We start from the raw sequence: 57,671 nt of genomic DNA, 5'->3' as shown, positions 1-57,671 counted from the left end.
GCACAGTGGATCGGTCTGCTGGGGGCCGGCACGCTCGCCGGTCTGTTTGTGGGGACGTCGCTGTTTGGCTACATTTCCGATAAGGTCGGGCGGCGCAAAATGTTCATCATCGATATTATCGCCATTGGCGTGATATCGGCGGCAACCATGTTTGTTTCCTCACCCATTGAGCTGTTGGTAATGCGTGTGCTGATCGGCATTGTGATTGGTGCCGATTATCCAATTGCTACCTCGATGATTACTGAGTTCTCCAATACCCGCCAGCGCGCTTTCTCCATCGGTTTTATCGCCGCGATGTGGTATGTCGGCGCCACCTGTGCCGATCTGGTCGGTTACTGGCTGTATGATGTTGAAGGAGGATGGCGCTGGATGCTGGGCAGCGCGGTGATCCCTTGTATTTTGATCCTGATTGGGCGCTTCGATCTTCCTGAATCGCCGCGCTGGCTGCTGCGTAAAGGTCGGGTGAAAGAGTGTGAAGCGATGATGATCAAACTGTTCGGCGAACCGGTGGTGTTCGACGAAGAGGCGCCGCAGGAGACGCGCTTCCTGCAGCTGTTTAACCGCCGTCATTTCCCGTTTGTCCTGTTTGTCGCCGCTATCTGGACCTGTCAGGTGATCCCGATGTTCGCCATTTATACCTTTGGTCCGCAGATTGTTGGACTGTTGGGGCTTGGTGCCGGGAAAAGCGCGGCGTTGGGCAATGTGGTGATAAGCCTGTGCTTTATGCTGGGGTGCATTCCACCCATGTTCTGGCTTAATAGCGCGGGCCGTCGGCCATTGTTAATTGGCAGCTTTATTATGATGACGCTGGCGCTGGCCGTGCTGGGGTTAATTCCTGATATGGGAGCGTGGCTGGTGGTGCTGGCGTTTGCCGTGTACGCCTTTTTCTCGGGGGGACCGGGAAATCTTCAGTGGCTGTACCCAAATGAACTGTTCCCTACCGACATTCGCGCATCTGCCGTCGGGGTGATTATGTCCTTAAGCCGCATCGGCACCATTGTTTCAACCTGGGCGCTGCCGGTGTTCATTACCAAATACGGGATCAGCAATGTCATGCTGATGGGCGCAGGAATTTCGCTGATTGGCCTGCTGGTGTCCATCGCTTTCGCCCCGGAAACGCGAGGTCTGACGCTGGCGCAAACCAGTCAAATGACGATTCGCAGTAAGCCCGTGACCAGGGCGAGTTATTAGGAGTGTTCTGTATTTTCCCTGCAACTCAGTCAGTTAGCCTACAGTTAACTGGGTATATCACTGAAAACAACTGAAAAGCAGGGAGAACACCATGCAAAAACATATCCTGATCACCTCAATTTTTACCGCAGCAGCACTGTTTACCGTGGCCGGTTGTTCCTCAAACCAGGCGGTTAAAACCACCGATGGCAAAACAATCGTTACTGATGGCAAACCGCAAGTCGATGATGATACTGGCCTGGTGTCGTATAAAAATGCGCAAACGGGTAAGACGGAACAGATTAACCGCGATCAGGTTAAAGATATGAGTGAACTGGATAACTAGTTCAGTTTTCTCCATTCAGCCACTCAATAATATTGACTGTTAGCCTGTGGATTAAGTGACTAAACTCACTGTTATTACAATAATGCAGTGAAACAGGCTAATCATGATCCTCATCATTTATGCGCATCCCTATCCGCAGCATTCGCATGCGAATAAGCGGATGCTTGAACAGGCAAGGACGCTGGAGGGCGTGGAGATCCGCTCGCTCTACCAGCTCTACCCCGACTTCAATATCGATATTGCCGCTGAACAGGATGCGCTGGCACGCGCTGATTTGATCATCTGGCAGCATCCGATGCAGTGGTACAGCACACCTCCATTACTCAAGCTGTGGATGGATAAAGTCCTTTCGCACGGCTGGGCGTATGGTCATGGCGGTACTGCGCTGCACGGTAAACATCTGTTGTGGGCGGTGACGACCGGCGGCGGTGAAAACCACTTCGATATTGGCTCCCATCCCGGATTTGATGTGCTTTCTCAACCCTTACAGGCGACGGCACTTTATTGTGGCCTCAAATGGCTACCGCCGTTTGCGATGCACTGTACGTTTATCTGTGATGATGAAACCCTGCAAGCGCAGGCGCGTCACTACAAACAGCGTCTGATGGAATGGCAGGAGGCACACCATGGATAGCCATACGCTGATACAGGCGCTGATTTATCTCGGATCGGCGGCACTGATTGTCCCCATCGCCGTACGGCTGGGACTCGGGTCGGTACTGGGGTATCTCATCGCCGGGTGCATTATCGGCCCATGGGGCCTGAGGCTGGTGACGGACGCTGAATCCATCCTGCATTTTGCGGAGATCGGTGTGGTGCTGATGCTGTTTGTCATTGGTCTGGAGCTGGATCCGCAACGTTTGTGGAAACTGCGAGCCTCGGTGTTCGGCGGCGGCGCATTGCAAATGGTGGTCTGCGGAGGCCTGATTGGTGTGTTCTGTATGTTCCTCGGCCTGCGCTGGCAGGTAGCGGAGCTGATCGGCATGACGCTGGCGCTTTCCTCAACGGCTATCGCTATGCAGGCGATGAATGAACGCAACCTGATGGTGTCGCAAATGGGCCGCAGCGCGTTTGCCGTGCTGCTGTTCCAGGATATCGCGGCCATTCCACTGGTGGCGATGATTCCGTTACTGGCAGCGAGTGGCGCATCAACAACGCTTGGGGCGTTTGCATTGTCTGCCCTTAAGGTAGCGGGCGCACTGGTGCTGGTGGTGCTGTTAGGTCGTTATGTCACACGTCCTGCCTTGCGTTTTGTCGCCCGTTCGGGCCTGCGGGAAGTGTTCAGTGCCGTTGCGCTGTTCCTCGTGTTTGGCTTCGGTCTGCTGTTGGAAGAGGTTGGATTGTCGATGGCGATGGGGGCATTCCTGGCCGGGGTGCTGCTGGCAAGCTCTGAGTATCGCCACGCGTTGGAAAGCGACATTGAGCCATTTAAAGGACTGCTGCTAGGGCTGTTCTTCATCGGTGTAGGGATGTCTATCGACTTTGGTACGCTGATTGATAATCCCTTGCGCATTATCATTCTACTGGTCGGTTTCCTGGTTATCAAAACCGTCATGCTGTGGTTGATAGCGAAACCGTTGCAGGTGCCGAACAAGCAGCGTCGCTGGTTTGCCGTATTATTAGGGCAGGGCAGTGAGTTTGCCTTTGTGGTGTTTGGCGCGGCGCAAATGGCAAATGTGCTCGATCCTGACTGGGCGAAATCGCTGACGCTGGCGGTGGCGTTGTCGATGGCGGCTACACCGATTTTGCTGGTGATTTTGACGCGTCTGGAAAAATCGGCGACTGAAGAAGAGCGCGAAGCCGATGAAATCGATGAGGAGCAACCGCGGGTGATCATCGCCGGGTTTGGGCGATTTGGCCAGATAACCGGTCGTTTGCTGTTGTCGAGCGGGGTCAAAATGGTGGTTCTTGATCATGACCCGGACCATATCGAAACGCTGCGTAAATTCGGGATGAAGGTTTTCTATGGCGACGCGACCCGGATGGATCTGCTGGAGTCTGCCGGGGCGGCGAAAGCTGAAGTTATTATTAATGCCATTGACGATCCGCAAACCAGCCTGCAATTAACCGAAATGGTGAAAGAGCATTTCCCGCATCTGCAAATTATTGCTCGTGCGCGCGACGTGGATCATTACATCCGCCTGCGCCAGGCGGGCGTGGATATGCCGGAACGTGAAACCTTTGAAGGTGCACTGAAGACCGGACGTCTGGCGCTGGAAGGTCTCGGGCTAGGGCGCTATGAGGCACGTGAGCGGGCTGACGTATTCCGCCGATTCAATACCATGATGGTAGAGGAGATGGTGAAAGGGGAAAATGACGCGACTTCCCGCGCGGCCGTTTATAAACGCACCAGCGCAATGCTGAGTGAAATTATTGCGGAAGATCGTCAGCACTTATCGTTAATTCAACGCCATGGCTGGCAAGGCACGGATGAAGGTAAGCATACGGGCGACGTCGCCGATGAGCCGGAAGTGAAACCGTCAGCATAGGGTAAAAAATGTGATGTTCTGCAAACTTTACTGCTAATTGGCTGTTTTTGAACTACTGTAATGCTGGCGTACCACCTTAAATAGGTCGGTTCGCCAGCAGAACGGAAAATTTTCCTGTTCATCCTCTTTCCGCCAGTCGACGAAAGATTGCGCTTTCCGTATAGTGGCGACAATTTTTTTGTATCCGGGAAATATTCAATGATCAGTCTGATTGCGGCGTTAGCGGTAGATCGCGTCATCGGTATGGAGAACGCCATGCCGTGGAACCTCCCTGCCGATCTCGCCTGGTTTAAACGTAATACCTTAAACAAGCCGGTTGTCATGGGACGCCACACCTGGGAATCCATCGGGCGACCGTTACCTGGGCGTAAAAATATCGTCATCAGCAGTAAGCCTGGCACCGACGATCGCGTGCAGTGGGTGAAGTCTGTGGATGAAGCAATTGCGGCCTGCGGCGATGAACCTGAAATTATGGTAATTGGCGGTGGGCGTGTGTATGAGCAGTTCCTGCCAAAAGCACAGAAACTGTATCTGACGCACATTGATGCGGAAGTGGAAGGGGATACACATTTCCCGGACTACGAACCGGATGACTGGGAATCGGTGTTCAGTGAATTCCACGATGCCGACGCGCAAAACTCTCACAGCTACTGCTTCGAGATTCTGGAACGTCGTTAATACTGTAAGTGCCGGATGGCGGCGAAACGCCTTATCATCCAGCTAATGTAGGCCGGATAAGGTGCGAGCACCGCATCCGGCAAACGACTATCAGGCGTTGACCGCTTCGCCAGGATCCAGATTCAGATGGCGATTTGACGGCTGCACGAAGTACTGTTTGTCTTCCCAGCGCAGACAGGTGAGATCGCCTCCCCAGCAACACCCCGTATCCAGCGCGTAAATACCTTCTGGCGTGCCTTTACCCTCCAGCGATGCCCAGTGCCCGAATGCAATGCTGTATGCTTCACTGACAGGTCCAGGAATGGCAAACCAGGGCTTCAGCGGGGCAGGTGCGTCTTCTGGTGACTCTTTGCTGTACATATCCAACTGACCGTTAGGGAAGCAGTAACGCATGCGGGTAAAGGCGTTGGTAATAAAACGCAGGCGCGCCAGCCCGGTCAGTTCCGGGGTCCAGTTATTGGGCATGTCGCCGTACATCGCATCAAGGAAGAAGGGATACGAGTCGCTCGACAACACGGCTTCAACATCGCGAGCACAGTCTTTTGCCGTCTGCAGGTCCCACTGTGGGGTGATACCGGCATGCGCCATCACCAGCTTCTTCTCTTCATCTACCTGCAACAGCGGTTGACGGCGGAGCCAGTTAAGTAATTCGTCGGCATCCGGTGCTTCGAGCAGCGATGTGACCCTGTCTTTAGGTTTATTACGACTGATACCGGCAAATACGGCCAGCAGGTGTAAATCGTGATTACCCAATACTAACCGCACGCTGTCGCCCAGTGATTTCACGTAGCGCAAAACGTCCAGCGAGCCCGGTCCACGAGCGACCAGATCGCCGGTGAGCCATAGGGTGTCTTTTTCGGAATTAAAGTCTACCTGATGCAGCAAGGCTATCAGTTCATCGTAACAACCGTGAACGTCGCCAATAAGGTATGTCGCCATAGTTATTGTTTTAATGAATGAGTGTTGGAACGGCGAGTCGGAAAACGGGAATATCGATGGTAAAGGCGATGCCTTGTTCATCGATCATTTCGTAATGACCCTGCATGGTGCCCAGCGGTGTTTCAATCACCGCACCGCTGGTGTACTGGTACTCTTCGCCGGGTTCGATGTGGGGCTGGACGCCAACCACGCCTTCACCCTGAACTTCGGTTTCGCGGCCATGACCATTAGTGATCAACCAATAACGCCCCAACAGCTGCACAGGCGCTCGCCCCAAATTGCGGATAGTTACGGTGTAAGCAAAAACGTAACGTTCATTATCAGGTGAGGATTGCGCCTCAATGTAGACGCTTTGTACCTGAATGCACACTCGGGGCGAATTGATCATGTTTAACTCTCCTTCGATGGCGCGTTTTCTGACAGATAGTTAGCCATCCGGCAGTATTGCGCGACAGAGATATTTTCCGCTCGCATCGCCGGATCAATGCCCAGCTCTGTCAGTACTTCAACGCTAAACAGGTTGCCGAGACTGTTACGTACCGTTTTACGGCGCTGATTAAACGCTTCAGTGGTAATACGGCTCAGCACACGAACATCTTTAACCGGGTACGGCATCGTCGTATGAGGGACCAGACGCACAACGGCTGAATCAACTTTAGGCGCTGGCGTAAATGCGGAAGGCGGTACTTCAAGTACCGGGATCACATTGCAGTAATACTGCGCCATGACGCTTAATCGACCATACGCTTTACTGTTTGGCCCTGCAACCAGACGATTCACCACCTCTTTTTGCAACATGAAATGCATGTCGGCAATGGCATCAGTATAGGAAAAAAGATGGAACATGAGCGGCGTGGAGATGTTGTACGGCAGGTTGCCGAATACGCGCAGCGGCTGTCCCATCGTTTGTGCCAGTTCGCCGAAGTTCATGGTCATGGCATCTTGCTGATAAATCGTCAGCTTAGGCCCTAAAAACGGGTGTGTCTGTAGGCGTGCTGCCAGATCGCGGTCGAGTTCAATGACCGTGAGCTTGTCCAGACGTTCGCCTACTGGTTCGGTCAATGCCGCCAGACCTGGGCCGATTTCGACCATAGCCTGACCTTTCTGCGGGTTGATAGCAGAGACAATACTTTCGATCACAAACTGATCGTTGAGGAAGTTCTGCCCGAAACGTTTACGGGCTAAATGGCCCTGATGGACTCGATTATTCATTGGTATTAACAATCATTTTGATGGCGAGATTAAGCGCCGTAATAAAACTGCCGACATCTGCTTGCCCACGACCCGCGAGTTCAAGTGCGGTGCCGTGATCGACGGATGTGCGAATAAAGGGCAGGCCCAGCGTGATATTCACACCGCGACCAAATCCCTGGTATTTTAGCACGGGGAGACCCTGATCGTGGTACATTGCCAGCACGGCATCCGCGTGGTCGAGATATTTGGGCTGAAACAGCGTATCTGCGGGCAGCGGACCGTTTAATTTCATTCCCTGCGCACGCAGTTCATCGAGTACCGGAATGATGGTGTCTATCTCTTCCGTTCCCATATGTCCGCCTTCACCAGCATGCGGGTTTAGACCGCACACCAGAATATGCGGATCGGCAATGCCGAATTTGGTGCGTAAATCATGATGCAAAATGCCGATCACTTCCTGAAGCAGGGCGGGCGTAATGGCGTCGGCAACGGCTCTGAGCGGCAAATGCGTGGTTGCCAGGGCAACGCGCAGCTCTTCGGTCGCCAGCATCATAACAACTTTCTTTGCCTGTGAGCGCTCTTCAAAAAACTCTGTATGTCCGGTAAACGGGACGCCAGCGTCATTGATAACGCCCTTGTGAACCGGGCCGGTAATCAGCGCCGCAAACTCACCGTGCAGACAGCCATCACAGGCGCGAGCCAGCGTATCCACCACGTACTGCCCATTTTCTACCGCCAGTTGACCCGCGACGGCAGGTGCCCGCAGCGCAACCGGGAGCAACGTCAATGTACCTGCTGATTGCGGTCTGGCTGGGGTATCTGGAGAGTAGGGGAGGAGTGAAAGCGGTAAACCGAGCATCGCTGCCCGGTCACTGAGGAGTGCTGCATCCGCACAGACAACGAGTTCTACAGGCCACGCGCGCTGGGCGAGCTGAACCACCAGGTCCGGGCCAATCCCGGCGGGTTCGCCGGGAGTGATAACAACGCGTTGAGCACGAGTCATTAGTTGCTCAGAACTTTAACGTAAGCGCTGGCGCGCTGTTCCTGCATCCAGGTTGCTGCTTCTTCCGAGAATTTACGGTTCATCAGCATACGGTAAGCTCTGTCTTTCTGCGCTGCGTCAGTTTTATCAACGTTACGCGTATCCAGCAGTTCGATCAGATGCCAACCGAAAGAGGAGTGCACCGGGGCGCTCATCTGGCCTTTGTTAAGTTTGGTCAGCGCATCGCGGAAAGCAGGGTCGAAAATATCCGCTGCAGCCCAGCCCAGATCGCCGCCCTGGTTGGCAGAGCCTGGATCCTGAGAAAACTCTTTAGCGGCTGCCGCGAAGGTCGTTTTACCGCTCTTAATGTCTGCCGCGATTTGTTCCAGCTTCAGACGCGCCTGCTGATCGGTCATGATCGGCGACGGCTTAAGCAGAATGTGGCGAGCGTGAACTTCAGTCACGGAGATGCTCTGGCTTTGGCCACGCATATCGTTGACTTTCAGGATGTGGAAGCCGACACCGGAACGAATTGGGCCAATGATATCGCCTTTTTTCGCAGTGCTTAACGCCTGGGCAAAGATACCCGGCAGCTCCTGAATACGTCCCCAGCCCATCTGGCCGCCTTTCAGCGCCTGCTGGTCAGCGGAATAAGTAATAGCCAGTTTGCCGAAATCACTACCGTTACGCGCTTCATCAACAACAGAGCGCGCCTGGCTTTCAGCCGCGTTAACCTGGTCGGACGTTGGGTTTTCCGGTAATGGGATCAGAATGTGGCTCAGGTTCAGCTCGGTGCTGGCATCGTTTTGGTTGCCTACCTGCTGCGCCAGGGCATCCACTTCCTGAGGCAGGATAGTGACGCGACGGCGAACTTCGTTGTTACGCACTTCGGAGATGGTCATCTCTTTGCGGATCTGGCTACGATAGGTTGAATAGCTTAAGCCATCCTGTGCCAGACGGCTGCGCATCTGATCCAGCGTCATGTTGTTCTGCTTGGCGATGTTGGCAATAGCCTGATCCAACTGCTCGTCAGAGATTTTCACCCCCATCTTCTGACCCATTTGCAGGAGGATTTGATCCATGATCAAACGTTCCAGGATCTGATGACGCAGCGTAGCGTCATCCGGTAATTGCTGACCTGCCTGACCTGCATTCAGTTTTACTGACTGCATTAAGCCATCGACGTCGCTTTCCAGAACGACGCCGTTATTGACGACGGCTGCAACTTTATCGACTACCTGTGGGGCAGCGAAACTGGTATTCGCGATCATGGCGATACCGAGAAGCAGCGTTTTCCAGTTCTTCATACTTTTTCCATTATTAATTAACCGCAATGTGGATTACGTAGTATACCCTTCGTCTTTCAAGCCGCATTTTTGTTGGCTGCCTTCACTCACCCCAGTCACTTACTTATGTAAGCTCTTGGGGATTCTCTCAGTTGCCGCCTCAATGCAGCTCGAAATCCATTGGGTATCAATAAATCAGATCATAAAGAGCTTTGATACGGCAAAATGTTCGAACGCAGCATTTGGTTGGTGCCGAGACCGTAGTTGGAGCTCAGACCGCGCAGTTCGATATTAAAGCCGATCGTGTTGTCATAAATCGCGTGTTGCTGTTTGTCATCCCAACCGTTCAGCTTACGCTCGTAGCCGAAGCGAATGGCGTAACAGCAGGAGTTGTACTGTAAGCCCAGCATTGAATCTGCTTCTTTGTTCACGTTGGTATCGAAGTAGTAAGCGCCAACAATCGACCAACGCTCAGCAATTGGGAAGCTTGCCACCGCGCCCACCTGCGAAATCCCGTTTTTATACTGATCTGCCGTAGAGTAGTAAGACGGTAGAGTCGCCTGGATATATTCCGGGCTGGCGTAACGGTAATTCAACTGCAGCATCCGGTTTTCATCGCGACGGTATTCGATACTGCTGCTGCTGTTGGCGATACTATCCAGACGCGTGTCGTACTGGATCCCACTGCGTAAACCCCAGCGATCGGAGATACGCCAGTAGGTGTCGCCCGCCCATACCAGTGAACCCGTTTTGTCGTCATTCTCCCATTTAATGTTGTCATCGCCGGTGCGAGACTCGGTGAAATAGTAGATTTGACCCACAGAAATATTAAAACGTTCAACGGCAGCGTCATCATAAACGCGAGATGTGACCCCGGTCGTCACCTGGTTGGCAGAAGCAATACGGTCCAGACCGCCATAAGTACGGTCACGGAAGAGGCCGCTGTAGTCAGATTGCAGCAAGGATGAGTCATAGTTATAGATATGACTTTGGTCGCGATATGGGACGTACAGGTACTGCGCGCGCGGCTCCAGCGTCTGGGTATAACCCGGTGCCAGCATTTGCATGTCGCGCTCGAATACCATTTTGCCGTCAACTTTAAACTGCGGCATGACGCGGTTGGCTGACTCGTCGAGCTTGTTAACGTTACTCGGGTTGTTGTTGTACCAATCCAGATTGGTCTGCTGATAGTGCGTTGCCAGCAGCTTCGCTTCGGTATTGATACTGCCCCAGTTATTCGACAACGGCAGATTGATCGTTGGTTCCAGGTGAACACGCGTTGCTTCCGGCATGTTGTCATTGGTATTGACGAAATGGACCGCCTGGCCATAAATACGGGTATCAAATGGACCAACGTCATTCTGGTAATAGTTGACGTCTAACTGCGGCTGCGCAGAGTAGCTGTTACTGTTTTGTGCGTCGAAGACCTGGAACTGCTTGGTCGATACCGTAGCGTCAAAGTTTTGTACCGCGTAGCCGACGCTGAATTTCTGCGTGGCGTAGCCGTCGGTACTGGAACCGTATTTATTATCGAAATCGTTAAAGTAGCTGGTGTCGCTGACCTTGGTGTAGTCGACGTTGAAACGCCACACCTGGTCCAGTACACCGGCGTGCTGCCAGTAGAACAGCCAGCGACGTGAATTGTCATCCTTCGGATGTTCGTCCTCGTACACTTTATCGGAATTCAGATAGTCGAACTCCATCAAGCCCGCACCCGCCTGGGTGAGGTAGCGGAATTCGTTCTCCCACATGATCCCGCCACGACGGTGCATATAATGTGGCGTGATGGTGGCGTCCATATTGGGCGCAATGTTCCAGTAATACGGGAGGTAGAACTCAAAATAGTTATTGGTGGAATATTTTGCGTTCGGGATCAGGAAACCGGAACGGCGCTTATCGCCGACGGGTAACTGTAAATAAGGACTATAAAAGACCGGAACCGGACCCAGTTTAAAACGGGCGTTCCAGATCTCTGCGACCTGTTCTTCACGGTCGTGGATAACTTCGCTACCGACGACGCTCCAGGTATCTGAACCTGGCAGACAGGAGGTAAAGCTACCGTTTTCCAGAATGGTATAACGGTTTTCCCCACGCTGTTTCATCAGGTCGGCTTTCCCGCGCCCCTGACGGCCGACCATCTGGTAATCACCTTCCCAGATGTTGGTATCTTTGGTATTCAGATTGGACCAGCCCTTCGGCCCCTTCAGAATAACCTGATTGTCGTCATAATGGACATTGCCCAACGCATCGACGGTACGTATTGGCTCCGGCTGGCCTTCAGCCTGCTTCTGATGAAGCTGTACTTCGTCGGCCTGCAGGCGGCTGTTACCCTGTGCGATATCCACGTTGCCGGTAAACACCGCGTCATCGGGATAATTCCCTTTTGCGTTGTCGGCATTGATGGTGACGGGTAACTCATTAGTCTCGCCCTGTACCAGAGGACGGTCATAGCTCGGCACGCCCAGCATACACTGTGAGGCGAGATCGGCTGCCAGGCCCTGATGGCTATAGAGGGCGCTGGCAATCATGGTGGCCAGAAGAGTGGGAATACGTTTTTTCATACGTTGTATTTATTGTTCCATCATCAGTAGCGTCGCGCGTGACAAACGGTCACAGCCTAACTTATCTCATCTTCACTTCGCTAGTATTAATCCTGCCCATTTTATACCCGCCACCTTTCAAGCTGCATCTTCGTTGTCTTCCTCGTTCACCCCAGTCACTTACATGGGTAAGCTCCAGGGGACTCACTACGTTGCCGCCTTGCTGCAACTCGAAATCCAACGGGTATAGCGTTTGTGGTGTTAGGCACGGCATTGAATGACAGGTATGATAATGCAAATTATAGGCGATGTCCCACAATTGACCGCAGCCGTAAATCGGTAAAAGCACCTTATATTGTGGGACATAGCCTGGCTGAGAGCGGAAAGATTTGGGGAGTCTATGCAGTATTGGGGAAAGATAATTGGTGTAGCCGTGGCCTTAATGATGGGCGGCGGCTTCTGGGGTGTGGTTCTGGGGCTGTTAGTTGGCCACATGTTCGACAAAGCCCGCATGCGCAAAATGGCGTGGTTTGCCAACCAACGTGAACGCCAGGCGCTGTTTTTTGCCACCACTTTTGAGGTGATGGGACATCTGACCAAATCCAAAGGTCGTGTCACGGAAGCCGATATTCATATCGCCAGCCAGTTGATGGATCGGATGAATTTGCATGGTGACTCGCGAACGGCAGCACAACATGCCTTCCGGGTAGGAAAATCGGATAATTACCCATTACGTGAAAAGATGCGTCAGTTTCGCAGCGTCTGTTTTGGTCGATTCGATCTGATCCGCATGTTTCTGGAGATTCAGATCCAGGCGGCATTTGCCGATGGGTCGTTGCATCCTAACGAACGTGAAGTGCTGTATGTGATTGCTGAAGAGTTGGGGATCTCACGCACCCAATTTGATCAGTTCCTGCGCATGATGCAGGGCGGCGCACAGTTTGGCGGCGGATATCAGCAGCAGTCTGGCGGCGGTGGCTGGCAGCAGGCGCAACGCGGCCCGACGCTGGAAGACGCCTGTAATGTGCTGGGTGTGAAAACGACCGACGATGCGACCACCATCAAGCGCGCTTACCGTAAGCTGATGAGCGAGCACCATCCGGACAAACTGGTTGCGAAAGGTCTGCCGCCAGAGATGATGGAAATGGCGAAGCAAAAAGCGCAGGAAATCCAAAAAGCTTACGAGCTGATTAAGGATCAAAAAGGATTCAAGTGATTGAATTGCCGGATGCAGCTAGCGCCTTATCCGGCCTACGTTAATGAATGTAGGCCGGGCAAGCGAAGCGCCCCCGGCATAAATTGGCTCAGAATTTAAAAATCCGCCGGGACTTTAAACGTCATACTGTTGCCGTATTCGGGATGCGTGATGGTTAACATCTCTGCATGCAGCAACAGGCGTGGCGCTAACGCCAGAGCTTCCGGCGGAGCATAGAAGCGGTCGCCCAGGATAGGATGCCCTAAAGCCAGCATATGCACACGCAGCTGGTGGGAGCGTCCGGTAATGGGCTTGAGCACTACCCGGGCGGTGTTATCCGCCGCGAACTCCACAACTTCATACTCGGTCTGCGCCGATTTCCCGGTCTCATAACATACTTTTTGCTTTGGCCTGTTTGGCCAGTCGCAAATCAGCGGTAAATCAACCAGACCCTCGGCCGGAGCAGGATGCCCCCAGACGCGTGCGACATACTGTTTTTTCGGTTCGCGCTCGCGAAACTGGCGTTTTAGCTCGCGCTCTGCCGCTTTGGTTAGCGCGACTACAATCACGCCGCTGGTTGCCATATCCAGACGATGCACGGATTCAGCCTGCGGATAATCGCGCTGAATACGCGTCATCACGCTGTCTTTGTGCTCATCCAGACGACCTGGCACAGACAACAAGCCGCTCGGCTTGTTGACCACCATAATGTGGTCATCCTGATACAGGATGACCAGCCAGGGTTCCTGCGGCGGATTGTAGTTTTCCATCCCCATGTATGGCTCCGTTACTGATGCGTCACGACGATCAGGCGCAGGGCATCGAGACGCCAGCCCGCCTGATCCAGGCTTTCCATCACCTGCTGACGGTTGCTTTCAATTGCGCTAAGTTCGTCATCACGGATGTTCGGGTTAACGGCACGCAGCGCTTCGAGACGGGAAAGTTCTGCCGTCAGCTTCTCGTCAGCTTCTTTACGCGCTGCGTCGATCAGCGCGCGGGCTGATTTTTCCACCTGCGCTTCACCGAGTTGCAGAATGGCATGAACATCCTGCTGCACGGCGTTGACCAGTTTGCTGCCGGTGTGGCGGTTAACGGCGCTGAGCTGACGGTTAAAGGTTTCGAACTCAACCTGTGCAGCAAGGTTATTGCCGTTTTTATCCAGCAGCATGCGTACCGGCGTTGGTGGCAGGAAGCGGTTTAGCTGCAGTTGTTTCGGCGCTTGCGCTTCAACAACATAGACCAGCTCAACCAGCAGTGTACCAACAGGTAATGCTTTGTTTTTCAACAACGAAATAGTGCTGCTTCCGGTGTCGCCGGAGAGGATCAGATCCAGACCATTGCGGATCAGCGGATGCTCCCAGGTAATGAACTGGGCATCTTCACGCGACAGGGCGACATCGCGCTCGAACGTAATGGTGCAGCCATCTTCCGGCAGCCCAGGGAAATCCGGCACCAGCATATGATCGGACGGCGTCAGTACGATCAAATTGTCGCCACGGTCATCCTGATTAATACCGACGATATCAAACAGGTTCATGGCGAAGGCGATCAGGCTGGTATCGTCGTCCTGTTCTTCAATACTTTCAGCCAACGCCAGTGCTTTTTCGCCGCCGTTAGAGTGGATCTCCAGCAGGCGATCGCGACCTTGCTCCAGCTGTGCTTTCAGCGCGTCATGCTGTTCGCGGCAGGTTTTGATCAGATCGTCAAAGCCCTCGGTATTTTCTGGTTCAGCCAGGTAGCCGATCAGATTGTTATAGACCGTGTCATAGATGGTACGGCCGGTCGGGCAGGTGTGTTCGAACGCGTCCAGACCTTCGTGGTACCAGCGCACCAGCACGGATTGCGCGGTTTTTTCCAGGTACGGAACGTGAATCTGAATATCATGCGCCTGACCAATACGGTCAAGACGGCCAATACGCTGTTCCAGCAGATCCGGGTTGAACGGCAGGTCAAACATCACCAGATTGCTGGCGAACTGGAAGTTACGCCCTTCGGAGCCGATTTCAGAGCACAGCATTACCTGGGCACCGCTATCTTCTTCGCTAAACCAGGCCGCGGCGCGGTCACGTTCAATGATCGACATCCCTTCATGGAATACGGCAGCGCGGATACCTTCGCGTTCGCGCAGAACCTGTTCCAGCTGAAGCGCGGTAGTGGCTTTCGCGCAGATAACCAGCACTTTTTGCGAGCGGTGGCTGGTCAGGTAGCCCATCAGCCATTCCACGCGCGGGTCAAAGTTCCACCAGGTGCCGGTGTCGCCTTCGAATTCCTGATAAATCTGTTCCGGGTAGAGCATGTCGCGCGCCCGGTCTTCCGCACTTTTACGCACGCCCATAATGCCGGAGACTTTAATCGCCGTCTGGTATTGGGTCGGCAGCGGCAGCTTGATGGTATGCAGCTCGCGTTTCGGGAAGCCTTTTACACCGTTACGGGTGTTACGGAACAGCACACGGCTGGTGCCATGGCGGTCCATCAGCATCGAAACCAGCTCCTGACGCGCGCTCTGTGCGTCTTCGCTGTCGCTGTTTGCCGCCTGCAATAGCGGCTCAATGTCCTGCTCGCCAATCATGTCGCCTAACATGTTCAGCTCATTGTTACTCAGCTTGTTGCCTGCCAGCAGCATGGCGACGGCGTCGGCGACCGGACGATAATTTTTTTGCTCTTCAACAAACTGGGCGAAATCGTGGAAACGGCTCGGGTCCAGCAGGCGCAGGCGTGCAAAGTGACTTTCCATGCCCAGTTGCTCCGGTGTAGCGGTTAGCAGCAGGATGCCCGGCACACGTTCTGCCAGTTGTTCAATGGCCATATATTCGCGGCTGGGCGCGTCTTCGCTCCACACCAGGTGATGGGCTTCATCGACAATCAGCAGATCCCACTCGGCGTCACACAGGTGCTCCAGACGTTGTTTATTACGACGGGCAAAGTCCAGCGAGCAGATGACCAGTTGTTCGGTTTCAAACGGGTTGTAGGCGTCGTGCTGCGCTTCTGCATAACGCTCATCATCAAACAGCGCAAAACGCAGGTTGAAACGGCGCAGCATTTCGACCAGCCACTGGTGCTGTAATGTCTCTGGGACGATGATCAGCACGCGCTCTGCGGCGCCGGACAGCAGTTGCTGATGCAGGATCATCCCGGCTTCAATGGTTTTACCTAAACCCACTTCGTCTGCCAGTAAAACGCGAGGAGCATGACGACGGCCAACATCATGGGCAATGTTCAGCTGGTGAGGAATCAGGCTGGTACGTTGACCACGCAACCCACTCCACGGCATACGGTATTGTTCACTCTGAAATTTACGGGCGCGATAGCGCAGAGCAAAGCGATCCATGCGGTCAATCTGGCCGGCAAACAGGCGATCTTGTGGTTTGCTGAATACCAGTTTGCTGTCGAGCAGTACTTCACGCAGCATGACACCGGTTTCTTCGGTATCCAGGCGGGTTCCGATATAGGCAAGCAGGCCGTTTTCTTCTTTTACTTCATCGACATGCAGTTGCCAGCCTTCATGGCTTGTTATCGTATCGCCAGGATTGAACATCACGCGGGTCACGGGGGAATCACTGCGCGCATACAGACGGTTTTCGCCCGTCGATGAGAAAAGTAAAGTGACGGTTCGCGCATCCATGGCGACAACAGTACCAAGTCCCAATTCGCTTTCTGTATCGCTGATCCAGCGTTGACCAAGTGTAAAAGGCATATATGTTCGGCTCTATATCTTTAATTGCAGGCAATACTCGTCATTTTCCGGGCTAATCCCCGTTATTGAGAGCATACGACCCCGCTACCAGGCTAATAAATCAGTGGTAGTGGTGTTAAATGGGTCCAGGAATGGAAAGGGCGCTATGGTACTGGATGGCGGCGGTTTCGTCACGCGTCAAAATAACCCCAGTTGTCCTGTGAGTAGTGTAGCAAAATTATCGTCAATAAAGGGAAGAATTCCCTCGGCAACGGGTTGGATCTGGCGGGTCAGATAATGCTCGTAATCGAGTACAGATAGCTGATAATCAACAGGTTCTGGGCCATTGACCGTCCAGACATATTTTATGGTTCCGCGATTCTGATACTGTGGCGGACGCCCCAGCTTTACATTCTGCTCATCGGCGAGTCGCGCGGCACGAACGTGTGGTGGAACATTTCGCTGGTATTCACTTAACGGGCGACGCAGGCGCTTGCGGTACACCAGTTGTTCATCCATTTCACCAGCCATCAGACGGTCAATAGTCTCGCGAACAAACTCCTGATAAGGTTCGTTACGAAAAATTCGCAGGTATAGCTCCTGCTGAAACTGTTGGGCTAGCGGCGTCCAGTCGGTTCGTACCGTTTCCAGTCCCTTAAACACCATACGTTGCTCTGCACCGTCCTGAATCATCCCCGCATAGCGTTTTTTACTGCCGGTATCTGCACCGCGAATGGTCGGCATCAGAAAGCGACAAAAATGGGTTTCAAATTCCAGCTCCAGCGCGCTGGTCAGATTTTGTTGCTTCAGCGATTGCGCCCACCAGGTGTTGACATAGCTCACCAGTTCCCGACCAATTCGGGCTGCATCGTCTTCTGAGTGCGCCTTTTTCAGCCAGACAAAGGTGGAATCGGTATCGCCATAAATGACATCGTAACCCTGAGCCTCAATTAACGCTTTGGTCTGGCGCATGATCGCATGGCCGCGCATGGTAATGGACGAGGCCAGTCTCGGGTCGAAAAAGCGACAGGCGGTGGTGCCCAGCACGCCGTAAAATGCGTTCATGATGATTTTCAACGCCTGCGAGAGCGGTTTATTGCCGCGGCGTTTTGCTTCTTCGCGCCCGTGCCAGATCTGTGTAACGATTTCCGGCAGGCAGTGCTTTTTGCGTGAAAACCAGGCGTCAAGGAAACCTTCGGTGCTGTGTTCCGGATCCGGCTGCGCCATCCCTTCGATAAGCCCCACCGGATCGATTAAAAAAGTACGAATTATTGAGGGATACAGGCTTTTGTAATCCAGCACCAGTACGGAGTCGTACAATCCTGGGCGCGAGTCCATCACATAGCCGCCGGGACTGGCGTGCGCGGGGACTTCACCGAGATTCGGCGCCACATAACCCGCCCGGTGCATTCGTGGCAGGTAGAGATGTCCGAAGGCGGCAACTGAACCACCGTGCCGGTCGACCGGCAGACCGTTGACCGTCGATCGTTCCAGCAGAAATGGCATGATCTCGGTTTTGTGAAAAATGCGCGTGACCAACTCACAGTCTTTGAGATTGTAGGTGGCAAGCGCGGGCTTATCCTGGGCAAATCGACGGTCGATTTCATCCATTCTGTCCCACGGATTATCAATCGACTTCCCTTCGCCCAGCAGCTCCTGTGACACCGTTTCCAGCGAGAATGACGAGAAATTCCAGAATGCGGATTTGAGTGCTTCAATGCCGTCAATGATCAGACGACCTTTGGCCTGCGCGAAGAACACGCCGTTTTTGAAGCCATGCTCGCGCCACTCCAGTTCGCTATTATCACGACCAAAACGCAGGGGAATGCGGTAACGTTCGGCGTGCTTTTGCAGGACGCGTAAATCGAATTGCACGACGTTCCAGCCAATTATCACATCAGGATCGTGACGGGCAACCCAGTCATTGAGTTTTTCCAGCAACTGCGGGCGGCTTGCTACGTACTCAAGTTCAAAATCAAGCGTAGAGGCGTCGCCGTTTGGCGGGCCGAGCATGTAGACAATACGCTGCCCACAGCCTTCAAGACCGATGCAATAGAGTTCGCCGTGGCGCGTGGTTTCAATATCCAGCGATACCCATTTTAGCGGTGGTCGATAGTCAGGGTTCGGCTTCAGGCGGGCATTCACCAGCATGTCATTATGTCTGTCGCCTTCGACCCAAACAGGGGAGGTGATAAAGCGCTCCATCAGATACCGCTCAGGTGGGCGTACGTCGCCCTCATAGACGGTGACTGCGTTTTCGCGCAGCAGTTTTTCCAATCGCATGAGCTGGCGATGTGAGCGGCAATACAGTCCGGAAACAGGCTGGCGGTGGAAGTCTTGCAATTGCAGCGATTTCAGGCGATAGCCGTTTTCAGTGCGTAATAATGACATTACGCGAGGAACCTGACTGGTGGGAATAAACGCGACCGACTCCTGAGGCGCGAGCGTGACCTGCAGCGGCCCATCGTCTGTAGCCAGCCAGAATGAGACCTCAGTTCCCTGCGGGGTGTCCCGCCAGTGCCGGGTTAAAATAAAACCTGCTTGCGCCACGCTGCGTATCCGTCAAAAAACCAGGCATTATTATAGCCTGGTTCTGATAGATTAGCTGTGATTTTATACAGTTGTCATGCTCAAAAGAGGTTACTGTCCGTAATACGCTTTAGCACCGTGTTTGCGCAGGTAGTGTTTATCTAGCAGGGTTTGCTGCATATCCGGTAATTGCGGCGCGAGCTGGCGGCAGAAAATCCCCATATAGGCTACTTCTTCCAGCACGATGGCGTTATGCACCGCATCTTCGGCATTTTTTCCCCAGGCAAATGGACCGTGAGAGTGCACCAGCACGCCAGGCATCTGTGCGGCGTCAATACCTTGTTTTTCAAAGGCTTCAACGATTACGTTACCGGTTTCCCATTCATATTCGCCATTGATTTCTTCGTCGGTCATTTTGCGTGTGCAGGGAATCGAACCGTAGAAATAGTCCGCATGGGTGGTCCCCGTTGCCGGAATCGACTGACCCGCCTGCGCCCAGATGGTTGCATGACGCGAATGGGTGTGAACAATGCCGCCAATGGTCGGGAATGCCTGATATAACAAACGGTGTGTTGGGGTATCTGAGGAGGGCTTTTTCGTGCCTTCAACGACTTCCCCCGTGGCGATACTGACTACCACCATATCGTCGGCGGTCATTACGCTGTAATCGACTCCCGAAGGTTTAATCACAAACACGCCGCGCTCGCGATCGACGGCGCTAACGTTTCCCCAGGTCAGCGTCACCAGGTTGTGCTTTGGCAGCGCCAGATTCGCTTCCAGTACCTGACGTTTAAGATCTTCTAGCATGTTAACTCCTGAATGCCGGATGGCGCTTCGCTTATCCGGCCTACGTAATTTGTAGGCCCGGTAAATGAAATGCCACCGGGCAATCCGTTTCACCAATTAACGTTTGAACCCGTAATACACTTCGTTCCAGCGCAGCGCGTCCTTAAAGGCCGGCAGGCGGGTATCGTTATCGATCACCGCGATCTCGATATCGTGCATTTCGGCGAACTGACGCATGTCGTTCAGATCCAGCGCGTGGCTGAACACGGTGTGGTGCGCGCCACCGGCCAGGATCCAGGCTTCAGAAGCGGTTGGCAGATCCGGTTGAGCTTTCCACAGAGCGTTAGCGACAGGCAGTTTGGGCAGGGAGTGTGGCGTTTGTACCGTGTCGATGCAGTTAACCAGCAGGCGATAGCGATCGCCGAGATCGATCAGGCTGGCAACCACTGCCGGGCCGGTTTTGGTGTTGAAGATCAGACGGGCAGGATCGTCTTTACCACCAATGCCGAGGTGCTGTACGTCGAGGATCGGTTTCTCTTCCACCGCGATGGACGGGCACACTTCCAGCATGTGCGAGCCGAGCACCAGATCGTTGCCTTTCTCGAAGTGGTAGGTGTAATCCTCCATAAATGAGGTGCCGCCCTGCAGACCGGTTGACATCACCTTCATGATGCGAAGCAGAGCGGCGGTTTTCCAGTCGCCTTCGCCCGCAAAGCCGTAGCCTTGCTGCATCAGACGCTGTACGGCCAGACCAGGGAGCTGTTTCAGGCCGTGTAAATCTTCAAATGTGGTGGTGAAGGCGTGGAATCCGCCCTGTTCCAGGAAGCGCTTCATCCCCAGTTCAATACGGGCCGCTTCCAGGACATTCTGACGTTTTTCACCGTGGACTTGCGTCGCCGCCGTCATGGTATAGGTGCTTTCGTACTCATCGATTAGCGCGTTGATTTCACCGTCGCTAATTGCGTTCACTACCTGCACCAGATCGCCCACGGCCCAGGTGTTTACCGAGAAGCCGAACTTGATCTGCGCAGCGACTTTATCGCCATCGGTGACCGCAACTTCACGCATGTTGTCGCCAAAACGGCAGACTTTCAGGTGGCGGGTATCTTGTTTGGACACGGCCTGGCGCATCCAGGAGCCAATGCGTTCGTGCGCTTGTTTATCCTGCCAGTGACCGGTGACCACAGCATGCTGCTGACGCATACGCGCGCCGATGAAGCCGAACTCACGACCGCCGTGCGCAGTCTGGTTCAGGTTCATAAAGTCCATATCAATGCTGTCCCACGGCAGGGCGGCATTGAACTGGGTGTGGAACTGCATCAGTGGCTTGTTGAGAATAGTCAGGCCGTTAATCCACATTTTGGCCGGGGAGAAGGTATGCAGCCAGACCACCATCCCTGCACAGCGATCGTCGTAATTCGCGTCACGACAGATAGCGGTAATCTCGTCAGGGGAAGTGCCCAGCGGTTTTAATACCAGCTTGCAGGGCAGTTTGGCTTCAGTATTCAGTGCGTTAACGACGTGCTCGGCATGTTGGGTTACCTGACGCAGGGTTTCAGGGCCATACAGATGCTGGCTACCAATCACAAACCACACTTCATAGTTATCAAAAATCGTCATTGTCGTGTCCTTAATGTGTCAGGGTTGCCAGGTCTACCGGGGCTTGTTGCGCCGGAGCGGCAGTCGGAAGGTATTGCTGTTCAGCGCTTACTGCCCACTGCTGATAGCGGCGGTAAAGCTGTTCAAAACGTTGAGCCTGCTCTGGGCGAGGTTGCAGCGTGTTTTCCACGGCGCTTGCCATCTGCTGCTGAGCGGCAGGGATATCAGCGTGTACTTTCGCGGCAACGGCGGCGAAGATAGCTGCACCGAGTGCGCAGCACTGGTCTGAAGCGACAATCTGTAGCGGACGGTTCAGCACGTCACAGCAGGCCTGCATGATGACCGGGTTCTTGCGCGCGATACCGCCAAGCGCCATCACGTTGTTAACCGCAATGCCTTGTTCGGTGAAGCATTCCATGATGGCGCGTGCGCCAAAGGCCGTGGCGGCAATCAGACCACCGAACAGCGCTGGTGCATCGGTTGCCAGATTCAGGTCGGTAATGACGCCTTTCAGACGCTGGTTGGCATTCGGCGTACGACGACCATTGAACCAGTCGAGCACCACCGGCAGGTGATCCAGCGACGGATTTTTCGCCCAGGCTTCGGTGAGCGCAGGCAGCAGCTGTTTTTGGCTGGCTTTAATCTGTGTTTTCAGTTCCGGGTGCTGCGCCGCAAGCTGTTCCAGCGGCCAGCTCAATACACGGCTAAACCAGGCATAGATGTCACCGAATGCAGACTGACCAGCTTCAAGGCCAATAAAATTAGGTACCACGCTGCCATCAACCTGGCCGCAAATGCCTTTCACCGCACGCTCGCCAACGCTTTGCTTGTCGGCAATCAGAATGTCGCAGGTAGACGTGCCGATGACTTTCACCAGCGTGTTAGGCTGTGCACCTGTGCCGACCGCGCCCATATGGCAGTCAAAAGCACCGCCTGCAATCACCACACTCTCCGGTAGCCCCAGACGCTGTGCCCACTCGGCGCACAGGGTGCCAACCGGCAGATCCGCGGTGAAGGTATCGGTAAACATTGGGTATTGCAGATGGCGGTTGAGGATGGGGTCGAGTTCGTCAAAGAAACTGGCTGGCGGCAGACCCCCCCAGCTTTCATGCCACAGGGATTTATGCCCGGCGCTGCAGCGACCGCGACGAATATCCTGCGGGCGTACGGTGTTGGAGAGCAGGGCTGGAACCCAGTCGCATAGCTCAATCCACGAAACCGCAGCTTCGGCAACTGCGTGGTCCTGACGAGTTACATGCAGGATTTTGGCCCAGAACCATTCGCTGGAATAAATGCCACCGATATAGCGGGAGTAATCGATCTTGCCCGGTGTATGGCACAGGCGGGTGATTTCTTCGGCTTCTTCTACTGAGGTGTGATCTTTCCACAGGACAAACATCGCATTCGGGTTTTCCGCGAACTCCGGACGCAGCGCCAGTACATTACCGTCTGCATCGATGGGTGCCGGGGTTGAGCCGGTACTGTCAACGCCAATCCCGACTACTTCCGCGCGTTGTTCTGCGCTCAGCTCGGCCAGGACGGTTTTCAGCGCCGCTTCCATGGACTCAATGTAGTCGCGCGGATGATGGCGAAACTGGTTGTTTGGGCCATCGCAATACTGCCCTTTCTGCCAACGTGGGTACCACTCAACGCTGGTGGCGATCTCTTCGCCGGTGGCACATTCCACCGCCAAAGCGCGTACTGAATCACTACCAAAATCGAGGCCAATTGCAATCGCCATCGTCTTACTCCATCCAAAAATACGGGTATGGATAAACAGTAGTGAGTAGCGATAAAAACCGTCAGGCAGGATCCGCTAATCTTATGGACTAAAATGCTGTGACATCACAAAGTGTGACGCTGTGCAAATAATCAATGTGGACATTTCTGCCGTAGTTATAGACACTTTTGTTAGCCGATTTTGACGTTGGCGTAGTACATGTTTTTTACAAAGAGCTTTTCACAAGCGGGGTTGGTGGTCCATGGCCGCAAATACAGCGGCCCGCAGAGGCGACAGCGATGATGTCTGGCGTAATATGGACAAATTGTTTCTTGGCAGGACATAGGGAGTATTGAAATTATGGCTGAAACGCAAAACGATCCCCTGTTGCCAGGTTATTCGTTTAACGCGCATTTGGTGGCCGGATTAACCCCCATTGAGGCGAACGGATACCTGGATTTTTTTATCGACAGGCCGCTGGGTATGAAGGGTTATATCCTCAATCTCACCATCCGTGGCGAAGGGGTTATCAATAATCAGGGCAAGCAGTTTGTCTGCCGGCCTGGCGATATTCTGTTGTTTCCACCCGGAGAAATTCACCACTACGGGCGCCATCCTGATGCCAGCGAGTGGTATCACCAGTGGGTTTACTTTCGCCCGCGCGCCTACTGGCAGGAGTGGCTGACCTGGCCGGCCATTTTTGGCCAGACCGGTTTTTTCCGCCCGGATGAAGCACATCAGCCGCATTTTAACGAGCTGTTTGGGCAAATAATTAACGCCGGGCAGGGAGAAGGTCGTTATTCTGAACTGCTGGCGATTAATTTACTGGAGCAGTTGTTGCTCCGACGTATGGAAGCCATCAATGAATCGCTACACCCGCCCATGGACAACCGCGTTCGCGATGCCTGCCAGTACATTAGCGATCATCTGGCGGACAGCAATTTTGATATTGCCAGCGTCGCACAGCATGTCTGCCTGTCGCCTTCCCGTTTGTCGCATCTGTTCCGTCAGCAGTTGGGTATCAGTGTATTAAGCTGGCGCGAGGACCAGCGCATCAGCCAGGCGAAGTTACTGCTGAGTACCACACGTATGCCTATCGCCACCGTAGGTCGCAATGTTGGCTTTGACGACCAGCTCTATTTCTCTCGTGTTTTCAAAAAATGTACCGGTGCCAGTCCGAGCGAGTTTCGCGCTGGATGTGAATAAAAAGTGAATGATGTATCCTGAAAGTTGTCATAACTCGCAATCTATTCAGACAATTGATGGCTTGACGAAGTTGAGAGGGGTTATCAAAATCCCTGCTTCGTAAATTTGACGGACACATTATGCAAGCATTGCTGGAACACTTTATTCTCCAGTCCGCCCTGTACTCTCTGATCGCCGTACTTCTGGTGGCTTTTTTGGAGTCGTTGGCGCTGGTTGGTCTGATTCTGCCCGGGACCGTGATGATGGCGGGGTTGGGCGCGCTGATTGGCAGCGGCGAACTGAACTTCTGGCATGCCTGGCTTGCGGGCATTGTCGGCTGCCTGTTGGGGGACTGGATCTCCTTCTGGTTGGGCTGGCGCTTTAAAAAGCCATTGCACCGTTGGTCGTTCATGAAAAAGAACAAGGCGTTGCTGGATAAAACCGAGCACGCCCTGCATCAGCACAGCATGTTTACTATTCTGGTGGGGCGTTTTGTCGGACCGACGCGCCCGCTGGTGCCGATGGTAGCAGGCATGCTGGATCTGCCTGTCGCTAAATTTATCGTCCCGAATATTATTGGCTGCGTGCTGTGGCCACCGTTCTACTTCCTGCCGGGGATCCTGGCGGGAGCGGCAATTGATATCCCTTCTGATATGCAGAGCGGGGATTTTAAATGGTTGCTGCTGGCGACGGCGGTGTTGCTCTGGGTGGGCGGCTGGTTTTGTTGGCGGCTGTGGCGCAGTGGCAAAGCGGCTGTTGATCGCTTAACGGCGTATTTCCCCCGCAGCCGTTTGCTGTATCTGGCGCCGTTGACGCTCGGGATCGGCGTGGTCGCGCTGGTGACGTTACTGCGCCATCCGCTGATGCCGGTGTATATCGACATTCTGCGCAAAGTGGTGGGTTACTGACGACACCTTTGCCGGATGGCGGCTTTGCCTTATCCGGCCTACAAAATGTGCGACCTGCAGGCCGGATAAGGCGTTCACGCCGTCATCCGGCAACGCATTATGCTTTAATGCCCAATAGCGCCGAGGCGCTGGCGTTGCCGCTTAACAGATCGTCCGTTTTGCCCTGCCACGCGATGCGCCCATCGGCGACCACAATCGAGCGGGACGCAATTCGCGCCGCATCTTCTACGCTGTGAGAAACCATCAGTAAGGTCAGCTGCTTCTCGCGACAGACTTCGGCGACCAGCGTTAGCATCTCCTGGCGCAGCGCGGGATCGAGCGCTGAGAACGGTTCATCAAGCAGTAAAATAGGTTGTTCCCGCACCAGACAACGCGCCAGCGCCACGCGCTGTCGCTGCCCGCCGGAAAGTTCGCCGGGGAGGCGTTCCAGCAGAGAGTCGAGTCCCATTTGTTGAGCGATGTGGTGCATTTTCTCCCGCTGCGATGTGTTCAGCTTCAATCCCGGATTCAGGCCCAGGCCGATGTTTTGCTGTACGCTCAGATGGCTGAACAGGTTGTTTTCCTGAAACAGCATGGAAACAGGACGGCGTGAGGGCGGCGTGGTGGTGTGATCTTCACCATCAATCATCATGGTACCGCTGGCAGGCGTGAGAAAGCCGGCAATCAGATTCAGCAGCGTACTTTTCCCGGCGCCGCTGGGCCCGAGTACAGCTATTTGCTCACCGCGCGCGACCGACAGGGTAAAGCGCATGGGCAAATGGTGATAAAGCCATGTGATATCAATCAGTTTTAACATTTTGACCCGGCAATTTCTCAATAACGGTAAACAGCGTAAAGCATAGGATCAGCAGTAATAACGCCGTAACTGCGCCATCCTGACTGCGATAAGAGCCAATCTGCTGATATAAATAAAACGGCAGGGTACGGAAATCCTCATTACCAAATAACGCCACTACACCAAAATCGCCAATCGACAGGACGCAGGCAAACGCCATCGCCTGCGCCAGCGGGCGCTTCAGGGCGCGCAGTTCAACCACTTTCAGGCGCGACCATCCCTCAATGCCCAACGACTGGCACAACATACTGTAGCGCGCAGTGACGTCACGCATTGGGTTTTCCAGTACCTTCAGTGCATAAGGGATCGCCATCAGCGCATTGGTAAAAATGACAATGCTGTCGGCAGATTCAGGAAGACCAGTGGTGTTATTGAGCAGCAGAAAGAAGCCGGTAGCTAACACGATGCCCGGCATGGCGAGGATCATCATGCCGCTCAACTCCAGCATCTGACCTGCCAGCAGCTGCTGTCGGGCGCGCAGTTCACGACTGCTCCATAACAGCATCATGGTGAGTACGACGCATAACGCTCCTGCTGCTAATGCGATGCGCAGCGAGGTTCCCAGCGCCTGCCACAGCACTGGCTGCATCAGTACATCCAGAACCTGGCGGTTTAAGCCATCGACAATCACCGCCAGCAACGGCGGCAATAACAGCAACAGGGCAAGAATAATCAGGATTGCGTCAGCCAGTCGGCTGTGCAGGCGATCGTCGGGATCGCGCCAGCCTTGTACCAGGGTAGCACCGGGAGCAATCGCCCGGCTCAGACGTTGACTGAGGAGCACCAGCGCCAAACAACAAACCATCTGGATCAACGCCAGCATGGCTGCGCGGGCAGGATCGTAATCAAAATTCAGCGCCTGATAGATAGCCAGTTCGATGGTGGTGGCCTGTGGCCCGCCGCCCAGCGACAGAACGGTGGCGAAGCTGGCGAAGCACAACATAAAGATGAGTGCCGCGACGGGCAGGATCTGACGACGCAGCCACGGCCATTCAACAAAACGGAAGAAATGCCAGCCACGCATACCCAACTGAGCGGCTAACTGCCGCTGTTCGCCGGGAATATTCTCCAGCGACTGTAACAGCAGGCGGCTGGCCATCGGCAGATTGAAAAAGACATGCGCCAGCAGAATGCCCTGCAAACCGTATGGCGAAAACGTCCACTCCAGCCCGAATATATGCCAGAGCGAGGCCAGCCAACCCTGGCGGCCGTAGACGCTAAGAATACCGAATACCGCGACCAGCACTGGCAGGATTAACGTCATTGCGCACAGACGCAGCAGCGCCAGACGTCCTGGAAAACGACGACGATAGAGCGCTCTGGCAAGGAAAATCGCCGGGACAACCGACAGCACAGCGGATAAAAAAGCCTGCCAGAAAGAAAAGCGCACCACGTGCCACAGGTAGTCATCTTGCCACAGCGAGAGCCATTCTCCCTGCGGGGCGTTAAACCACAGAGCCAGAAATGCGGCCAGGGCAACGGCCACCATCAGCGTGGCGGCGGTAAGCCCTGGAACCAGCCAGCCGGGGATTAACGGCTGACGGCGCGTTGCCATTCGCTAATCCATGCCTGACGCTGGGCCGCAACCTGCTGCGGCGTAAATTCCAGCGCGATGGCCGGTTTATTCAGTTGCTCGAATCCTGGCGGTAGGGCGACTTGCGTCACGGGATACATCCAGTTGCCGGTCGGAATCGCATTCTGGAATGCCGGGGATACCATAAACTTCAGGAATTTCTCGGCCAGTTCCGGCTGCTTGCTGGCTGCGGTACGGGCGGCGACTTCCACCTGTAAATAGTGGCCTTCGCTAAAGTTGGCCGCGGCGTAGTTGTCTTTTTTATCGGCAATGATGTGATAGGCCGGAGAGGTGGTGTAGCTGAGCACCAGATCGCTTTCACCTTTCAGGAACAGGCCGTAGGCTTCGCTCCAGCCCTTGGTGACGGTGACGGTTTTGACTGCCAGTTTCTGCCATGCCTCTGGCGCTTTATCGCCATAGACTTTCTGCATCCATAGCAACAGACCCAATCCCGGCGTGCTGGTGCGCGGATCCTGATAAATGACGCGCCATTTTTGGTCGCTCTCTACCAGTTCTTTCAGGCTTTTGGGCGGATTTTTCAGCTTGTTTTTATCATAGACAAAAGCGAAGTAGCCGTAATCAAACGGAACAAAGGTGTCATTTTTCCAGCCGCCGGGTACGTTAACGGCGTCGTTTGCTACACCGCTTTTGGCAAACAGTTTGGTTTGTGTGGCGGCTTCCAGCAGGTTGTTATCCAGACCCAGCACGACGTCGGCTTTGCTGTTTTTTCCTTCCATGCGCAGGCGGTTAAGCAGCGAGACGCCATCTTCCAGCGCCACCAGCTTTAGCTCGCAGTTGCAGTCAGCTTCAAAAGCTTTTTTGATTGTCGGGCCAGGGCCCCAGTCAGCGGCGAACGAGTCGTAGGTATAGACGGTCAGTACAGGTTTAGCGAAGGCAGGCGCTGCGCACAGCAGTAAAAGCGGAAGACATTTTTTAAACACTTTGCACCTCAAGAGTTGGGTGGCAAAGGACTTGAGATAAGCCTCAAATCCCTTCGCCGGCATTATCCGGATCAGGTTCGACGGGTATCTCTCAGCCCATACACTTCATCATTCACGCTGCCTCTGTGTTGGCAGCGCTCGCTCACCCCAGTCACATAGTTATCTATGCTCCTGGGGACTCACTCGCTTGCCGCCTTGATGCATCATGAATGATCTTGTGTATGTTTTTTATTTAGCACCCCGTTGAGAACGGCGTTAGTGTAATGATTTTGTTGCTCAGCAGCAATTAAGGATCCGGCGGCGCAAACCATGCCGATTTAAAATCAAACCAGCCGAGGGTATTCATGCGCAGCCCGCGCATGCTTCGCTGTCCCTGAATGATCAGCCAGTGGTGGATCAACGGCACAATGGCCTTTGTGGCGAGCAGTTGTTGGCACCATGCCGCCAGGCTCATTTCGCCCGTTCGCCAGCGAGCCGCATCGTTTTCCCAGTCACGCGAGATACAGTTTTGCAGCAAAGGGACTTCGCACAAATGGGCGAACAGTGAGAAGTCCAGCGGGAGGGTAAAGTTGGCGCTGTTGAGCCAGATATCGCTGACGATTTCACCTGCATGCCATTGATCGTAGTCGATCTCCTGAATATTCAACTGTACCTGATGCTGCGCCAGCAACGTTTTCATGATCTGCGCGATAATCCGGTGTTCGATATGATCGCGATAGTAGGTGATTGTCAGCGTTTCCAGCCCTGCGGGTTTTTCACCGTGGCCAGGTTTCGCGTGGTGCCAGCGGGGGAGTAAACCATACGCGGGAAACCACAGTCGCTGGTACTGTTCGTCGGCGTGGCAAATTAAATTTGTTGGCGAGAGAACGCGGCTTGCCCACTCGCGTACCTCCTGATTAGCGCCACGGTGGCTACGCGCATCAAACAGCAGGTAGTAGCAGCCTTCTTCGAGGCGGCTTTCGATCGCCTTTTCATCCTCTGTGGGGCCTTTTAGCGTCAACCCGCCGCCCGGTTCTTCTCCGATATCGGGTAATACCCAAACGTTAACTTCGTCGATCAAGGCCCGGTAGCCAAAGTAATCATCAAATGCATGAATTTTCAGTTGGTTATTGGTGTTGCGCATTACCGCATACGGACCGGTACCAATCGGGTGACTGGAGAAGTTGTTTAGCGTTTCCCATTCTCGCGGCAGGATCATGGCGGGGACCTGCCCCAATAGCCAGGGAAGCCAGCGATCTGGCTGGGCCAGATGGATATCCAGCGTCCAGGCCGTGGGAGAGACGATCTGCGTGATGTGTGAGTACAGCGGCAGGGCGTTAATGCGCCTCAGCGAGGCGATAACATCTTCCATTTCCAGCTCGCGGCCATGATGGAAATGGATCCCCGGGCGCAGGAAGAATCGCCAATGCAAAGGTGAAATTTGCTGCCAGTGATGGGCAATGTCCGCTTCCAGTTCCCCATTTTCCTCATTTACCCGAATTAAGGCACTGAAGATTTGGCGGGCGATATGGGTTTCGGAGCGGCGTAATGCCGTGCCGGGGAGCAGGTTGTGCATGGGGCGATAATAGAGAACGCGCATGATATGCCGACCCTGGCGAAAGCTGCGACCCAGATGGGAGACCAGCATTTGCCGTACGGCCGTTTTGTCACCGACAAGCTGCACTAGTTGATCGATGCGATCCTGTTCCAGTAGGTCTTCCGCGCGCTGCTGCTGGAGCGCCAGCCCGGTATAGAGGAATGTCAGTCGCGAGCGTTTACCTCGTCCAACTTCAGCTTCCCACGTTAACCAGCCACGATCCTGCATGGTATTAAGCAGCGTACGCATATGGCGGCGCGAGCAGCTCAGCAGATCCGCCAGCTCGTTGAGCGTCGTGTCTTGCGTCTTGCCGTCACAGCATTGCCACAGACGGATGAACTGTTGTTGCAAACGACCAGAAGACATAAAAGGGGAACTCCTGCGGAAAACTCAGCAATTTTATAATCCCTATATTAAGCCAATAATAGATTCCGATGAAGCGATGAGACAACGAAGGGGTCATCTATGCGTCAGTTCTGGTTGAAGTACTTTACCGCGACAGAAAAATCGTCCTGGTTGGCTTGCCTGAGCGCACCGCAGCGCTTAAAGATGCTCGAAGAGCTGATGCAGTGGGAGATGACATCTGACTCCTGAATTGGGAATTGCAGACATCATGTGTGACTGAGTATTGGTGTAAAATCACCCGCCAGCAGATTTTTTCTGCTGGCTTTTTTCGTATCAGCCCAGCCAATAGGGATAACAATGCTCTGGATTATGACCATGGGACGGCGCCTCAACGGCGTTTACGCGGCATTTATGCTGGTCGCTTTTATGATGGGCGTGGCGGGGGCATTGCAGGCACCCACGCTGAGTCTGTTCCTGAGCCGTGAGGTCGGGGCGCAGCCATTTTGGGTCGGGCTGTTTTACACCGTCAATGCGATTGTCGGGATCGTCGTCAGCCTTGGCCTCGCGAAACGATCTGACAGCCAGGGCGATCGGCGTAAGTTGATCATGTTCTGCTGCCTGATGGCAATTGGCAACGCGTTGCTGTTTGCCTTTAATCGCCACTATCTTACGCTGATCACCTGCGGTGTGCTGCTGGCCTCGCTGGCGAATACTGCCATGCCGCAACTGTTTGCGCTGGCGCGGGAATATGCTGATAACTCCGCGCGTGAAGTGGTGATGTTTAGCTCGGTGATGCGTGCGCAGCTTTCGCTGGCCTGGGTGATTGGACCGCCGCTGGCATTCATGCTGGCGCTGAATTACGGCTTTACGGCGATGTTTTCCATTGCTGCAGGGATTTTTGCCATTAGCCTGGTGCTGATTGCGCTGATATTGCCGTCAGTCGCCCGGGTGGAGCAGCCTGTAGACGTGCCGCTGGAACAGACCGGCGGTTGGCAGGACAAAAATGTGCGCATGTTGTTTATTGCCTCCACGCTGATGTGGACCTGCAACACCATGTACATCATCGATATGCCGCTGTGGATAAGCCTTGAGCTGGGCTTGCCAGACAAGCTGGCCGGGATCCTGATGGGGACGGCGGCTGGGCTGGAAATTCCGGCGATGATTCTGGCGGGCTATTACGTGAAACGCTTTGGCAAACGGCGAATGATGATCGCGGCCGTCGCGGCAGGCGTGCTGTTTTATCTTGGTTTGATCTTCTTTCACAGCCGTACGGCGCTGCTGGTGCTGCAACTGTTTAACGCGGTATTTATCGGTATTATCGCCGGAATAGGCATGCTGTGGTTTCAGGATCTGATGCCCGGACGTGCGGGATCAGCGACCACATTATTTACCAACAGTATTTCAACGGGAGTCATTCTGGCAGGGGTGATTCAGGGGGCTGTTGCGCAAAGCTACGGTCACTATGCCGTCTATTGGGTGATTGCGGTGATTTCGGTGGTGACGCTGTGGATGACCGGGCGGGTGAAGGATGTTTAGTCCGGTGCAGTCCCGGCGTTGCAGTGCTCGACCGGACGACATTTCGTATTCGCTTTTGTCGTTTTTGTAGGCCGGATAAGGCGTTTACGCCGCCATCCGGCAACCTGTCTTTACGGCCTGATCGCGTTACGCTTATCAGGTCTATCCCTCTTTTTTTCATCTTGCACGTAAATGTAATGTTGATCACATAACGATCATTTTCCTCTTCCTTGATCTTCTTTTTTCTACTGTTACGCGTATACAGTTACGCGTAACAGTTATTAAAAAAGGAGTTTTTTATGAAAAACCTATTCGACCTGACCGGCAAACGCGCGCTGATTACCGGTTCCGCTCAGGGCATTGGTAACCTGTTGGCCAACGGTCTGGCGGCGCACGGTGCTGAGATTGTGATTAACGATATTACCCAGCAGCGCGCTCAGGCGGCGGCGGACAAACTGGTTGCCGAAGGCTATCGCGCCGTTGGCTATGGTTTTGATGTCACCAACGGGGAAGAGGTGGCGCGCGCCATCGCGCAAATTGAAAAGGAAGTTGGGGCCATTGATATTTTAATTAACAACGCCGGAATTCAGCGTCGTTTTCCCTTCACCGAATTCCCGGAGGCTGAATGGGACAAAGTGATTGATGTAAACCAGAAATCGGTCTTTCTGGTGTCGCAGCAGGTTTCCCGCTACATGGTGCAACGCCGCCGCGGGAAGATTATTAATATCTGCTCAATGCAAAGCGAATTAGGTCGTAAAACCATTACTCCATACGCGGCGTCAAAAGGCGCGGTCAAAATGTTAACCCGTGGCATGTGCGTGGAACTGGCGGAATACAATATTCAGGTCAACGGCATTGCTCCCGGCTATTTCGCTACCGACATGACCACCGCGCTGGTCAACGATGAAGCATTCTCCGCCTGGCTGTTCCAGCGCACGCCCGCCGCTCGCTGGGGTAACCCGGAAGAGCTTATCGGCGCGGCGGTTTATCTTGCCGCGCCCGCCTCTGACTTTGTGAATGGGCATCTTTTGTTTGTGGACGGCGGCATGCTCGCCGCGGTCTGATCAATAATGGGCCGCAACGCGCGGCCTGAGCGAAAACAATAATCCAAGGAGTGAGTATGAATATGCTCGCAAAACTGCCAGCGCGTCGCTGGTGGTATTTAATGCCGATTATTTTTATTACCTACAGCTTAGCTTATCTCGACCGCGCCAATTACGGCTTTGCCGCTGCCGCCGGTATTGAACATGACTTAGGAATTACTCAGGGAACAGCATCGTTAATTGGCGCGTTATTCTTCCTGGGCTATTTCTTTTTCCAGGTGCCGGGCGCGATGTACGCCGTTAAGCGTAGCGTGCGCAAAATGATTTTTTACAGCCTGATCCTTTGGGGGCTTTGTGCCGCGGCGACCGGCTTTGTCAGCAATATCCCAACGCTGATGGCGATCCGCTTTATTCTCGGCATCGTCGAAGCAGCGGTGATGCCCGCGATGCTGATTTATATCAGCAACTGGTTTACCAAAACTGAACGCTCGCGCGCCAACACCTTTTTAATTCTCGGCAACCCGGTCACAGTACTGTGGATGTCGATAGTCTCCGGCTACCTGATTGAAGCCTGGGGCTGGCGCGAAATGTTTATTATCGAAGGTATCCCGGCGGTGATCTGGGCGTTCTGCTGGGTGATTCTGGTACGCGACAAACCGGCGGATGCGGGCTGGTTGAGCGAGCAGGAGAAACAGGCATTACAGCAGGCGATGGATCGCGAGCAGCGCGACATCAAACCGATGCGTAACTACGGTGAAGCGATGCGTTCACGCAGCGTCATTATGCTTTGTGCGGTGCATGCGCTGTGGAGCATCGGGGTGTATGGCTTCATGATGTGGATGCCGTCAATCCTCAAAAATGCAGCTCAGATGGACATTGTGGCGGTGGGCTGGCTGGCAGCGGTGCCGTATCTGGCGGCGATCTGCCTGATGCTGACCGTCTCCTGGCTGTCCGATAAGTTCCAAAATCGTAAGCTGTTTATCTGGCCGCTGCTGTTGATTGCCGCCATCGCGTTCTTTGCCTCGTGGCTGTTGGGCAACCAGTCCTTCTGGCTCTCCTACGCGCTGCTGGTTGTGGCCGCCGCCTGTATGTATGCACCTTACGGGCCGTTCTTTGCGCTGATCCCCGAACTGCTGCCGCGCAACGTCTCCGGTGTGTCGATGGGGATGATCAACAGTTTTGGCGCGTTAGGGGCATTCCTCGGCGCGTGGCTGGTGGGTTACCTCAACGGCGTGACCGGCGGGCCGGGCGTCTCCTACACCTTCATGGCGATTGCTCTGCTGGCGTCGGTGGTGCTGATGTACTGCGTTCGTGCGCAAAATGAAACCACGTCGCCGTCGGCTGAGATGGCTACGCGTTAAGGTTGAGCGAGGAGTGCAGTCGCTAACCGGCTGTGATAAGGTTCTCTGCGAGCATAATGGGCTGTTGGTCGTAGAGAACCTCATGAAAAACAATCGGATGACATTACAGGATATCGCTAATCTGGCCGGGCTGAATAAGATGACGGTCAGCCGTTATCTGCGTGACCCGAATCAGGTGTCGCAACGCAGCCGCGAATTGATTTCGAAAGTGATGGAAGAGAACAACTACATCCCCAACCGCGCCCCGGAAATTCTGCTCAACGCACGCAGCAAAACCATTGGTGTGCTGATCCCCTCGTTTCGTAATCAGATCTTTGCCGACGTGCTGGCAGGGATTGAATCCGTCACCTCGGCCTGCCAGTACCAGACGCTGATCGCCAACTACGAATATGATGCCGAGCGTGAAGAACGCGAGGTGCTGAACCTGCTCTCTTACAATATCGACGGCCTGATCCTCACGGGAAAGCTGCATACAGAGCGAATGATCCAGTACGTGCGCGCCAGCGGCGTACCGGTGGCGGAACTGATGGATATTAGCGGCCAGTATCTTGATATACAGGTTGGGTTTGATAACGAAAAAGCCGCGTTTGAAATGACGCAGGCTTTTATCGACAGCGGTAAACGCAGCATTGCTTTCTTTGGCTCGATGGATGACCCCCGAGACCTTAGCCGTTTTCGCGGCACCGAGAAAGCGCTGGCGGCGCAGGGACTGGAAGCGTACCACCTGGCGCCAAAAACTATTTCGTCGGTGGCGCTGGGCCGCAAGATGTTCCAGCAGGCGATGGCGGAAAAGCCGGATATTGACGCTATTTTCTGTACCAACGATGACCTGGCGGTTGGCGCGCTGCTGGAGTGTCAGGCACAGCAGTACGATGTGCCGGGAAAAATGGCGATTGCCGGTTTCCACGGGCTGGAAATTGGCCGTGCGCGGCTGCAAAAAATCGCCAGCGTGATTACGCCACGCTTTGAGATTGGCAAAACGGCGGCGGATATTCTGATTAAGCGTTTGAACGGGAAAGATGCGCCGGGCAGCGTCAATCTTGGCTACCAAATCTATTACGGCGATACGCTGTAGGTGAAGAGAAAGGGCTGGCCACCGTGCGGTGACCAGCGGAAGAGATTACTGCATAAACGCTGGCTGCTTGTCTTCGTACTCGGTGATGGCCGCTTCATGTTGCAGCGTCAGCCCGATGCTGTCCAGACCGTTCAGCATGCAGTGGCGGCGGAAGTCGTCAATTTTAAAGCTGTAGGACTTATCGCCTGCTTTCACCACCTGCGCTTCCAGATCCACTTCAAATTTAATGCCCGGATTGGCTTTCACCAGCGCGAACATTTCATCTACCTGCGCGTCGCTCAGGGTCACCGGCAACAGTTGGTTATTGAAACTGTTGCCGTAGAAGATGTCGGCGAAGCTTGGTGCGATCACCACTTTAAAGCCGTAATCGGTCAGTGCCCACGGCGCATGTTCGCGTGAAGAGCCGCAGCCAAAGTTTTCCCGTGCGAGCAGAATTGATGCCCCTTTATATTCCGGGAAGTTTAAAACGAACTCAGGATTCGGCTGTTGGCCCTTTTCGTCCAGAAAACGCCAGTCGTTAAACAGATGGGCGCCAAAACCGGTGCGCGTAACCTTCTGCAAAAACTGTTTAGGGATAATTGCGTCGGTATCAACGTTGGCGGCATCCAGTGGGACAACCAGGCCGGTATGCTGGGTAAATTTCTCTGCCATGGTAGTTTCCTTATTTGATGCTGCGAATGTCGGCAAAATGACCGGTTACGGCGGCAGCGGCGGCCATGGCCGGGCTGACTAAATGCGTGCGACCACCGCGGCCCTGACGACCTTCAAAATTACGGTTGCTGGTGGATGCGCAGCGTTCGCCTGGGTTCAGGCGGTCATTGTTCATCGCCAGGCACATGGAACAGCCCGGTAAACGCCATTCAAAACCGGCTTCGATAAAGATCTTATCCAGACCTTCTGCTTCCGCCTGCGCTTTCACCGGACCAGAGCCCGGCACCACCAGTGCCTGCACACCCGGCGCAACTTTGCGCCCTTTGGCGATTTCTGCCGCGGCGCGTAAATCTTCAATACGCGAGTTGGTGCAGGAACCGATGAACACTTTATCGATAGCCACTTCCGTTAACGGAATACCCGGTTTCAGCCCCATATACGCCAGCGCTTTTTCAGCCGATGCGCGCTCAACGGGATCGGCAAATGACGCCGGGTCGGGAATATTATCGTTCACCGAGATGACCTGACCCGGGTTTGTTCCCCAGGTGACCTGCGGTGCGATCTCTTCTGCCTGCAGGGTAACGACGGTATCAAACGTCGCGTTGTCGTCGGTTTTCAGCGTTTTCCAGTATGTAACCGCGTGGTCAAAATCCTCGCCCTTCGGTGCGTGTAAACGACCCTGCACATAGTTAAAGGTTGTTTCATCCGGTGCAACCAGACCCGCTTTAGCACCCATTTCAATGGCCATGTTGCACAGGGTCATCCGGCCTTCCATGCTCAATGCACGGATGGCTTCGCCACAAAACTCAACCACGTGTCCGGTACCGCCTGCGCTACCGGTTTTACCGATAATCGCCAGCACGATATCTTTGGCGGTAATGCCAGGGGCTGCTTTACCGTTGACTTCAATCTTCATGGTTTTGGCGCGCCCCTGTTTCAGGGTCTGCGTCGCCAGAACGTGTTCAACTTCAGAGGTGCCAATGCCAAATGCCAGTGCGCCGAACGCGCCGTGTGTAGCGGTGTGGGAATCGCCGCAGACGATGGTCATACCCGGCAACGTTACGCCTTGTTCTGGCCCCATCACGTGAACGATACCCTGATACGGATGGTTCAGGTCGTACAGCTCGACGCCAAATTCGTTACAGTTCTTAATCAGCTCCTGCATCTGGATGCGCGCCATCTCACCCGACGCGTTGATATCTTTGGTCTGGGTAGAGACGTTGTGATCCATGGTGGCAAAGGTTTTACCCGGCTGGCGCACCTGACGGCCATGCGCGCGCAGACCATCAAACGCCTGCGGAGAGGTCACTTCATGCACCAGATGCCTGTCGATGTACAACAGTGGGGTTTCGTTTTGCGCCTCAAAGACGACGTGCGCATCAAACAATTTTTCGTACAACGTTTTGGCCATGATTACACCCCTTCTGCGACGTAACGGGCAATGATGTCGCCCATTTCATCGGTACTGACTGCGGCAGCGCCACGGGCTAAGTCACCGGTGCGAATACCTTCTTCTAATGCGCGGTTGATGGCGCTCTCAATTGCGGTTGCCGCATCATTGGCATCCAGGCTGTAGCGCAGCAGCAGCGCCAGCGACAGGATCTGGGCGATAGGGTTGGCAATGTTTTTCCCGGCGATGTCCGGAGCGGAGCCGCCAGCAGGTTCGTACAAACCGAAGCCCTGCTCATTCAGGCTGGCGGACGGTAACATGCCCATTGAACCGGTGATCATGGCGCACTCATCAGACAGAATGTCACCAAACAGGTTAGAGCACAGCAACACGTCGAACTGGGATGGATCTTTAATTAACTGCATTGTCGCGTTGTCGATGTACATATGCGCCAGTTCAACGTCTGGATATTCATTAGCAATTTCATTGACGATTTCGCGCCACAGAATAGACGTTTGCAGTACGTTAGCTTTATCAATCGACGTAACTTTACGGCGACGTTTGCGAGCGGATTCAAACGCGATACGCGCAATACGTTCGATCTCGAAACGGTGATAAACCTCGGTATCAAAGGCTTTTTCATGTTGTCCGCTGCCTTCGCGGCCTTTTGGTTGACCGAAGTAAATCCCGCCAGTCAGTTCGCGTACGCACAGGATGTCGAAACCGTTCGCGGCAATATCTGCGCGCAGAGGGCAAAACGCTTCCAGCCCCTGGTAGAGCTTAGCCGGGCGCAGGTTGCTGAATAATTTGAAGTGCTTACGCAATGGCAGCAGTGCGCCACGCTCTGGCTGCTGGTTTGGCGGTAAGTTTTCCCATTTCGGGCCGCCAACGGAGCCAAACAGAATGGCGTCAGCTTGTTCACAGCCTTCAACTGTTGCAGGTGGCAGCGGCTGACCGTGGTTATCGATCGCGGCACCACCCACGTCGTAGTGGCTGGTGGTAATGCGCATGTTAAAACGGTTACGGATTGCGTCCAGTACCTTCAGGGCTTGCGCCATCACTTCCGGGCCAATACCGTCACCCGGCAAAACAGCAATATGATAATTCTTCGACATCACACGGTTTCCTTGTTGTTCTCGTTGTTCTGAGCTTTGCGTTGCAATTCTTTTTCGACTTCTTCGGCGCGCCAGATGTTGTTCAGCACATGCACCATCGCTTTAGCAGAAGATTCGACGATATCTGTCGCCAGACCGACGCCGTGGAAACGACGACCGTTATAGTTGGCAACGATATCCACCTGACCCAGCGCATCTTTACCGTGCCCTTTGGCGGTCAGGCTGTATTTCACCAGTTCGATGTTGTACTCAGTTACACGGTTGATGGCCTGATAAATAGCATCGACCGGACCGTTACCGTTCGCCGCTTCGGCTTTAACTTCTTCACCACAGGCCAGCTTGACGGAGGCGGTGGCGATGTCATTGGAGCCGGACTGCACGCTGAAGTAATCCAGACGGAAATGCTCCGGTTCTTCCTGCTGTTTATTAATGAAGGCCAGCGCTTCCAGGTCGTAATCAAATACCTGACCTTTTTTGTCCGCCAGTTTCAGGAATGCGTCGTACAGGTTGTCCAGGCTATATTCATTTTCTTTATATCCCATCTCGTCCATACGGTGTTTCACCGCGGCGCGTCCGGAACGGGAGGTCAGGTTCAACTGTACCTGGTTCAGACCAATGGATTCAGGCGTCATGATTTCGTAGTTTTCACGGTTTTTCAGTACGCCGTCCTGATGGATGCCGGAGGAGTGGGCAAAGGCGCCGCTACCGACAATGGCTTTGTTTGCCGGAATTGGCATGTTGCAGATTTGGCTGACTAACTGACTGGTACGCCAGATCTCCTGGTGATTGATGCGGGTCTGTACATTCAGGATATCTTTACGCACCTTGATCGCCATGATCACTTCTTCCAGTGAGCAGTTACCGGCGCGTTCGCCGATACCGTTCATCGCGCCTTCCACCTGACGCGCTCCGGCGTGAACGGCTGCCAGTGCGTTGCCTACGCCCAAACCTAAATCATCATGGGTGTGTACGGAGATGATGGCTTTATCGATATTTGGTACGCGTTCATACAAGCCAGAAATGATTGCCCCAAATTCGAAAGGCATGGTGTAACCGACGGTATCAGGGATGTTAATGGTTTTAGCACCCGCGTTAATGGCAGCTTCAACCACGCGAGCCAGATCGGCGATAGGGGTACGGCCTGCATCTTCGCAGGAGAACTCCACGTCATCGGTATAATTACGCGCACGCTTAACCATGTAGACCGCGCGCTCAATGACCTCATCCAGCGTACTGCGTAATTTCGTCGCGATGTGCATCGGCGAGGTGGCGATAAACGTATGAATACGGAAAGCTTCAGCGACTTTCAGCGATTCTGCAGCGACGTCGATATCTTTTTCTACGCAGCGGGCTAAGGCGCAAACGCGGCTGTTTTTAACCTGACGAGCAATGGTCTGAACTGACTCAAAGTCGCCCGGTGAAGAAACGGGGAAACCTACTTCCATCACGTCAACGCCCATACGCTCAAGGGCCAGCGCAATCTGCAGTTTTTCTTTCACACTCAGGCTTGCCTGTAACGCCTGTTCACCATCGCGTAAGGTGGTATCGAAAATAATGACTTGCTGGCTCATGGTTTAGGTCCTTGGTTTCTTAGGGCGCCTTGCTTCGAGCATAAAAAAACCCGCGCAACGGCGCGGGTTTTTGTCTTAACTGGAGCTGACTTAATGCTGAATGTCGTCCACCAGTCTACCGCGCAATGAAGATGCGTTTAGTAGTAGTAGACCGTTAAAACGAGCAATGTAAGTCATCAATTAAGCTCCAGGCGAATGCGATATGCTTTTAGTGGTACTGGATATGAAGACTGATGTCAACCCTCACCCCAGCAAATGCCTTACTCAAGGGGAGAAGTTTCTGCAAAACTTAAGCGAATTGTGCTGAATTTTTCGGAGTACATAAAATTAATCAGTTGATGGTTGTACATACTTTTCATGGTTTGACATATTTGAGCATAATTATTTGCATTTATTGTAACGGCGAACTGAAGAAAAGGTCGTTCTTGGGATTTCATATCTTTATGATTTATCTGTTTTTATAGTAATCGTGAATGGCTATGGACAGTGTAACACCACATAATTGATAAATTAATGTTAACTTTTAATGTATTAATAATATAAACATTTAATTAAAACTTAAATACGTATTCACGATACGTATGATTGTATATTCGCCATGCTTATGGTTATATTGTTTTTGAAATTTAAACATATGAATCACCGTGCAGTGACACCTGCCACACTGCGCTCGCATTGGTCTTTTGTTCATTTAGGTTTGTGCCTTTATGTTTTCCTAATTTTAATGTTTTTTCTTTTTCTCATCTTATATGTATGGTAAATCATATTAACGGAGATTATTTCTTCACTCCGTCTGGGAAAAGGGAGTTTAGAGTGACAGTGGAGTTAAATATGCCAGAAGTAAAAATAATAGATAAAACAAATATTATAGATATGGGGAAGCCACAGCTTCGCATGGTTGATCTTAATTTATTAACCGTCTTTGATGCGGTGATGCAAGAACAAAACATTACCCGTGCCGCGCATACTTTGGGGATGTCCCAACCCGCTGTCAGTAATGCGGTCGCGCGCCTGAAAGTGATGTTTAATGATGAGCTTTTTGTTCGTTATGGACGCGGTATCCAGCCGACAGCAAGAGCCTTCCAGCTATTTGGTTCTGTTCGCCAGGCATTGCAATTAGTGCAAAATGAACTGCCTGGATCGGGTTTTGAGCCAGCCAGCAGCGAGCGCGTATTCAATCTTTGCGTATGCAGCCCATTGGATAATATCCTGACGTCGTTGATTTATAATCGGGTTGAGCAAGTTGCACCAAACATTCATGTCGTATTTAAATCTTCACTAAATCAAAATACAGAGCATCAATTACGTTACCAGGAAACAGAATTCGTTATTAGCTATGAAGAATTCCGTCGTCCTGAATTTACCAGTATTCCGTTATTCAATGACGAAATGGTGTTAGTCGCAAGTAAAAAGCATCCGCGCATTAGTGGTCCGTTACTGGAAAGCGATGTCTATAATGAACAGCATGCGGTGGTGTCACTTGATCGCTTCGCATCATTCAGCCAACCATGGTATGACACACCGGATAAACAATCCTGCGTAGCTTATCAGGGCATGGCATTAATTAGCGTTCTTAATATTGTGTCGCAAACGCATTTGGTCTCTATTGCGCCGCGTTGGTTAGCAGAAGAATTTGCCGATTCTTTAGAACTACAGATCTTACCTTTACCGTTAAAATTGAACAGCCGCACATGCTATCTTTCCTGGCATGAAGCTGCGGGCCGGGATAAAGGACATCAATGGATGGAAGAGCTGTTAGTCTCCGTTTGTAAGCAGTAGCATTTGGCAGAGTAAACTGGGCAATACATCCTGTTTATTCTGCTTTTGTCTTTATAACTGAAATTTTATGCTGAACTCTATTTTTTACGTCTGTCCAAAAGTGTCAAAAAATAGAGTAATTGCTGTAAGTTCCCATTTTTAAGCGATTATTTATCATACTGATTGCTTATGTTGGTTTAATTCTCCGTTTATTCGCGTCTTTCCTCCTTTTTATTCTTATTTACTCCAGTGCCACCCCTTCGGAGTCAATTGCCATGCGTCATCGTCAGCGGTTAATGTGTTGTTAAACCGTAATTCATTATAAGAGTGAGGCAAGCCATGGAGATGTTGTCTGGAGCCGAGATGGTCGTCCGATCGCTCATCGATCAGGGTGTGAAGCAGGTATTCGGTTATCCCGGGGGGGCCGTTCTCGATATTTATGATGCGCTGCATACGGTCGGCGGTATTGATCATGTGCTGGTTCGCCATGAACAAGCGGCGGTACATATGGCTGATGGCCTTGCGCGTGCCACGGGAGAAGTGGGGGTCGTATTAGTTACCTCCGGACCGGGGGCGACCAACGCGATTACCGGAATCGCAACGGCTTACATGGATTCCATTCCGCTGGTGATCCTCTCCGGACAGGTCGCAACGTCGCTGATTGGCTACGATGCCTTCCAGGAGTGCGACATGGTAGGTATATCCCGCCCGGTGGTAAAACACAGCTTCCTTGTCAAACAAACGGAAGATATTCCACAGGTGCTGAAAAAAGCCTTCTGGCTGGCAGCAAGCGGTCGTCCTGGGCCGGTGGTGGTGGATTTGCCGAAGGATATTCTGAATCCGGCGAAGAAACTGCCTTATAGCTGGCCGGACTCGGTGAGTATGCGCTCGTATAATCCGACGACGACGGGACATAAAGGACAGATCAAACGGGCGCTACAGACACTGGTCGCGGCGAAGAAACCGGTTGTCTATGTGGGCGGTGGCGCGGTCAATGCCGCTTGCCATGAGCAGTTAGCTCAGATTGCTGAAGCGTTGAATCTGCCGGTTGTCTCCTCGCTAATGGGGTTGGGCGCGTTTCCGGCCACGCATCTTCAGGCGCTGGGCATGTTAGGGATGCACGGTACCTACGAAGCGAATATGACCATGCATCATTCCGATGTGATCTTTGCTGTCGGCGTTCGCTTTGACGATCGAACAACAAATAACCTGGCAAAATATTGTCCGAATGCGACCGTGCTGCATATCGACATCGACCCGACCTCTATTTCTAAAACCGTTACTGCGGATATTCCGATTGTGGGTGATGCCCGTCTGGTGCTGGATCAAATGCTCGAACTGCTGGAGCAGGAGAAATCACAGCAGCCACTGGATGATAACCGTGACTGGTGGCAACAGATTGAGCACTGGCGTGCCCGTCAGTGTCTGAAATACGACACGCAAAGCGAAAGCATTAAGCCGCAGGCGGTGATTGAAACCATCTGGCGTCTGACAAAAGGGGAAGCGTATGTGACCTCTGACGTTGGCCAGCATCAGATGTTTGCCGCACTTTATTATCCGTTCGATAAACCGCGTCGCTGGATTAACTCAGGCGGCCTCGGCACGATGGGATTCGGTTTACCTGCGGCGTTAGGGGTGAAAATGGCATTGCCGGATGAAACGGTAGTGTGCGTCACCGGGGATGGCAGCATTCAGATGAATATCCAGGAGCTGTCGACGGCGCTGCAGTATGAACTGCCGGTGCTGGTGCTCAACCTTAACAACCGTTATCTCGGCATGGTCAAACAATGGCAGGACATGATCTACTCCGGGCGTCACTCCCAGTCTTACATGCAGTCGCTGCCCGATTTTGTGCGCCTTGCTGAGGCTTATGGGCATATCGGTATCCAGATTAATCATCCAGATGAACTGGAGAGCAAGCTGGGTGAAGCGCTGGAGCATGTGCGTAACCATCGCCTGGTGTTTGTCGACGTCACCGTCGACGGCAGTGAGCATGTCTACCCGATGCAGATTCGTGGGGGCGGGATGGATGAAATGTGGCTAAGCAAAACGGAGAGGACCTGATTATGCGCCGGATATTATCAGTATTGCTGGAAAATGAGTCGGGTGCATTATCGCGGGTGATTGGCCTCTTCGCCCAGCGTGGATACAACATTGAAAGCCTGACCGTCGCGCCGACCGACGACCCGACCTTATCGCGGATGACGATTCAGACGGTAGGGGATGAGAAAGTCCTTGAGCAGATCGAAAAGCAGCTCCACAAACTGGTGGATGTTCTGCGCGTTAGCGAGCTGGGGCAGGGCGCTCACGTTGAACGAGAAATCATGCTGGTGAAAATCCAGGCCAGCGGTTATGGCCGGGAAGAGGTGAAACGCAACACGGAGATTTTCCGCGGGCAAATCATCGACGTGACGCCGTCTATCTACACCGTACAACTGGCGGGCACCAGCGACAAGCTGGATGCGTTTCTGGCAACCCTACGTGAAGTCGCCAAAATTGTGGAAGTTGCTCGTTCCGGTGTGGTGGGACTCTCCCGTGGCGATAAAATTATGCGCTAATCGTCAACCGTAGGCCTGGTAAGCAAAGCGCTATCAGGCCTCATCGTGGAGGTCATGCCGGATAGCGGCATAAACGCCTTATCCTGCCTGCAGGTAACGAACCCGCTTTCGCTGATGCTACCTGCTGCGCTTTTTTTTGCGAAATCAGCAGTAACCAGAGACAAAAGCGGTTGCCGCAGTCATTATTCTGCGCTTAGATGTTAAGAAGTTTAACCCATGCCATCTAAAAGGTTATGGTTTGTACATTTTACGCAAGGGGCAATTGTGAAACTGGATGAAATCGCTCGGTTGGCCGGCGTTTCGCGAACGACTGCAAGCTACGTTATTAATGGCAAAGCAAAGCAATATCGCGTAAGCGACAAAACGGTTGAAAAAGTCATGGCGGTGGTGCGTGAGCATAATTACCACCCGAATGCCGTGGCGGCCGGGCTGCGTGCTGGACGCACACGTTCTATCGGGCTGGTGATCCCGGATCTTGAGAACACAAGCTATACCCGGATCGCAAACTATCTGGAACGCCAGGCGCGTCAGCGTGGGTATCAGCTGTTGATTGCCTGCTCTGAAGATCAGCCGGATAACGAAATGCGCTGTATTGAGCATCTTTTACAGCGCCAGGTCGATGCCATTATTGTGTCGACTTCTTTGCCGCCTGAGCATCCGTTCTACCAACGCTGGGCAAACAGTTCATTCCCGATTGTGGCGCTGGATCGTGCACTGGATCGCGAACATTTTACCAGCGTTGTGGGTGCGGATCAGGATGATGCCGAAATGCTGGCAGAGGAGTTACGCAAATTCCCTGCTGAAACCGTCCTCTATCTGGGCGCGCTTCCTGAATTATCCGTCAGCTTCCTGCGCGAACAGGGTTTTCGTACCGCGTGGAAGGACGATCCGCGTGAAGTCCATTTCCTGTACGCCAACAGCTATGAGCGGGAAGCGGCTGCGCAGCTGTTTGATAAATGGCTGGAAACGCACCCAATGCCTCAGGCGTTGTTTACCACGTCGTTTGCCCTGTTGCAGGGCGTGATGGATGTGACCCTGCGTCGTGACGGGCAACTGCCGTCTGATTTAGCGATTGCGACTTTTGGCGATCACGAACTGCTCGACTTCCTGCAGTGCCCGGTACTGGCAGTGGCACAGCGCCATCGTGATGTCGCAGAACGCGTGCTGGAGATTGTACTGGCAAGTCTGGACGAACCGCGTAAACCAAAACCAGGTTTAACGCGTATACGGCGTAATCTGTACCGTCGCGGTATTCTCAGCCGTAACTAAGTTTCCTCAATTGATGACGTCGGTGGGATAAGCCGCTGACGTCTTCAATTTTTCTATTCTCAGAAATAACCGCATTATATTTAAGAATATTCTTTAGAATTATCTGAAATTCATTCTTGAATACCCCCGAATTAAAAATGCAACTATCCATTTTTGGGTTATTGATACGTAACGACGCGTTACGCTTGTATTATTTTGTTACATGCTTGTATGGATTTGCCGAATTAACAAACACTTTGCTCTCGTATTGCGGCTATCTGGGGCTTACCTCGGCTCTGCGCGGCGTACAGAGCGATTAACTGGTACTGTTAACTCGCTGCATATTGTCCTAAAATGCCGCTCGCGTCGCAAACTGACACTTTATATTTTCTTTGGATGATATTCAGTTGTTTTAAACAATGATGAGTTGTTGGATTTTTTTCTTACAAATATTCATGACGTTAATTTGCTTCGTTTGCTGTACGGAATTTGTTCAACGCTGATATTAGCCGTAAACAATGGGTTTTTTGCTCCGCTAAGCGCCGCGACTTGCTTGACAAGGTTTTCCTCCGCTCCGTAAACTCCTTTAAGTGGGAATTTGTGGGATAAAGTGGTAATTGGGGGTGAGACTGGCATGTTCCGGGGAGCAACGTTAGTTAATCTCGACAGTAAAGGGCGCTTATCCGTGCCTACCCGTTATCGGGATCAACTGCTTGAGAGCGCTACCGGTCAAATGGTTTGCACCATTGACATCCATCACCCGTGCCTGCTGCTGTACCCCCTGCCTGAATGGGAAATAATCGAGCAGAAGCTATCGCGTCTGTCGAGCATGAATCCAGTTGAGCGTCGCGTACAGCGCTTATTGTTGGGTCATGCCAGCGAATGTCAGATGGATAACGCTGGTCGATTACTGATAGCACCCATTCTGCGGCAACACGCAGGGCTAACGAAAGAAGTGATGCTGGTTGGGCAGTTCAATAAGTTTGAGCTGTGGGATGAAACGACCTGGTATCAACAGGTCAAGGAAGATATCGACGCTGAGCAGTCTGTTACTGGCGCGTTGTCGGAACGATTGCAGGATTTGTCTCTATAAAATGACGGAAAATTATAAACATACAACGGTGTTGCTGGATGAAGCCGTAAACGGCCTGAATATTCGTCCAGACGGCATCTACATTGACGGGACATTTGGTCGCGGTGGTCACTCACGTCTGATCCTCTCCCAGCTTGGCGAAGAGGGACGTTTACTGGCAATCGATCGCGATCCGCAGGCTATTGCCGTTGCAAAAACGATTACCGATCCCCGTTTCTCCATCGTACACGGACCTTTCTCTGCGCTGGCTGACTATGTCGCCGAGCGTGGACTGACCGGTAAGATCGACGGGATTCTTCTCGATCTCGGCGTTTCTTCACCGCAGCTCGATGACGCAGAGCGCGGTTTCTCGTTTATGCGTGACGGTCCGTTAGACATGCGTATGGACCCAACACGCGGTCAGTCAGCGGCCGAATGGCTGCAAACCGCCGATGAAGCAGACATTGCCTGGGTGATTAAAACCTTTGGCGAAGAGCGCTTCGGCAAACGCATTGCGCGCGCCATCGTGGAGCGCAACCGCATCGAACCGATGACCCGCACCAAAGAGCTGGCGGAAGTTATTGCAGCGGCAATGCCGGTGAAGGACAAATTCAAACATCCCGCGACCCGTACCTTCCAGGCGGTGCGCATTTGGGTGAACAGTGAACTGGAGGAGATAGAGCAGGCGCTAAAAAGCTCGCTCAGCGTGCTGGCTCCAGGTGGTCGCCTTTCGATCATCAGTTTCCATTCGCTTGAAGACCGCATTGTGAAACGCTTTATGCGTGAACAAAGCCGTGGTCCTCAGGTACCGGCTGGAATACCGATGACCGAAGCGCAGATCAAAAAGCTGGGCGGCCGTGAGTTAAGAGCACTAGGCAAGATGATGCCGGGTGAAGAAGAGGTAGCTGAGAATCCTCGTGCCCGTAGTTCAGTTCTGCGTATTGCAGAGAGGACGAACGCATGATCAGCAGAGTGACAGAAGCCCTCAGCAAAGTTAAAGGATCGATAGGAAGCAACGAGCGCCATGCCTTGCCTGGCGTGATCGGTGACGATCTTTTGCGGTATGGGAAGCTGCCACTCTGCCTGTTCATTTGCATTATTTTGACGGCGGTTACCGTCGTGACAACAGCCCACCATACGCGGTTACTGACCGCGCAGCGTGAGCAGCTGGTTCTGGAGCGAGATGCGCTGGATATCGAATGGCGCAACTTGATCCTTGAGGAGAACGCGCTCGGCGACCATAGCCGTGTTGAACGGATCGCAACGGAAAAGCTGCAAATGCAGCATGTCGATCCCTCACAAGAAAATATCGTAGTACAAAAATAAGGATAAACGCGACGCATGAAAGCAGCGGCAAAAACGCACAAACCAAAACGCCAGGAAGAACAAGCCAACTTTATCAGTTGGCGTTTTGCGTTACTGTGCGGCTGTATTTTGCTGGCACTGGGTTTTCTGCTGGGGCGCGTTGCCTGGCTGCAAATCATCGCGCCGGACATGCTGGTGCGTCAGGGTGATATGCGCTCTCTACGCGTTCAGGAAGTGTCTACATCACGCGGAATGATTACCGACCGCTCTGGTCGTCCGCTGGCGGTGAGCGTTCCGGTTAAAGCTATATGGGCCGACCCGAAAGAAGTACATGATGCAGGTGGCGTGAGCGTTGGCGAACGCTGGAGAGCGCTGTCAACCGCGCTGAATCTCCCGCTCGATCAACTGGCTTCCCGCATTAACGCCAACCCGAAAGGGCGCTTCATCTATCTGGCGCGTCAGGTAAACCCTGACATGGCTGACTACATCAAAAAACTGAAGCTGCCAGGTATCCACCTGCGCGAAGAATCCCGCCGTTACTATCCTTCCGGAGAAGTGACTGCTCACCTCATCGGCTTTACTAACGTCGACAGCCAGGGGATTGAAGGCGTTGAGAAGAGCTTCGACAAGTGGCTCACCGGACAACCGGGTGAACGTATTGTACGTAAAGACCGTTATGGCCGCGTCATTGAAGATATCTCCTCTACCGACAGCCAGGCGGCGCATAACCTCGCGTTGAGCATTGATGAGCGTTTACAGGCACTGGTCTACCGTGAACTGAATAACGCCGTGGCGTTCAACAAGGCGGAGTCAGGCAGTGCGGTACTGGTGGATGTGAATACCGGTGAAGTGCTGGCCATGGCCAACAGTCCGTCCTACAACCCGAACAATCTCACCGGTACGCCAAAAGACGCGATGCGTAACCGTACCATCACCGACGTGTTTGAACCGGGTTCTACCGTTAAACCGATGGTGGTGATGACCGCGCTGCAGCGTGGCGTGGTACGCGAAAATACCGTCCTCAACACTATCCCTTACCGAATTAATGGTCACGAAATCAAAGACGTGGCGCGTTATAGCGAATTAACCCTCACCGGGGTTTTGCAGAAGTCGAGTAACGTCGGTGTTTCCAAGCTGGCGTTAGCGATGCCGTCCTCAGCGTTAGTAGATACTTACTCACGTTTTGGGCTGGGAAAAGCGACCAATTTGGGGTTGGTCGGAGAACGCAGTGGCTTATATCCTCAAAAACAACGGTGGTCTGACATAGAGAGGGCCACCTTCTCTTTCGGCTACGGGCTAATGGTAACGCCGTTACAGTTAGCGCGAGTCTATGCAACGATCGGCAGCTACGGCGTTTATCGTCCACTGTCGATTACCAAAGTTGACCCTCCTGTACCGGGCGAACGTATTTTCCCGGAAGCGACCGTTCGTACCGTGGTGCACATGATGGAAAGCGTGGCGCTGCCGGGCGGCGGCGGCGTGAAGGCGGCGATTAAAGGCTATCGCATCGCTATCAAAACCGGTACGGCGAAAAAAGTAGGGCCGGATGGCCGCTACATCAACAAATACATTGCTTATACCGCAGGCGTTGCGCCTGCGAGTCAGCCGCGCTTCGCGCTGGTTGTTGTTATCAACGATCCGCAGGCGGGTAAATACTACGGTGGCGCCGTTTCCGCGCCGGTCTTTGGTGCCATCATGGGCGGCGTACTGCGCACCATGAACATCGAGCCGGATGCGCTGACAACGGGCGATAAAAATGAATTTGTGAATAATCAAGGCGAGGCAACAGGTGGCAGATCGTAATTTGCGCGACCTTCTTGCTCCATGGGTGCCGGGTGCACCGGAGCGAGCACTGCGGGAGATGACGCTTGACAGCCGTGTGGCTGCATCAGGTGATCTCTTTGTCGCAGTATTGGGTCATCAGGCGGACGGGCGTCGGTATATCCCGCAGGCGATAGCGCAAGGTGTGGCTGCCATTATTGCAGAAGCAAAAGATGAAGCTACTGATGGTGAAATCCGTGAAATGCATGGCGTTCCGGTCATCTATCTCAGTCAGCTTAACGAACGTTTATCTGCACTGGCGGGCCGTTTTTACCACGAGCCTTCTGAGAAAATGCGTCTGGTCGGCGTAACCGGGACTAACGGTAAAACCACCACCACCCAATTGCTGGCACAGTGGAGCCAACTGCTTGGCGAAACCAGCGCGGTAATGGGAACAGTAGGCAATGGCCTGCTGGGCAAAGTGATCCCGACGGAAAATACCACCGGTTCAGCCGTTGATGTCCAGCATGTGCTGGCGGGGCTGGCTGCGCAGGGCGCAACGGTTGGCGCGATGGAAGTCTCTTCACACGGCCTGGTTCAGCATCGCGTCGCGGCGCTGAAGTTTGCCGCATCAGTATTTACTAACTTAAGCCGCGACCATCTCGACTACCACGGCGACATGGAACATTACGAAGCCGCGAAATGGCTGCTGTATTCCACGCACCATTGCGGCCAGGCCATCGTCAATGCGGATGATGAAGTCGGTCGTCGCTGGCTGGCGAAACTCCCGGATGCGGTTGCCGTTTCGATGGAAGACCACATCAACCCGAACTGTCATGGTCGTTGGTTAAAAGCGGTTGACGTGAAGTATCACGACAGTGGGGCAACGATTCGTTTTACCTCCTCATGGGGCGACGGCGAAATTGAAAGCCGCCTGATGGGGGCGTTTAACGTCAGCAATCTTCTGCTGGCGCTGGCAACGCTGTTGGCACTGGGCTATCCGTTAGCTGATTTACTGAAAACTGCGACACAATTGCAGCCGGTTTGCGGGCGTATGGAAGTGTTCAGCGCGCCGGGTAAAACCACCGTGGTGGTTGATTACGCCCATACGCCAGATGCGCTGGAAAAAGCGCTGCAGGCGGCACGTTTGCACTGTACAGGCAAACTGTGGTGCGTCTTCGGCTGCGGCGGCGATCGCGATAAAGGCAAACGTCCGTTGATGGGCGCAATCGCCGAGCAGTTTGCAGATGTTGTCGTGGTGACTGATGACAACCCGCGTACCGAGGAGCCGCGTGCCATTATTAACGACATTCTGGCGGGTATGCTGGATGCCGGACAGGCGAAGGTGATGGAAGGGCGCGCAGAAGCTGTGACAAACGCCATTATGCAGGCGAAAGAAAACGACGTGGTTCTGGTGGCCGGGAAAGGTCACGAAGATTACCAGATCGTCGGCTCGCAGCGTCTCGACTATTCTGACCGCGTGACCGCAGCGCGTCTGCTGGGGGTTATCGCATGATTAGCGTAACGCTCAGCCAACTGGCGGAGATCCTCCAGGGCGAATTGAAAGGGGCCGATCTGACCCTTGATGCCGTAACAACCGATACGCGTAAAGTGACGCCGGGCTGCCTGTTTGTGGCGCTGAAAGGCGAACGCTTTGACGCCCACGATTTTGCCGACAAAGCGCAAGAGAGCGGGGCGGGTGCGCTGCTGGTCAGCCGCCCGTTGGACACCAACCTGCCGCAGCTGATTGTTAAAGATACGCGTCTGGCGTTTGGTGAACTGGCGGCGTGGGTTCGCGCTCAGGTTCCGGCGCGCGTTGTCGCGCTGACCGGCTCATCCGGTAAAACGTCCGTCAAAGAGATGACGGCTGCCATTCTGAGCCAGTGTGGTAACACCCTATATACCGCGGGCAATCTGAATAACGACATCGGCGTACCGATGACGCTGCTGCGCTTAAACAACGATTACGACTATGCCGTGATTGAGCTTGGCGCCAACCATCAGGGCGAAATCGCCTGGACCGTCGGCCTGACGCGTCCGGAAGCGGCGCTGGTGAACAATCTGGCCGCCGCGCACCTGGAAGGTTTCGGCTCTCTGGCGGGCGTTGCGAAGGCAAAAGGTGAGATTTTTACCGGCCTGTCTGCGAACGGTATCGCCATTATGAATGCCGACAACAACGACTGGTTGAACTGGCAAAGCATCATCGGCGATCGCAAAGTCTGGCGCTTCTCCCCGAATGTGGCCAACAGCGACTTTTCTGCGACCAACGTTCATGTGACCTCGCATGGCACGGAATTTTCTCTGCAAACGCCGACCGGAAGTATTGATGTCCTGCTGCCGTTGCCGGGTCGCCACAACATAGCCAACGCCCTGGCGGCGGCTGCGCTTTCTATGGCGGTAGGCGCGACGCACGAGGCGATCAAAGCGGGTTTGAAAGATCTGCAAGCGGTACCAGGACGTCTGTTCCCGATTCAACTCGCAGAAAATCAGCTGCTGCTTGACGACTCCTATAACGCGAACGTCGGTTCGATGACCGCAGCGGTGCAGGTGCTGTCTGAAATGCCGGGCTATCGCGTACTGGTCGTTGGCGATATGGCAGAGCTTGGCGCAGAAAGTGAAGCATGCCATGTACAGGTAGGTGTTGCTGCGAAAGCAGCAGGTATCGACCGTGTACTGAGTACAGGAAAACTGAGTCAGGCAATTAGCGACGCCAGCGGCGTTGGCGAACATTTTGCGGATAAAAGCGCGCTGGCCGCGCATCTTAAAGCATTGATTGCAGAACATCAGGTCATGACGATTTTAGTGAAGGGTTCACGTAGTGCCGCCATGGAAGAGGTAGTACGCGCATTACAGGAGAATGGGACATGTTAGTTTGGCTGGCCGAACATTTGGTCAAATATTATTCCGGCTTTAACGTCTTTTCCTATCTGACGTTTCGCGCCATCGTCAGCCTGCTGACCGCGCTGTTCATCTCTTTGTGGATGGGCCCGCGCATGATTGCCCGCTTGCAAAAAATGTCCTTTGGACAGGTTGTACGTAACGACGGTCCTGAATCGCACTTTAGTAAACGTGGTACGCCAACCATGGGCGGGATCATGATCCTCACCGCGATTGTTATCTCCGTTCTGTTGTGGGCATATCCGTCGAACCCGTACGTATGGTGCGTGCTGGTGGTATTGATTGGCTACGGCATTATCGGTTTTGTCGATGACTACCGCAAAGTGGTGCGCAAAGATACCAAGGGGTTGATTGCCCGCTGGAAGTACTTCTGGATGTCGGTGATTGCGCTGGGTGTAGCCTTTGCGCTGTACCTCGCCGGTAAAGATACCCCGGCTACCGAGCTGGTGGTGCCGTTCTTTAAAGATGTCATGCCGCAGTTGGGGCTGTTCTACGTGCTGCTGGCGTACTTCGTGATTGTGGGCACTGGCAACGCGGTAAACCTCACCGATGGCCTGGATGGTCTGGCGATTATGCCGACCGTGTTCGTGGCCGCGGGTTTTGCGCTGGTGGCATGGGCGACCGGTAACATGAACTTTGCCAACTATCTGCACATTCCGTATTTACGCCATGCCGGTGAACTGGTGATCGTCTGTACGGCGATTGTCGGTGCGGGGTTAGGCTTCCTGTGGTTTAACACCTATCCGGCGCAGGTCTTTATGGGAGACGTCGGTTCGCTGGCGCTGGGCGGCGCGCTGGGCATTATTGCCGTGCTGCTGCGTCAGGAGTTCCTGCTGGTAATCATGGGCGGCGTATTTGTTGTGGAAACGCTGTCGGTCATTCTGCAGGTTGGCTCCTTTAAGCTGCGCGGGCAGCGCATCTTCCGTATGGCGCCGATTCACCATCACTATGAACTGAAAGGCTGGCCGGAACCGCGCGTAATTGTGCGCTTCTGGATTATTTCGCTGATGCTGGTGCTGATTGGCCTGGCAACGCTGAAGGTACGTTAATCATGGCTGATTACCAGGGTAAAAAAGTCGTCATTATCGGTCTGGGATTGACCGGGCTGTCCTGCGTGGATTTCTTTCTGGCGCGCGGCGTGACGCCGCGTGTGATGGATACCCGCGCAACGCCACCTGGCCTGGATAAATTGCCGGAAGCGGTTGAGCGTCATGTTGGCAGCCTGAATGATGATTGGCTGCTGGCCGCCGATCTTATCGTCGCCAGCCCTGGTATTGCCCTGGCGCATCCTTCGCTGAGCGCCGCTGCTGATGCAGGGATCGAAATTGTCGGTGACATCGAGCTTTTCTGTCGTGAAGCGCAGGCGCCGATCGTCGCGATCACCGGTTCCAACGGGAAAAGCACCGTCACCACGTTGGTGGGAGAAATGGCGAAAGCGGCTGGTGTGAACGTGGGTGTTGGCGGAAATATCGGCCTGCCCGCGCTGATGTTGCTGGATGACGAACGTGAGCTGTATGTACTGGAGCTGTCGAGCTTCCAGCTGGAGACAACCTCCAGCTTACAGGCCGTAGCCGCCACCATTTTGAACGTCACTGAAGATCATATGGACAGGTATCCGTTTGGCTTGCAGCAGTACCGTGCAGCCAAACTGCGCGTCTATGAGAATGCGAAAGTGTGTGTGGTTAATGCCGATGATGCGCTGACCATGCCGATTCGCGGGGCGGATGAGCGCTGCGTGAGCTTTGGCATCAACATGGGTGACTATCATCTCAATCGTCAGCAGGGTGAAACCTGGCTGCGGGTGAAGGGCGAAAAAGTCCTGAACGTGAAAGAGATGACGCTTACCGGCCAGCATAACTATACCAACGCCCTGGCGGCGCTGGCGCTGGCGGATGCTGCGGGTCTGCCGCGGGCATCCAGCCTGAAAGCGCTGACTACCTTTACCGGTCTGGCGCATCGTTTCCAGTTGGTACTGAATCATAACGGTGTGCGTTGGATCAACGATTCAAAAGCCACCAACGTTGGCAGCACCGAAGCGGCGCTGAATGGTCTGCACGTTGACGGTACGTTGCACCTGCTGCTGGGCGGCGATGGGAAATCCGCCGACTTTATGCCGCTGCAACGCTACCTGACTGGCGACAACATTCGTCTGTACTGCTTTGGTCGCGATGGCGCGCAGCTTGCCGCTCTGCGTCCTGAGGTTGCGGAACACACTGAAACCATGGAGCAGGCAATGCGTCTGCTCGCACCGCGTGTGAAGTCGGGCGATATGGTGCTGCTGTCGCCAGCCTGCGCCAGCCTTGACCAGTTCAAGAACTTTGAGCAACGCGGTGACGTCTTTACCCGTTTAGCGAAGGAGTTGGGTTGATGCGATTCTCTCTCCCTCGTCTGAAAATGCCGCGCGTACCGGGACTGGGTGTCCTGGCGTGGATCTTCGCGGCACTTAAAGGCTGGGTGATGGCTTCGCGTGATAAAGACGCGGACAGCCTGATCATGTATGACCGCATGCTGCTGTGGCTGACTTTTGGTCTGGCAGCGATCGGTTTTGTGATGGTGACATCGGCATCGATGCCCGTAGGGCAACGCCTGGCAGGCGATCCTTTCCTGTTTGCTAAGCGTGACGCGCTGTATATCTTCCTCGCGTTCTGTCTGGCGATGGTGACGCTGCGTCTGCCGATGGAGTTCTGGCAAAAGTACAGCACGACGATGCTGATCGCCTCGATCATCATGTTGTTGATCGTGCTGGTGGTGGGGAGCTCAGTTAACGGGGCATCGCGCTGGATCGCGCTGGGTCCACTGCGTATTCAGCCTGCGGAATTCACCAAGCTGTCGCTGTTCTGTTATCTCGCTAACTACCTGGTGCGTAAAGTCGATGAAGTGCGTAATAACCTGCGCGGCTTCTTAAAACCGATGGGTGTGATTCTGGTGCTGGCAGTCTTACTGCTGGCGCAGCCTGACCTTGGTACGGTGGTGGTGCTGTTTGTCACGACGCTGGCGATGCTGTTTCTCGCTGGCGCGAAACTGTGGCAGTTCATTGCCATTATCGGCATGGGGATTTCGGCGGTGGTGCTGCTGATCCTTGCCGAACCGTATCGTATTCGCCGCGTAACCTCCTTCTGGAACCCATGGGAAGATCCGTTTGGCAGCGGCTATCAGTTAACGCAATCGCTGATGGCTTTTGGTCGCGGTGAGGTTTGGGGTCAGGGGTTAGGTAATTCAGTGCAAAAACTGGAGTATTTACCGGAAGCGCACACCGACTTCATCTTCGCCATCATTGGGGAAGAGCTGGGTTATATCGGTGTGGTATTGGCACTTTTAATGGTATTCTTCGTCGCTTTTCGCGCGATGTCGATTGGCCGCAAAGCGCTGGAAATTGACCACCGTTTTTCAGGCTTTTTAGCCTGCTCCATCGGGATTTGGTTTAGCTTCCAGGCCCTGGTAAACGTCGGCGCGGCAGCAGGCATGCTGCCAACAAAAGGTCTGACGTTACCGCTGATCAGTTATGGTGGTTCCAGTTTGTTGATTATGTCGACGGCCATCATGTTTTTGTTACGTATTGATTATGAAACGCGTCTGGAAAAAGCCCAGGCGTTTACACGAGGTGCACGATGAGTGGTCAACCGAAGCGGTTAATGGTGATGGCAGGCGGTACCGGAGGGCATGTGTTCCCGGGGCTGGCGGTCGCGCATCATTTAATGGCCCAGGGCTGGCAGGTTCGTTGGCTGGGCACCGCCGATCGTATGGAAGCGGACTTAGTGCCGAAGCATGGCATTGAAATTGACTTTATTCGCATCTCCGGTTTGCGTGGCAAAGGTGTCAACGCGCTGCTTGCCGCCCCCGTGCGTATTTTTAATGCCTGGCGTCAGGCGCGCGCCATCATGAAGCAGTTTAAGCCTGATGTGGTGCTGGGGATGGGCGGTTACGTGTCCGGCCCTGGCGGTCTGGCTGCCTGGTCATTAGGCATTCCGGTTGTCCTGCATGAGCAGAACGGCATTGCGGGATTAACTAACAAGTGGCTGGCGAAGATTGCAACGAAGGTGATGCAGGCTTTTCCTGGCGCTTTCCCGAATGCGGAAGTGGTGGGTAACCCGGTACGCACCGACGTTCTGGCGCTGCCGTTGCCCGAAGCGCGTCTGGCGGGGCGTGAAGGCCCGGTTCGCGTGCTGGTCGTCGGGGGATCTCAGGGCGCACGCGTATTGAACCAGACGATGCCGCAGGTTGCCGCAAAGCTTGGTGACGCGGTGACTATCTGGCATCAGAGTGGCAAAGGCGCGCAGCAAACCGTTGAACAGGCGTATGCCGACGCGGGACAACCGCAGCACAAGGTCACTGAGTTTATTGATGATATGGCAGCTGCCTACGCGTGGGCGGATGTTGTAGTTTGTCGCTCCGGCGCGCTGACGGTAAGCGAAATTGCCGCCGCAGGTTTGCCTGCGCTGTTTGTGCCTTTTCAGCATAAAGACCGACAGCAGTACTGGAATGCGCTGCCGCTGGAGAAAGCGGGCGCCGCCAAAATTCTTGAGCAGCCGCAGTTTACTGTGGATGCCGTCGCTAACACCCTTTCCGGGTGGTCGCGAGAAACTTTATTAACCATGGCAGAACGTGCGCGAGCCGCTTCCATTCCGGATGCTACAGAGCGTGTTGCTAATGAAGTGAGCCGGGCTGCCCGGGCGTAATTGTGGTGATGCCTTTTGCATCGCATGAACTAAGAAGTTAATGGCTAAAGAATGAATACACAACAACTGGCAAAACTGCGTTCCATCGTGCCCGAAATGCGTCGCGTTCGGCACATTCACTTTGTCGGCATCGGTGGTGCTGGTATGGGCGGTATTGCCGAAGTTTTGGCCAACGAAGGTTATCA

49 protein-coding genes (2 of these 49 cut by a window edge) are annotated in these 57,671 nt (G+C 53.7%); 28 read left to right on the top strand and 21 right to left on the bottom strand.

What is annotated here, in order from left to right; all coding sequences use genetic code 11:
* The 5 genes from LY264_RS20630 to folA form a co-directional block, all read left to right on the top strand.
* Positions 1–1,191: the 3' portion of an MFS transporter gene (locus tag LY264_RS20630; RefSeq protein WP_020996234.1), read on the top strand. 153 nt of this gene lie to the left of the window's left edge; 1,191 of the gene's 1,344 nt are visible here — the last part of the coding sequence; its start codon lies off the left edge, out of view; it ends in the stop codon at positions 1,189–1,191.
* Positions 1,192–1,282: 91 nt separating this feature from the next.
* Entirely contained in the window at positions 1,283–1,516 is a 234-nt protein-coding gene (locus tag LY264_RS20625; protein WP_003018880.1) for a YgdI/YgdR family lipoprotein, read from the top strand.
* A 103-nt stretch (positions 1,517–1,619) separates the two neighbouring features.
* Complete coding sequence (kefF, locus tag LY264_RS20620) at positions 1,620–2,150, top strand: glutathione-regulated potassium-efflux system oxidoreductase KefF (protein ID WP_003829618.1); 531 nt, start codon at positions 1,620–1,622, stop codon at positions 2,148–2,150.
* A complete protein-coding gene (gene kefC / locus LY264_RS20615; RefSeq protein WP_003829616.1) occupies positions 2,143–4,005 on the top strand; it encodes a glutathione-regulated potassium-efflux system protein KefC in 1,863 nt (620 codons plus the stop codon). Before kefF ends, kefC begins: the two co-directional genes overlap by 8 nt.
* Before the next feature lie 198 nt (positions 4,006–4,203).
* Positions 4,204–4,683: a type 3 dihydrofolate reductase gene (folA, locus tag LY264_RS20610; RefSeq protein ID WP_003018873.1), complete on the top strand. Its 480-nt coding sequence runs from the start codon at positions 4,204–4,206 to the stop codon at positions 4,681–4,683.
* A gap of 90 nt (positions 4,684–4,773) precedes the next feature.
* Here the strand turns inward: folA and apaH are convergent, their stop codons facing one another.
* The 6 genes from apaH to lptD all read right to left on the bottom strand — a co-directional run bounded on the left by apaH (position 4,774) and on the right by lptD (position 11,645).
* Complete coding sequence (gene apaH / locus LY264_RS20605) at positions 4,774–5,622, bottom strand: bis(5'-nucleosyl)-tetraphosphatase (symmetrical) ApaH (protein ID WP_048227110.1); 849 nt, start codon at positions 5,620–5,622, stop codon at positions 4,774–4,776.
* A 10-nt stretch (positions 5,623–5,632) separates the two neighbouring features.
* Positions 5,633–6,010, bottom strand: coding sequence for a Co2+/Mg2+ efflux protein ApaG (apaG, locus tag LY264_RS20600; RefSeq protein ID WP_048227109.1), 378 nt, complete (start codon positions 6,008–6,010; stop codon positions 5,633–5,635).
* 2 nt (positions 6,011–6,012) lie between these two features.
* Positions 6,013–6,834, bottom strand: coding sequence for a 16S rRNA (adenine(1518)-N(6)/adenine(1519)-N(6))-dimethyltransferase RsmA (gene rsmA / locus LY264_RS20595; protein WP_003829609.1), 822 nt, complete (start codon positions 6,832–6,834; stop codon positions 6,013–6,015).
* On the bottom strand, positions 6,827–7,819 hold the full coding sequence (gene pdxA / locus LY264_RS20590; protein WP_048227108.1) for a 4-hydroxythreonine-4-phosphate dehydrogenase PdxA: 993 nt from the start codon (positions 7,817–7,819) through the stop codon (positions 6,827–6,829). The genes rsmA and pdxA overlap by 8 nt, the downstream gene beginning before the upstream one ends.
* Positions 7,819–9,105 carry a peptidylprolyl isomerase SurA gene (gene surA / locus LY264_RS20585; RefSeq protein WP_003829603.1) on the bottom strand — a complete coding sequence of 429 codons (1,287 nt, stop codon included), beginning with the start codon at positions 9,103–9,105 and terminating at the stop codon, positions 7,819–7,821. The genes pdxA and surA overlap by 1 nt, the downstream gene beginning before the upstream one ends.
* A gap of 179 nt (positions 9,106–9,284) precedes the next feature.
* Positions 9,285–11,645 carry an LPS assembly protein LptD gene (gene lptD / locus LY264_RS20580; protein ID WP_048214959.1) on the bottom strand — a complete coding sequence of 787 codons (2,361 nt, stop codon included), beginning with the start codon at positions 11,643–11,645 and terminating at the stop codon, positions 9,285–9,287.
* 379 nt (positions 11,646–12,024) lie between these two features.
* Here lptD and djlA point away from each other — a divergent pair, with 379 nt between their 5' ends.
* On the top strand, positions 12,025–12,840 hold the full coding sequence (djlA, locus tag LY264_RS20575) for a co-chaperone DjlA (RefSeq protein WP_008786173.1): 816 nt from the start codon (positions 12,025–12,027) through the stop codon (positions 12,838–12,840).
* A gap of 95 nt (positions 12,841–12,935) precedes the next feature.
* Here the strand turns inward: djlA and rluA are convergent, their stop codons facing one another.
* From rluA to araB, 6 genes are all read right to left on the bottom strand, one after another.
* Positions 12,936–13,595 carry a bifunctional tRNA pseudouridine(32) synthase/23S rRNA pseudouridine(746) synthase RluA gene (gene rluA / locus LY264_RS20570; protein ID WP_008786174.1) on the bottom strand — a complete coding sequence of 220 codons (660 nt, stop codon included), beginning with the start codon at positions 13,593–13,595 and terminating at the stop codon, positions 12,936–12,938.
* An 11-nt stretch (positions 13,596–13,606) separates the two neighbouring features.
* Positions 13,607–16,513, bottom strand: a complete 2,907-nt coding sequence (gene rapA / locus LY264_RS20565) for an RNA polymerase-associated protein RapA (RefSeq protein WP_071692311.1) — start codon at positions 16,511–16,513, stop codon at positions 13,607–13,609.
* Between the two features lie 177 nt (positions 16,514–16,690).
* Positions 16,691–19,042, bottom strand: coding sequence for a DNA polymerase II (polB, locus tag LY264_RS20560; protein WP_048227106.1), 2,352 nt, complete (start codon positions 19,040–19,042; stop codon positions 16,691–16,693).
* Between the two features lie 90 nt (positions 19,043–19,132).
* Complete coding sequence (gene araD / locus LY264_RS20555) at positions 19,133–19,828, bottom strand: L-ribulose-5-phosphate 4-epimerase (protein WP_048227105.1); 696 nt, start codon at positions 19,826–19,828, stop codon at positions 19,133–19,135.
* A gap of 96 nt (positions 19,829–19,924) precedes the next feature.
* Positions 19,925–21,427 carry an L-arabinose isomerase gene (gene araA, locus LY264_RS20550; RefSeq protein WP_003829590.1) on the bottom strand — a complete coding sequence of 501 codons (1,503 nt, stop codon included), beginning with the start codon at positions 21,425–21,427 and terminating at the stop codon, positions 19,925–19,927.
* 10 nt (positions 21,428–21,437) lie between these two features.
* A complete protein-coding gene (gene araB / locus LY264_RS20545) occupies positions 21,438–23,147 on the bottom strand; it encodes a ribulokinase (RefSeq protein WP_071692312.1) in 1,710 nt (569 codons plus the stop codon).
* 339 nt (positions 23,148–23,486) lie between these two features.
* On the opposite strand from araB, the gene araC reads away from it, so the two are divergent.
* Both araC and LY264_RS20535 read left to right on the top strand, forming a co-directional pair.
* Positions 23,487–24,332 (top strand): arabinose operon transcriptional regulator AraC, encoded by an 846-nt coding sequence (araC, locus tag LY264_RS20540; RefSeq protein WP_003829586.1) that lies wholly within the window; start codon positions 23,487–23,489, stop codon positions 24,330–24,332.
* Positions 24,333–24,451: 119 nt separating this feature from the next.
* Positions 24,452–25,219, top strand: coding sequence for a DedA family protein (locus LY264_RS20535; protein ID WP_048227103.1), 768 nt, complete (start codon positions 24,452–24,454; stop codon positions 25,217–25,219).
* A gap of 97 nt (positions 25,220–25,316) precedes the next feature.
* Here LY264_RS20535 and thiQ read toward each other — a convergent pair whose 3' ends face one another.
* The 4 genes from thiQ to sgrR form a co-directional block, all read right to left on the bottom strand.
* The gene (gene thiQ / locus LY264_RS20530; RefSeq protein ID WP_048227102.1) at positions 25,317–26,015 is read right to left on the bottom strand and encodes a thiamine ABC transporter ATP-binding protein ThiQ; all 699 of its coding nucleotides are present in this window, start codon (positions 26,013–26,015) and stop codon (positions 25,317–25,319) included.
* Complete coding sequence (gene thiP / locus LY264_RS20525; protein WP_048227101.1) at positions 25,999–27,609, bottom strand: thiamine/thiamine pyrophosphate ABC transporter permease ThiP; 1,611 nt, start codon at positions 27,607–27,609, stop codon at positions 25,999–26,001. Before thiP ends, thiQ begins: the two co-directional genes overlap by 17 nt.
* The gene (thiB, locus tag LY264_RS20520; protein WP_048227100.1) at positions 27,585–28,568 is read right to left on the bottom strand and encodes a thiamine ABC transporter substrate binding subunit; all 984 of its coding nucleotides are present in this window, start codon (positions 28,566–28,568) and stop codon (positions 27,585–27,587) included. Before thiB ends, thiP begins: the two co-directional genes overlap by 25 nt.
* A gap of 286 nt (positions 28,569–28,854) precedes the next feature.
* Positions 28,855–30,510: an HTH-type transcriptional regulator SgrR gene (gene sgrR, locus LY264_RS20515; RefSeq protein ID WP_048214950.1), complete on the bottom strand. Its 1,656-nt coding sequence runs from the start codon at positions 30,508–30,510 to the stop codon at positions 28,855–28,857.
* Between the two features lie 99 nt (positions 30,511–30,609).
* Here sgrR and sgrT point away from each other — a divergent pair, with 99 nt between their 5' ends.
* The 5 genes from sgrT (at position 30,610) to idnR (ending at position 35,483) form a co-directional block, all read left to right on the top strand.
* The gene (gene sgrT / locus LY264_RS20510) at positions 30,610–30,738 is read left to right on the top strand and encodes a glucose uptake inhibitor SgrT (protein ID WP_020996233.1); all 129 of its coding nucleotides are present in this window, start codon (positions 30,610–30,612) and stop codon (positions 30,736–30,738) included.
* A 108-nt stretch (positions 30,739–30,846) separates the two neighbouring features.
* A complete protein-coding gene (locus LY264_RS20505) occupies positions 30,847–32,025 on the top strand; it encodes a sugar efflux transporter (RefSeq protein ID WP_003829576.1) in 1,179 nt (392 codons plus the stop codon).
* A 278-nt stretch (positions 32,026–32,303) separates the two neighbouring features.
* Positions 32,304–33,068 carry a gluconate 5-dehydrogenase gene (idnO, locus tag LY264_RS20500; RefSeq protein ID WP_008786186.1) on the top strand — a complete coding sequence of 255 codons (765 nt, stop codon included), beginning with the start codon at positions 32,304–32,306 and terminating at the stop codon, positions 33,066–33,068.
* A 56-nt stretch (positions 33,069–33,124) separates the two neighbouring features.
* Entirely contained in the window at positions 33,125–34,408 is a 1,284-nt protein-coding gene (locus LY264_RS20495; RefSeq protein ID WP_048227099.1) for an MFS transporter, read from the top strand.
* An 82-nt stretch (positions 34,409–34,490) separates the two neighbouring features.
* Entirely contained in the window at positions 34,491–35,483 is a 993-nt protein-coding gene (idnR, locus tag LY264_RS20490; protein WP_032944294.1) for a DNA-binding transcriptional regulator IdnR, read from the top strand.
* Between the two features lie 45 nt (positions 35,484–35,528).
* Here idnR and leuD read toward each other — a convergent pair whose 3' ends face one another.
* From leuD to leuL, 5 genes are all read right to left on the bottom strand, one after another.
* Positions 35,529–36,134 (bottom strand): 3-isopropylmalate dehydratase small subunit, encoded by a 606-nt coding sequence (gene leuD / locus LY264_RS20485; protein ID WP_003829572.1) that lies wholly within the window; start codon positions 36,132–36,134, stop codon positions 35,529–35,531.
* A 10-nt stretch (positions 36,135–36,144) separates the two neighbouring features.
* On the bottom strand, positions 36,145–37,545 hold the full coding sequence (leuC, locus tag LY264_RS20480; RefSeq protein ID WP_048227098.1) for a 3-isopropylmalate dehydratase large subunit: 1,401 nt from the start codon (positions 37,543–37,545) through the stop codon (positions 36,145–36,147).
* Between the two features lie 2 nt (positions 37,546–37,547).
* Positions 37,548–38,639 carry a 3-isopropylmalate dehydrogenase gene (gene leuB, locus LY264_RS20475; RefSeq protein WP_003829570.1) on the bottom strand — a complete coding sequence of 364 codons (1,092 nt, stop codon included), beginning with the start codon at positions 38,637–38,639 and terminating at the stop codon, positions 37,548–37,550.
* On the bottom strand, positions 38,639–40,210 hold the full coding sequence (gene leuA, locus LY264_RS20470) for a 2-isopropylmalate synthase (RefSeq protein ID WP_003829569.1): 1,572 nt from the start codon (positions 40,208–40,210) through the stop codon (positions 38,639–38,641). Before leuA ends, leuB begins: the two co-directional genes overlap by 1 nt.
* A gap of 90 nt (positions 40,211–40,300) precedes the next feature.
* Positions 40,301–40,387, bottom strand: a complete 87-nt coding sequence (gene leuL, locus LY264_RS20465; RefSeq protein ID WP_048998978.1) for a leu operon leader peptide — start codon at positions 40,385–40,387, stop codon at positions 40,301–40,303.
* 654 nt (positions 40,388–41,041) lie between these two features.
* On the opposite strand from leuL, the gene leuO reads away from it, so the two are divergent.
* From leuO to murC, 15 genes are all read left to right on the top strand, one after another.
* On the top strand, positions 41,042–41,989 hold the full coding sequence (gene leuO, locus LY264_RS20460) for a transcriptional regulator LeuO (RefSeq protein ID WP_020996231.1): 948 nt from the start codon (positions 41,042–41,044) through the stop codon (positions 41,987–41,989).
* 318 nt (positions 41,990–42,307) lie between these two features.
* Positions 42,308–44,032, top strand: a complete 1,725-nt coding sequence (gene ilvI / locus LY264_RS20455) for an acetolactate synthase 3 large subunit (RefSeq protein WP_071692313.1) — start codon at positions 42,308–42,310, stop codon at positions 44,030–44,032.
* A 2-nt stretch (positions 44,033–44,034) separates the two neighbouring features.
* Positions 44,035–44,526, top strand: coding sequence for an acetolactate synthase small subunit (gene ilvN, locus LY264_RS20450; protein ID WP_003829566.1), 492 nt, complete (start codon positions 44,035–44,037; stop codon positions 44,524–44,526).
* Positions 44,527–44,790: 264 nt separating this feature from the next.
* Complete coding sequence (gene cra / locus LY264_RS20445; protein WP_003018794.1) at positions 44,791–45,795, top strand: catabolite repressor/activator; 1,005 nt, start codon at positions 44,791–44,793, stop codon at positions 45,793–45,795.
* A gap of 613 nt (positions 45,796–46,408) precedes the next feature.
* Complete coding sequence (mraZ, locus tag LY264_RS20440; RefSeq protein ID WP_003018792.1) at positions 46,409–46,867, top strand: division/cell wall cluster transcriptional repressor MraZ; 459 nt, start codon at positions 46,409–46,411, stop codon at positions 46,865–46,867.
* Between the two features lies 1 nt (position 46,868).
* Positions 46,869–47,810: a 16S rRNA (cytosine(1402)-N(4))-methyltransferase RsmH gene (gene rsmH / locus LY264_RS20435; RefSeq protein ID WP_003018789.1), complete on the top strand. Its 942-nt coding sequence runs from the start codon at positions 46,869–46,871 to the stop codon at positions 47,808–47,810.
* Entirely contained in the window at positions 47,807–48,172 is a 366-nt protein-coding gene (ftsL, locus tag LY264_RS20430) for a cell division protein FtsL (protein ID WP_006686695.1), read from the top strand. The genes rsmH and ftsL overlap by 4 nt, the downstream gene beginning before the upstream one ends.
* 15 nt (positions 48,173–48,187) lie before the next feature.
* Entirely contained in the window at positions 48,188–49,954 is a 1,767-nt protein-coding gene (gene ftsI, locus LY264_RS20425; RefSeq protein WP_003018783.1) for a peptidoglycan glycosyltransferase FtsI, read from the top strand.
* A complete protein-coding gene (gene murE, locus LY264_RS20420; protein WP_008786196.1) occupies positions 49,941–51,428 on the top strand; it encodes a UDP-N-acetylmuramoyl-L-alanyl-D-glutamate--2,6-diaminopimelate ligase in 1,488 nt (495 codons plus the stop codon). The genes ftsI and murE overlap by 14 nt, the downstream gene beginning before the upstream one ends.
* Entirely contained in the window at positions 51,425–52,783 is a 1,359-nt protein-coding gene (murF, locus tag LY264_RS20415) for a UDP-N-acetylmuramoyl-tripeptide--D-alanyl-D-alanine ligase (protein WP_048227096.1), read from the top strand. The genes murE and murF overlap by 4 nt, the downstream gene beginning before the upstream one ends.
* Positions 52,777–53,859 carry a phospho-N-acetylmuramoyl-pentapeptide-transferase gene (gene mraY, locus LY264_RS20410; RefSeq protein ID WP_003018774.1) on the top strand — a complete coding sequence of 361 codons (1,083 nt, stop codon included), beginning with the start codon at positions 52,777–52,779 and terminating at the stop codon, positions 53,857–53,859. The genes murF and mraY overlap by 7 nt, the downstream gene beginning before the upstream one ends.
* 2 nt (positions 53,860–53,861) lie before the next feature.
* Positions 53,862–55,178: a UDP-N-acetylmuramoyl-L-alanine--D-glutamate ligase gene (gene murD, locus LY264_RS20405; protein ID WP_032942364.1), complete on the top strand. Its 1,317-nt coding sequence runs from the start codon at positions 53,862–53,864 to the stop codon at positions 55,176–55,178.
* Complete coding sequence (gene ftsW, locus LY264_RS20400) at positions 55,178–56,422, top strand: cell division protein FtsW (protein ID WP_003829529.1); 1,245 nt, start codon at positions 55,178–55,180, stop codon at positions 56,420–56,422. The genes murD and ftsW overlap by 1 nt, the downstream gene beginning before the upstream one ends.
* Positions 56,419–57,486 carry an undecaprenyldiphospho-muramoylpentapeptide beta-N-acetylglucosaminyltransferase gene (gene murG / locus LY264_RS20395; protein WP_003829528.1) on the top strand — a complete coding sequence of 356 codons (1,068 nt, stop codon included), beginning with the start codon at positions 56,419–56,421 and terminating at the stop codon, positions 57,484–57,486. Before ftsW ends, murG begins: the two co-directional genes overlap by 4 nt.
* Before the next feature lie 51 nt (positions 57,487–57,537).
* Positions 57,538–57,671, top strand: the beginning of a protein-coding gene (gene murC, locus LY264_RS20390) for a UDP-N-acetylmuramate--L-alanine ligase (protein ID WP_003018763.1). Its footprint extends 1,342 nt past the window's final position; the window shows 134 of its 1,476 coding nt (coding positions 1–134); it begins with the start codon at positions 57,538–57,540; its stop codon lies off the right edge, out of view.

It is taken from the genome of Citrobacter portucalensis, from assembly GCF_023374935.1.
Classification (GTDB): domain Bacteria; phylum Pseudomonadota; class Gammaproteobacteria; order Enterobacterales; family Enterobacteriaceae; genus Citrobacter; species Citrobacter portucalensis.
This window is presented reverse-complemented; position numbering and strand designations above follow the sequence as displayed.

Coding starts and splice junctions, on each gene's coding strand:
- LY264_RS20625 (WP_003018880.1), top strand. CDS start 1,283: ATGCAAAAACATATCCTGATCACCTCAATTTTTACCGCAGCAGCACTG.
- kefF (WP_003829618.1), top strand. CDS start 1,620: ATGATCCTCATCATTTATGCGCATCCCTATCCGCAGCATTCGCATGCG.
- kefC (WP_003829616.1), top strand. CDS start 2,143: ATGGATAGCCATACGCTGATACAGGCGCTGATTTATCTCGGATCGGCG.
- folA (WP_003018873.1), top strand. CDS start 4,204: ATGATCAGTCTGATTGCGGCGTTAGCGGTAGATCGCGTCATCGGTATG.
- apaH (WP_048227110.1), bottom strand. CDS start 5,622: ATGGCGACATACCTTATTGGCGACGTTCACGGTTGTTACGATGAACTG.
- apaG (WP_048227109.1), bottom strand. CDS start 6,010: ATGATCAATTCGCCCCGAGTGTGCATTCAGGTACAAAGCGTCTACATT.
- rsmA (WP_003829609.1), bottom strand. CDS start 6,834: ATGAATAATCGAGTCCATCAGGGCCATTTAGCCCGTAAACGTTTCGGG.
- pdxA (WP_048227108.1), bottom strand. CDS start 7,819: ATGACTCGTGCTCAACGCGTTGTTATCACTCCCGGCGAACCCGCCGGG.
- surA (WP_003829603.1), bottom strand. CDS start 9,105: ATGAAGAACTGGAAAACGCTGCTTCTCGGTATCGCCATGATCGCGAAT.
- lptD (WP_048214959.1), bottom strand. CDS start 11,645: ATGAAAAAACGTATTCCCACTCTTCTGGCCACCATGATTGCCAGCGCC.
- djlA (WP_008786173.1), top strand. CDS start 12,025: ATGCAGTATTGGGGAAAGATAATTGGTGTAGCCGTGGCCTTAATGATG.
- rluA (WP_008786174.1), bottom strand. CDS start 13,595: ATGGGGATGGAAAACTACAATCCGCCGCAGGAACCCTGGCTGGTCATC.
- rapA (WP_071692311.1), bottom strand. CDS start 16,513: ATGCCTTTTACACTTGGTCAACGCTGGATCAGCGATACAGAAAGCGAA.
- araD (WP_048227105.1), bottom strand. CDS start 19,828: ATGCTAGAAGATCTTAAACGTCAGGTACTGGAAGCGAATCTGGCGCTG.
- araA (WP_003829590.1), bottom strand. CDS start 21,427: ATGACGATTTTTGATAACTATGAAGTGTGGTTTGTGATTGGTAGCCAG.
- araB (WP_071692312.1), bottom strand. CDS start 23,147: ATGGCGATTGCAATTGGCCTCGATTTTGGTAGTGATTCAGTACGCGCT.
- araC (WP_003829586.1), top strand. CDS start 23,487: ATGGCTGAAACGCAAAACGATCCCCTGTTGCCAGGTTATTCGTTTAAC.
- LY264_RS20535 (WP_048227103.1), top strand. CDS start 24,452: ATGCAAGCATTGCTGGAACACTTTATTCTCCAGTCCGCCCTGTACTCT.
- thiQ (WP_048227102.1), bottom strand. CDS start 26,015: ATGTTAAAACTGATTGATATCACATGGCTTTATCACCATTTGCCCATG.
- thiP (WP_048227101.1), bottom strand. CDS start 27,609: ATGGCAACGCGCCGTCAGCCGTTAATCCCCGGCTGGCTGGTTCCAGGG.
- sgrR (WP_048214950.1), bottom strand. CDS start 30,510: ATGTCTTCTGGTCGTTTGCAACAACAGTTCATCCGTCTGTGGCAATGC.
- sgrT (WP_020996233.1), top strand. CDS start 30,610: ATGCGTCAGTTCTGGTTGAAGTACTTTACCGCGACAGAAAAATCGTCC.
- LY264_RS20505 (WP_003829576.1), top strand. CDS start 30,847: ATGCTCTGGATTATGACCATGGGACGGCGCCTCAACGGCGTTTACGCG.
- idnO (WP_008786186.1), top strand. CDS start 32,304: ATGAAAAACCTATTCGACCTGACCGGCAAACGCGCGCTGATTACCGGT.
- LY264_RS20495 (WP_048227099.1), top strand. CDS start 33,125: ATGAATATGCTCGCAAAACTGCCAGCGCGTCGCTGGTGGTATTTAATG.
- idnR (WP_032944294.1), top strand. CDS start 34,491: ATGAAAAACAATCGGATGACATTACAGGATATCGCTAATCTGGCCGGG.
- leuD (WP_003829572.1), bottom strand. CDS start 36,134: ATGGCAGAGAAATTTACCCAGCATACCGGCCTGGTTGTCCCACTGGAT.
- leuC (WP_048227098.1), bottom strand. CDS start 37,545: ATGGCCAAAACGTTGTACGAAAAATTGTTTGATGCGCACGTCGTCTTT.
- leuB (WP_003829570.1), bottom strand. CDS start 38,639: ATGTCGAAGAATTATCATATTGCTGTTTTGCCGGGTGACGGTATTGGC.
- leuA (WP_003829569.1), bottom strand. CDS start 40,210: ATGAGCCAGCAAGTCATTATTTTCGATACCACCTTACGCGATGGTGAA.
- leuL (WP_048998978.1), bottom strand. CDS start 40,387: ATGACTTACATTGCTCGTTTTAACGGTCTACTACTACTAAACGCATCT.
- leuO (WP_020996231.1), top strand. CDS start 41,042: ATGCCAGAAGTAAAAATAATAGATAAAACAAATATTATAGATATGGGG.
- ilvI (WP_071692313.1), top strand. CDS start 42,308: ATGGAGATGTTGTCTGGAGCCGAGATGGTCGTCCGATCGCTCATCGAT.
- ilvN (WP_003829566.1), top strand. CDS start 44,035: ATGCGCCGGATATTATCAGTATTGCTGGAAAATGAGTCGGGTGCATTA.
- mraZ (WP_003018792.1), top strand. CDS start 46,409: ATGTTCCGGGGAGCAACGTTAGTTAATCTCGACAGTAAAGGGCGCTTA.
- rsmH (WP_003018789.1), top strand. CDS start 46,869: ATGACGGAAAATTATAAACATACAACGGTGTTGCTGGATGAAGCCGTA.
- ftsL (WP_006686695.1), top strand. CDS start 47,807: ATGATCAGCAGAGTGACAGAAGCCCTCAGCAAAGTTAAAGGATCGATA.
- ftsI (WP_003018783.1), top strand. CDS start 48,188: ATGAAAGCAGCGGCAAAAACGCACAAACCAAAACGCCAGGAAGAACAA.
- murF (WP_048227096.1), top strand. CDS start 51,425: ATGATTAGCGTAACGCTCAGCCAACTGGCGGAGATCCTCCAGGGCGAA.
- mraY (WP_003018774.1), top strand. CDS start 52,777: ATGTTAGTTTGGCTGGCCGAACATTTGGTCAAATATTATTCCGGCTTT.
- murD (WP_032942364.1), top strand. CDS start 53,862: ATGGCTGATTACCAGGGTAAAAAAGTCGTCATTATCGGTCTGGGATTG.
- ftsW (WP_003829529.1), top strand. CDS start 55,178: ATGCGATTCTCTCTCCCTCGTCTGAAAATGCCGCGCGTACCGGGACTG.
- murG (WP_003829528.1), top strand. CDS start 56,419: ATGAGTGGTCAACCGAAGCGGTTAATGGTGATGGCAGGCGGTACCGGA.